General features: G+C 48.0%; 48 protein-coding genes and 1 tRNA gene (2 of these 49 running past the window's edge). 31 read left to right on the forward strand and 18 right to left on the reverse strand.

Annotation, left to right across the window (positions count from 1 at the left end; genetic code table 11):
• Together FQV43_RS01490 and FQV43_RS01495 are read left to right on the forward strand one after the other, a co-directional pair.
• Positions 1-2,137, forward strand: the 3' portion of a protein-coding gene (locus FQV43_RS01490) for an ATP-dependent Clp protease ATP-binding subunit (protein ID WP_146338355.1). 515 nt of this gene lie to the left of the window's left edge; 2,137 of the gene's 2,652 nt are visible here — the last part of the coding sequence; its start codon lies beyond the left edge, outside the window; its stop codon occupies positions 2,135-2,137.
• A 137-nt stretch (positions 2,138-2,274) separates the two neighbouring features.
• The gene (locus tag FQV43_RS01495) at positions 2,275-2,454 is read left to right on the forward strand and encodes a DUF4236 domain-containing protein (RefSeq protein ID WP_144274154.1); all 180 of its coding nucleotides are present in this window, start codon (positions 2,275-2,277) and stop codon (positions 2,452-2,454) included.
• Positions 2,455-2,499: 45 nt separating this feature from the next.
• On the opposite strand, the gene FQV43_RS01500 is transcribed toward FQV43_RS01495, so the two are convergent.
• On the reverse strand, positions 2,500-3,372 hold the full coding sequence (locus FQV43_RS01500) for an A/G-specific adenine glycosylase (protein ID WP_146338357.1): 873 nt from the start codon (positions 3,370-3,372) through the stop codon (positions 2,500-2,502).
• 43 nt (positions 3,373-3,415) lie between these two features.
• Between FQV43_RS01500 and FQV43_RS01505 the strand changes: the two genes are divergently transcribed.
• Positions 3,416-4,033, forward strand: coding sequence for a carbonic anhydrase (locus FQV43_RS01505; protein ID WP_144273825.1), 618 nt, complete (start codon positions 3,416-3,418; stop codon positions 4,031-4,033).
• 102 nt (positions 4,034-4,135) lie between these two features.
• Positions 4,136-4,831 carry a hypothetical protein gene (locus FQV43_RS01510; protein ID WP_146338359.1) on the forward strand — a complete coding sequence of 232 codons (696 nt, stop codon included), beginning with the start codon at positions 4,136-4,138 and terminating at the stop codon, positions 4,829-4,831.
• Here FQV43_RS01510 and radA read toward each other — a convergent pair whose 3' ends face one another.
• A complete protein-coding gene (gene radA / locus FQV43_RS01515) occupies positions 4,832-6,253 on the reverse strand; it encodes a DNA repair protein RadA (RefSeq protein WP_146338362.1) in 1,422 nt (473 codons plus the stop codon). It lies immediately after the preceding gene.
• A gap of 282 nt (positions 6,254-6,535) precedes the next feature.
• Here radA and FQV43_RS01520 point away from each other — a divergent pair, with 282 nt between their 5' ends.
• Positions 6,536-7,801, forward strand: a complete 1,266-nt coding sequence (locus tag FQV43_RS01520; RefSeq protein WP_146338364.1) for a hypothetical protein — start codon at positions 6,536-6,538, stop codon at positions 7,799-7,801.
• 72 nt (positions 7,802-7,873) lie between these two features.
• Here the strand turns inward: FQV43_RS01520 and FQV43_RS01525 are convergent, their stop codons facing one another.
• Entirely contained in the window at positions 7,874-8,470 is a 597-nt protein-coding gene (locus tag FQV43_RS01525) for a hypothetical protein (RefSeq protein WP_146338366.1), read from the reverse strand.
• A gap of 188 nt (positions 8,471-8,658) precedes the next feature.
• On the opposite strand from FQV43_RS01525, the gene FQV43_RS01530 reads away from it, so the two are divergent.
• The 7 genes from FQV43_RS01530 (at position 8,659) to FQV43_RS01560 (ending at position 14,525) form a co-directional block, all read left to right on the forward strand.
• Positions 8,659-9,243 carry a CarD family transcriptional regulator gene (locus FQV43_RS01530; RefSeq protein ID WP_144273830.1) on the forward strand — a complete coding sequence of 195 codons (585 nt, stop codon included), beginning with the start codon at positions 8,659-8,661 and terminating at the stop codon, positions 9,241-9,243.
• Entirely contained in the window at positions 9,230-9,994 is a 765-nt protein-coding gene (gene ispD, locus FQV43_RS01535) for a 2-C-methyl-D-erythritol 4-phosphate cytidylyltransferase (protein WP_246846935.1), read from the forward strand. Before FQV43_RS01530 ends, ispD begins: the two co-directional genes overlap by 14 nt.
• Positions 9,991-10,503, forward strand: coding sequence for a 2-C-methyl-D-erythritol 2,4-cyclodiphosphate synthase (ispF, locus tag FQV43_RS01540; protein ID WP_146338368.1), 513 nt, complete (start codon positions 9,991-9,993; stop codon positions 10,501-10,503). The genes ispD and ispF overlap by 4 nt, the downstream gene beginning before the upstream one ends.
• A 4-nt stretch (positions 10,504-10,507) precedes the next feature.
• Complete coding sequence (gene cysS / locus FQV43_RS01545) at positions 10,508-11,896, forward strand: cysteine--tRNA ligase (RefSeq protein ID WP_146338370.1); 1,389 nt, start codon at positions 10,508-10,510, stop codon at positions 11,894-11,896.
• 125 nt (positions 11,897-12,021) lie between these two features.
• Positions 12,022-12,963, forward strand: a complete 942-nt coding sequence (gene rlmB / locus FQV43_RS01550) for a 23S rRNA (guanosine(2251)-2'-O)-methyltransferase RlmB (RefSeq protein WP_144273834.1) — start codon at positions 12,022-12,024, stop codon at positions 12,961-12,963.
• 64 nt (positions 12,964-13,027) lie between these two features.
• The gene (locus FQV43_RS01555; protein ID WP_210415252.1) at positions 13,028-14,116 is read left to right on the forward strand and encodes a LacI family DNA-binding transcriptional regulator; all 1,089 of its coding nucleotides are present in this window, start codon (positions 13,028-13,030) and stop codon (positions 14,114-14,116) included.
• A gap of 10 nt (positions 14,117-14,126) precedes the next feature.
• Positions 14,127-14,525: a hypothetical protein gene (locus FQV43_RS01560; protein WP_144273835.1), complete on the forward strand. Its 399-nt coding sequence runs from the start codon at positions 14,127-14,129 to the stop codon at positions 14,523-14,525.
• Here the strand turns inward: FQV43_RS01560 and otsB are convergent.
• The 5 genes from otsB to FQV43_RS01585 all read right to left on the reverse strand — a co-directional run bounded on the left by otsB (position 14,522) and on the right by FQV43_RS01585 (position 19,327).
• A complete protein-coding gene (gene otsB, locus FQV43_RS01565; protein ID WP_146338374.1) occupies positions 14,522-15,295 on the reverse strand; it encodes a trehalose-phosphatase in 774 nt (257 codons plus the stop codon). The genes FQV43_RS01560 and otsB overlap by 4 nt on opposite strands.
• Positions 15,296-15,312: 17 nt before the next feature.
• On the reverse strand, positions 15,313-15,819 hold the full coding sequence (locus tag FQV43_RS01570) for a hypothetical protein (RefSeq protein WP_146338377.1): 507 nt from the start codon (positions 15,817-15,819) through the stop codon (positions 15,313-15,315).
• A gap of 14 nt (positions 15,820-15,833) precedes the next feature.
• Complete coding sequence (locus FQV43_RS01575) at positions 15,834-17,300, reverse strand: trehalose-6-phosphate synthase (protein ID WP_144273838.1); 1,467 nt, start codon at positions 17,298-17,300, stop codon at positions 15,834-15,836.
• A 5-nt stretch (positions 17,301-17,305) separates the two neighbouring features.
• Positions 17,306-17,656, reverse strand: coding sequence for a hypothetical protein (locus tag FQV43_RS01580; protein WP_144273839.1), 351 nt, complete (start codon positions 17,654-17,656; stop codon positions 17,306-17,308).
• Positions 17,657-17,767: 111 nt separating this feature from the next.
• Positions 17,768-19,327, reverse strand: coding sequence for a threonine/serine exporter ThrE family protein (locus tag FQV43_RS01585; protein ID WP_144273840.1), 1,560 nt, complete (start codon positions 19,325-19,327; stop codon positions 17,768-17,770).
• A 277-nt stretch (positions 19,328-19,604) separates the two neighbouring features.
• Here FQV43_RS01585 and FQV43_RS01590 point away from each other — a divergent pair.
• A tRNA-Thr gene (locus FQV43_RS01590) sits at positions 19,605-19,677 on the forward strand.
• Between the two features lie 140 nt (positions 19,678-19,817).
• Here FQV43_RS01590 and FQV43_RS01595 read toward each other — a convergent pair.
• Positions 19,818-22,292, reverse strand: coding sequence for a bifunctional lysylphosphatidylglycerol flippase/synthetase MprF (locus FQV43_RS01595; RefSeq protein WP_146338380.1), 2,475 nt, complete (start codon positions 22,290-22,292; stop codon positions 19,818-19,820).
• Between the two features lie 341 nt (positions 22,293-22,633).
• Between FQV43_RS01595 and FQV43_RS01600 the strand changes: the two genes are divergently transcribed.
• Complete coding sequence (locus FQV43_RS01600; protein WP_168195015.1) at positions 22,634-23,737, forward strand: AIR synthase-related protein; 1,104 nt, start codon at positions 22,634-22,636, stop codon at positions 23,735-23,737.
• Positions 23,738-23,781: 44 nt separating this feature from the next.
• Here the strand turns inward: FQV43_RS01600 and FQV43_RS01605 are convergent, their stop codons facing one another.
• The 4 genes from FQV43_RS01605 to FQV43_RS01620 form a co-directional block, all read right to left on the reverse strand.
• Positions 23,782-25,191 (reverse strand): threonine/serine exporter ThrE family protein, encoded by a 1,410-nt coding sequence (locus FQV43_RS01605; RefSeq protein WP_144273843.1) that lies wholly within the window; start codon positions 25,189-25,191, stop codon positions 23,782-23,784.
• 87 nt (positions 25,192-25,278) lie between these two features.
• Complete coding sequence (gene ggt / locus FQV43_RS01610) at positions 25,279-27,291, reverse strand: gamma-glutamyltransferase (RefSeq protein ID WP_146338386.1); 2,013 nt, start codon at positions 27,289-27,291, stop codon at positions 25,279-25,281.
• An 87-nt stretch (positions 27,292-27,378) separates the two neighbouring features.
• Positions 27,379-27,915 (reverse strand): TetR/AcrR family transcriptional regulator, encoded by a 537-nt coding sequence (locus tag FQV43_RS01615; protein WP_168195016.1) that lies wholly within the window; start codon positions 27,913-27,915, stop codon positions 27,379-27,381.
• Entirely contained in the window at positions 27,902-29,347 is a 1,446-nt protein-coding gene (locus FQV43_RS01620) for an MFS transporter (RefSeq protein WP_246846937.1), read from the reverse strand. Before FQV43_RS01620 ends, FQV43_RS01615 begins: the two co-directional genes overlap by 14 nt.
• 184 nt (positions 29,348-29,531) lie before the next feature.
• Here FQV43_RS01620 and FQV43_RS01625 point away from each other — a divergent pair, with 184 nt between their 5' ends.
• Both FQV43_RS01625 and FQV43_RS01630 read left to right on the forward strand, forming a co-directional pair.
• Entirely contained in the window at positions 29,532-30,245 is a 714-nt protein-coding gene (locus FQV43_RS01625) for a response regulator transcription factor (protein WP_144273846.1), read from the forward strand.
• Positions 30,246-30,294: 49 nt separating this feature from the next.
• On the forward strand, positions 30,295-31,827 hold the full coding sequence (locus FQV43_RS01630) for a cell wall metabolism sensor histidine kinase WalK (protein WP_246846938.1): 1,533 nt from the start codon (positions 30,295-30,297) through the stop codon (positions 31,825-31,827).
• Between the two features lie 60 nt (positions 31,828-31,887).
• Here the strand turns inward: FQV43_RS01630 and FQV43_RS01635 are convergent, their stop codons facing one another.
• Positions 31,888-32,316 carry an HIT family protein gene (locus tag FQV43_RS01635; RefSeq protein WP_146338392.1) on the reverse strand — a complete coding sequence of 143 codons (429 nt, stop codon included), beginning with the start codon at positions 32,314-32,316 and terminating at the stop codon, positions 31,888-31,890.
• Positions 32,317-32,348: 32 nt separating this feature from the next.
• On the opposite strand from FQV43_RS01635, the gene purD reads away from it, so the two are divergent.
• The 7 genes from purD (at position 32,349) to purL (ending at position 42,302) form a co-directional block, all read left to right on the forward strand.
• Positions 32,349-33,626: a phosphoribosylamine--glycine ligase gene (gene purD / locus FQV43_RS01640; protein ID WP_146338395.1), complete on the forward strand. Its 1,278-nt coding sequence runs from the start codon at positions 32,349-32,351 to the stop codon at positions 33,624-33,626.
• A 99-nt stretch (positions 33,627-33,725) separates the two neighbouring features.
• The gene (purB, locus tag FQV43_RS01645; RefSeq protein ID WP_168195017.1) at positions 33,726-35,165 is read left to right on the forward strand and encodes an adenylosuccinate lyase; all 1,440 of its coding nucleotides are present in this window, start codon (positions 33,726-33,728) and stop codon (positions 35,163-35,165) included.
• Between the two features lie 93 nt (positions 35,166-35,258).
• The gene (locus tag FQV43_RS01650) at positions 35,259-36,152 is read left to right on the forward strand and encodes a phosphoribosylaminoimidazolesuccinocarboxamide synthase (protein WP_144273850.1); all 894 of its coding nucleotides are present in this window, start codon (positions 35,259-35,261) and stop codon (positions 36,150-36,152) included.
• A 99-nt stretch (positions 36,153-36,251) separates the two neighbouring features.
• Positions 36,252-38,381 carry a S9 family peptidase gene (locus tag FQV43_RS01655; RefSeq protein ID WP_146338398.1) on the forward strand — a complete coding sequence of 710 codons (2,130 nt, stop codon included), beginning with the start codon at positions 36,252-36,254 and terminating at the stop codon, positions 38,379-38,381.
• Positions 38,382-39,088: 707 nt separating this feature from the next.
• Positions 39,089-39,331 (forward strand): phosphoribosylformylglycinamidine synthase subunit PurS, encoded by a 243-nt coding sequence (gene purS / locus FQV43_RS01660; protein WP_144273852.1) that lies wholly within the window; start codon positions 39,089-39,091, stop codon positions 39,329-39,331.
• Entirely contained in the window at positions 39,331-40,002 is a 672-nt protein-coding gene (purQ, locus tag FQV43_RS01665) for a phosphoribosylformylglycinamidine synthase subunit PurQ (RefSeq protein WP_146338401.1), read from the forward strand. The genes purS and purQ overlap by 1 nt, the downstream gene beginning before the upstream one ends.
• Positions 40,003-40,010: 8 nt before the next feature.
• Positions 40,011-42,302, forward strand: a complete 2,292-nt coding sequence (gene purL / locus FQV43_RS01670) for a phosphoribosylformylglycinamidine synthase subunit PurL (protein WP_146338404.1) — start codon at positions 40,011-40,013, stop codon at positions 42,300-42,302.
• A gap of 121 nt (positions 42,303-42,423) precedes the next feature.
• On the opposite strand, the gene FQV43_RS01675 is transcribed toward purL, so the two are convergent.
• Positions 42,424-43,410: an acyl-CoA thioesterase gene (locus FQV43_RS01675; protein WP_144273855.1), complete on the reverse strand. Its 987-nt coding sequence runs from the start codon at positions 43,408-43,410 to the stop codon at positions 42,424-42,426.
• Between the two features lie 64 nt (positions 43,411-43,474).
• On the opposite strand from FQV43_RS01675, the gene FQV43_RS01680 reads away from it, so the two are divergent.
• The 6 genes from FQV43_RS01680 (at position 43,475) to FQV43_RS01705 (ending at position 50,235) form a co-directional block, all read left to right on the forward strand.
• Positions 43,475-43,861: a sterol carrier family protein gene (locus FQV43_RS01680; RefSeq protein WP_146338407.1), complete on the forward strand. Its 387-nt coding sequence runs from the start codon at positions 43,475-43,477 to the stop codon at positions 43,859-43,861.
• Between the two features lie 46 nt (positions 43,862-43,907).
• A complete protein-coding gene (gene purF / locus FQV43_RS01685) occupies positions 43,908-45,437 on the forward strand; it encodes an amidophosphoribosyltransferase (protein WP_144273857.1) in 1,530 nt (509 codons plus the stop codon).
• Between the two features lie 95 nt (positions 45,438-45,532).
• Positions 45,533-46,597 carry a phosphoribosylformylglycinamidine cyclo-ligase gene (gene purM / locus FQV43_RS01690; RefSeq protein ID WP_146338410.1) on the forward strand — a complete coding sequence of 355 codons (1,065 nt, stop codon included), beginning with the start codon at positions 45,533-45,535 and terminating at the stop codon, positions 46,595-46,597.
• A gap of 13 nt (positions 46,598-46,610) precedes the next feature.
• The gene (locus FQV43_RS01695; RefSeq protein WP_146338413.1) at positions 46,611-47,984 is read left to right on the forward strand and encodes a glycoside hydrolase family 32 protein; all 1,374 of its coding nucleotides are present in this window, start codon (positions 46,611-46,613) and stop codon (positions 47,982-47,984) included.
• Between the two features lie 140 nt (positions 47,985-48,124).
• Entirely contained in the window at positions 48,125-49,732 is a 1,608-nt protein-coding gene (gene phoA / locus FQV43_RS01700; RefSeq protein WP_144273860.1) for an alkaline phosphatase, read from the forward strand.
• Positions 49,733-49,911: 179 nt separating this feature from the next.
• Complete coding sequence (locus FQV43_RS01705) at positions 49,912-50,235, forward strand: hypothetical protein (RefSeq protein WP_144273861.1); 324 nt, start codon at positions 49,912-49,914, stop codon at positions 50,233-50,235.
• A gap of 74 nt (positions 50,236-50,309) precedes the next feature.
• Here the strand turns inward: FQV43_RS01705 and FQV43_RS01710 are convergent, their stop codons facing one another.
• A complete protein-coding gene (locus tag FQV43_RS01710; RefSeq protein WP_144273862.1) occupies positions 50,310-51,782 on the reverse strand; it encodes a 3-oxoacid CoA-transferase in 1,473 nt (490 codons plus the stop codon).
• Positions 51,783-52,179: 397 nt separating this feature from the next.
• Between FQV43_RS01710 and FQV43_RS01715 the strand changes: the two genes are divergently transcribed.
• Positions 52,180-53,355, forward strand: coding sequence for an acyl-CoA dehydrogenase family protein (locus tag FQV43_RS01715; RefSeq protein WP_146338416.1), 1,176 nt, complete (start codon positions 52,180-52,182; stop codon positions 53,353-53,355).
• Between the two features lie 129 nt (positions 53,356-53,484).
• Here FQV43_RS01715 and FQV43_RS01720 read toward each other — a convergent pair whose 3' ends face one another.
• Both FQV43_RS01720 and FQV43_RS01725 read right to left on the reverse strand, forming a co-directional pair.
• A complete protein-coding gene (locus tag FQV43_RS01720) occupies positions 53,485-55,767 on the reverse strand; it encodes a 3-hydroxyacyl-CoA dehydrogenase/enoyl-CoA hydratase family protein (protein WP_146338419.1) in 2,283 nt (760 codons plus the stop codon).
• Entirely contained in the window at positions 55,768-56,961 is a 1,194-nt protein-coding gene (locus tag FQV43_RS01725; protein ID WP_146338421.1) for an acetyl-CoA C-acyltransferase, read from the reverse strand.
• 287 nt (positions 56,962-57,248) lie between these two features.
• Here FQV43_RS01725 and FQV43_RS01730 point away from each other — a divergent pair, with 287 nt between their 5' ends.
• Positions 57,249-57,671: the start of a PTS transporter subunit IIBCA gene (locus FQV43_RS01730; RefSeq protein ID WP_146338424.1), read on the forward strand. The gene runs 1,566 nt beyond the window's last position; 423 of the gene's 1,989 nt are visible here — the first part of the coding sequence; the start codon lies at positions 57,249-57,251; its stop codon lies beyond the right edge, outside the window.

The raw sequence follows: 57,671 nt of genomic DNA on the forward strand, positions 1-57,671 counted from the left end.
CTCAGGTGGCGTCGGGGAGCGTTCTAACTCTTTAGTTCTTGATCAATTTGGCCGTAACCTTACTCAAGCTGCCAAAGACGGCAAACTTGATCCAGTAGTAGGTCGGGATCAAGAAATTGAACGTATCATGCAGGTGCTTAGTCGTCGTACTAAGAATAACCCCGTGCTTATCGGTGAGCCTGGTGTAGGTAAAACAGCCGTAGTTGAAGGTTTGGCACTTGCTATTGTCAATGGTAAAGTTCCCGAGACTTTGCGGGAAAAGCAGCTTTATTCTCTCGACTTAGGTTCTTTGGTTGCAGGTTCTCGTTATCGCGGTGATTTCGAGGAACGTCTCAAGAAGGTTCTCAAGGAAATCCACCAGCGTGGTGACATCATCCTCTTTATCGACGAGATCCACACCCTTGTTGGTGCTGGTGCTGCCGAGGGAGCTATTGACGCTGCTAGTTTGCTTAAACCCAAGTTGGCGCGTGGTGAACTACAGACCATTGGTGCTACTACTTTGGATGAGTATCGCAAGCATATTGAAAAAGATGCAGCATTAGAGCGTCGTTTCCAACCAGTGCAAGTGCCTGAGCCTTCAGTAGAGCACACCATTGAAATTCTTAAAGGTTTACGTGATCGCTATGAGGCACATCATCGGGTTTCTATTACCGATGGGGCGTTGGCTGCGGCGGCACGTCTTTCAGATCGTTATATCAATGATCGTTTCTTGCCTGATAAAGCTGTTGATCTTATTGATGAAGCAGGTGCAAGAATGCGCATTAAGCGTATGACAGCCCCTGATAGTATTCGCAAAGTTGAGGATCGCATTGCGGAAGTACGTCGTCAGAAAGAAGCAGCTATTGACGAGCAAGATTTCGAGAAAGCAGCTGCTTTGCGTGATCAAGAGCGCAAATTAGGCGAAGAGCGTGCGGAAAAAGAAAAGCAGTGGCGAGCTGGTGAACTAGATGATATTGCTGAAGTAGGCGAGGAACAGATTGCTGAGGTACTTGGCAATTGGACTGGTATCCCAGTGTTCAAGCTCACCGAGGAAGAGTCCTCTCGACTACTTCGCATGGAAGATGAACTACACAAACGTATCATCGGTCAAGATGATGCTGTGAAAGCAGTTTCTCGAGCTATTCGACGCACTCGCGCAGGTCTTAAAGATCCACGTCGTCCTTCTGGTTCGTTCATCTTTGCTGGCCCATCTGGAGTTGGTAAGACTGAGCTTTCTAAAGCACTGGCAAACTTCCTCTTTGGTGACGATGATGCTTTGATCCAAGTTGATATGAGCGAGTTCCATGATCGCTTCACTGCAACTCGTCTTTTCGGATCCCCTCCAGGTTATGTGGGGCATGAAGAAGGCGGACAACTCACTGAGAAAGTACGCCGCAAGCCATTTTCTGTGGTGCTTTTCGACGAAATCGAAAAGGCACATAAAGAGATTTACAACAGTTTGTTGCAGGTTCTAGAAGATGGTCGCTTGACTGATGGTCAGGGTCGTTTGGTGGACTTTAAGAACACAGTCATTATCTTTACGTCTAATCTTGGTACCAAAGATATTTCTAAGGCTGTGGGCATGGGCTTTAGTAATGTTGGCGAGCAAGATGAAGCAGGGCAATATGAGCGCATGAAACAAAAAGTTCATGATGAGCTCAAGAAGCATTTCCGCCCTGAGTTCCTCAACCGTATCGATGATGTTGTGGTATTCCATCAGCTTAATCAGGAGCAGATTGTACAGATGGTTGATTTGCTCATTGCTCGTGTGGATAAGGCACTGCAGCAAAAGGATATGAGTATTGAGCTCAGTGCTAAGGCTAAGAATTTGCTGGCTAAGCGTGGTTTCGATCCAGTGTTGGGTGCTCGACCATTGCGTCGTACTATTCAGCGTGAGATTGAAGACACCCTCTCGGAGAAGATCCTCTTTGGTGAGTTTGGCGCCGGTGAGATCATTCATGTTGATGTCGAAGGCTGGGATGGTGAATCCGCACAAGCTAAGGATCTAGAAAAAGCAACCTTTAGCTTTAGTGCACAGCCAAAACCATTGCCTGGTGAGCCAGATTTATCTGCAGTGCAGCAAGCTCAGCAGTCAGTTATTGATGCGGCAGATGATGAGGATTTGGTTCCCGAATCTGACACGTCTGATGCTGAATAAGAAGAAAATATAATCTATAGCGACTCATGCTGTGTGCGTGGGTCGCATTTTTTCTATAGCATCTTCTGTAGGTACGTTGGTGCTGTTATTGCGGATGCATTGTGCGTCTGATCCTAGAAAAAGAAAGTAGAAAAACCGTGGGACTCATTTTCCGAAAAAGAAAAAATATCGACAAGGATAGCTGGATCAATCTCTCTGGCTCAGGTGCGTCGATGAGTAAGCGTATTGGCCCAGTTACCTTTAATAGCCGTGGTGGTTTTTCAGTACGTCTACCAGGTGGATTAAATTATCGCGGTCGTTGGAAGAAGAATAAATAAAAACTGGCGCAATCAAAAGCAGAAGCGTCGAGAAGTATTGGCAAGCTAGTGCGGTAGTTGGAAAGTTCCTGCAGGAGTTTTCTCGGCTAGTCCATCGTCGAGTAGCGAATTGAGCGCGCGTTCTCGTTGCACGGAATCTGGCCACACGAGGTCAATGTGTTCTTTTGTCACAGGCTGTGTGCTTTCTCGTAATAGCGCCATAATTTTGCCTCGAACTTGGCGATCTGTCCCCACGAATTTCTGGACTCGCTTTTTTGCTTGGGCTAGTTCGTGTTCGCTAGGTGCGGGACAACCGGCGCGGTGCCACGCACACATGGCTGTAATCGGGCATTGGTCGCATTGCGGTTTTGGAGTGCATACGAGGGCGCCAAGCTCCATAAATGCTACTGAAAACTCTGGGCCATTGTGTTCGGGTAGGAGCTGTTGCATATCTGCTAACTCTGCTTTTCGGGCTCCTTGGGCTAAGAACTGCCCCTTGATAAGACGTGCATATACTCGGCGTACATTCGTATCAACTACCGCAACATTATGCCCGAAAGCAAAAGCAGCGACAGCTCGCGCTGTATAGTCACCGATTCCTGGTAGTGCTAGCAGTTGCTCCACATCTTGTGGTACATGACCATCATGCTTTTCGACGATCATTTGTGCGCATTCTTTTAGCCGCAATGCTCTACGCGGGTATCCTAAGTTTGCCCATGCGCGAAGGATTTGTGCATTATCGGCGGTAGCTAATGCCGCAGGTGTAGGCCAAGTGTGTATCCATTTTTGCCATAGCGGTTCGACACGGGCAACAGGAGTTTGTTGGCTCATTACTTCGCTGAGTAGAATACCCCAAGGGCTGGTGTGAGGAGTGCGCCAGATAATTTTCCGCGCATTCTGTGCGAACCACTCTAATAAAATCTTATGCAAGTTTTCCATAAATAATTTTCTTTTCATGTTAGTTTAGTGGAATAATTACACCATGACTGGTGAAAACACCCGTGATCCTCAAGCAGTTTGGGAATCACTCCTAGAGGGAAATAAGCGGTTTTCTTCTGGAAATCCTACGCGCCCAAATCAAGATGTAGAACGTCGTTTAGCGCTTACGCGAGGGCAAAGTCCACGTGTTGCGGTTTTTACCTGCGGAGATTCACGCGTGCCCGCAGAGATTCTCTTCGATCATGGTCTTGGAGATCTTTTTGTTGTACGTACTGCCGGGGAGGTTGTGGATTCTGGGGTTATGGCATCATTAGAGTTTGCAGTTCTTGGTTTGGGTGTTGAAGTGTTGGTTGTGTTGGGGCATGAGTCTTGTGGTGCGGTAAAAGTCACCGCAGATGTGCTCGATGGTGCGGAAGTGCCAGGAGGGCACCAACGCACATTGGTGGAACAGATTGCGCCATCAATTTTGGAGGCGCGGAGTAAAGGAGTGGCTGATAGTGCTGATTTTGAGCGTTATCATGCAGCGGCTACGGCAAAGCGCATTTTGCAAACTTCACCTGCAATTAATAAGGCGGTAAAGCGCGGTCATACTGCCATTATTGCTGCTCTTTACCGAATGAGTGATGGTGCGGTAGAAACAGTTTCTGCCCTTGGGATTTAGACACACCGTCGTATTTCCCATTCTCTACTTGGTTCGACATTTAGGCTAGGTAAGGTGGAGCGTCGAGAGAATAATCGCAATAGGCGGCTGAAAGGGCAGGGCATGAATACATCTCAGCGATTGCCAGAAATCTATTATCAGCGTCGTCGAGTAGCTGCTGCAGTTGCACTCGTAGCAGGTGTGTTAGTTATTATTCTGATTTTAAGTTTGCTGAATAAAGATAAAACCCAAGAGCAACCTAGTGTTCAAGCTGCGCTAACACAAAGTACGACCCAACAAGCTCAGCCAAGTTCGGTGCAAGAAACAACACAACGGGCTACGACAAGTGCGTCAGCTGATGCTGAGCCGTCTACCTCGCGTGAAGTGGCGTCATCGACTACAAAGGCACAGGCAAACAATGTAAAAGGAACTTGCGAGCTTTCTGATTTGATTGTCGAAGCGCAGACAGATCAGGCAGACTATGCACCTGATGCTTTACCGACGTTCTATATGACAGTCAAAAACCCTACAGCTGCTGATTGCATTATTGATATGAGCAAAAATGTAATGCGCTTTGAGGTTTATGATCTTGCTACTAATGCACGATTGTGGGCAGATGTGGATTGCAATCCTGCAGTTAGCACTGATGTAGAAACTTTTGCCGCTGGTGAGGAGCGTTATTTTGAGGCAAAGTGGTCACGCTTGACCTCTGCTCCTGAGCGATGTGGTGATCGAGTTCCCGTGGAAGCAGGAGATTATTTCCTACACACCGTTATAGGCGAGAATGCATCAGCCCCTTACACATTCAGTATGCAGTAATTAGCATTGTGCTTGATGCAACGCATCGCGAATATCGGTTACCTCGATAATCTCTATGCCATCTACTCCAGCTGTCTGTGCTGAGCGTTTGCTCCCCTGCGGGACGATTGCATGACGATATCCAAGGCGTGCTGCTTCTAGTAGCCGTCGTGCGATATTGGGCACTCGACGAATTTCTCCTGCTAAACCTACTTCGCCAATGATTACTGTGCGGTTGCGTACCGGTTTTTTGCTGATGGCGCTTGCGGTGGCAATAGCCACTGCCAAATCTGTGGCAGGCTCCCCAATTTTCATTCCACCTACAGTTGCAATATAGACCTCTTGGTTATGGGTAGGTTTTTGTGCGCGTGCAGCAAGTACAGCAAGCACCATAGGGACGCGTGTACTGTCTAATCCTGTCACGGCACGCCGCGGACTCTTTGATTCCGTAGGTACGACTAATGCTTGCACTTCGGCTAGTAGGGGACGCACGCCATCCATAGCCACGGTAACAGCAGTGCCATCTGGGGTATGGTCGTGGTGCGATAAGAAAAGCCCAGATGGGTCTGGCACTTCTTTGATGCCATCAGTCTGTTGCTCGAAACAGCCAACTTCATCAGTGGCACCAAAGCGATTTTTAATCCCACGCAACATTCTTAAGCTGGTGTGTCTATCGCCCTCAAAATGAAGTACCACATCTACCAAATGCTCTAATGTGCGTGGACCAGCCACATTGCCATCTTTGGTGACGTGCCCTACGAGCAGGACGGGAAGGTTATTATTCTTTGCCAGTGCGGTCAAGGTGGCGGTTACGGCTCGTGATTGTGCAATGCCACCTGAGACGCCTTCGACGCCTGGGGCGTGCATTGTTTGCACTGAGTCTATAATGAGCAGGCTAGGTTTTATTGCTTCGACGTGGCCTAATACAATATCGAGATTAGATTCTGAGGCAAGATAGAGAGTTTGTGCCAAAGCTCCAGTACGCTGTGCTCGCATACGAACTTGCCCTGCTGATTCTTCTGCCGTGATATATAGTGCAGTGCGTTTTTTCTGTGGATTATTTGTTTGATTCTGAGTAGCCCACTGGTGTGCTACTTCAAGTAAGAGCGTTGATTTGCCCACTCCTGGTTCACCGGCAAGTAAGATGACGGAACCTGGGACGATGCCTCTGCCGAGCACTCGGTCTAACTCCTGTATTCCGGTAGGGAGCGCACTAGCGTTATCAGCGGCTATGGTAGTAATTGGTTGTGCTGGGCTAGTAGGAGTTATTCCTGCGGAGGTAGAACCTTCGGTTAATGTGGAACTAATAGTAGTGGATTGAGGAGCTATAATTTTTTCCTCTAAACTACCCCATTGTCCGCAATCTGGGCAGCGACCAAGCCATTTGCGCGTGGTGTAACCACACTGAGAACAAATATGCGCTTTTTGTGTTTTCTTTGTCATATTTCCTACCCTAGAGCATAGCGGCGACACGGCACTTATTTTATTGTTTTGCCAGGTAGTGATATGTTTTTCTTGTTTTCTATTCGTGATTATGTATCTGCTTGTTGGGGAGTTGGGGTAGAAAATCGGTTACTTAGGTAAAACTACTTTGACCTATAAAACAAAATTGGGTATAAAGTTAGATGAAGATTGTTAAAAATACCATAAAAATCTTTAGCAATTATATGGTTTTTTTAAGGTAAAATTCAGAATAGTAGTTAGAGCATTATTCTCGATAGGTATATGACCAGTAAAGGGGGTGCAGATATGAAAAAAGTGTATGGGCGTATTGCGTATATGACTCTCAGTGCTATGTCCGTATATGCTTGTGCCCATACCGCAGTAAATGCAATGGAAAATGACGAGATGGAATTTCATTCGTTGACCCCCATATCTGCCACTACGGTCGTATCTGAGAAAATCCAAGATGAAGATGATATTCAGGTTATTGACGAAGCAGAAGCTGAGCCCATTGGTACCTTAGTGGATACTAGGGTAGTAGCCTCGGCAAGTGATATCATCACGCTAGAACCCTTGCAGCCTGAACCAACGGTAGATGGTAGTGCTATCGAGCCAATTTCAGATGTCAGTGGCGTCGAATCTCAAACCCAAGAACCACGTCCACCCCTACTTGGTAGTGCACCGATATTGGGCAGTGATCGAAGCCGAGAAACCAAACCGGAAAAGAATAACAATCAAGCCCAGCCTGAACAAACAATCGTGGACTATGCTCCTGTGCCAGATACCAATGCGCAGAAAGTAGATTCTGAATCTAAGCCACCATCGTTGCCGCATTCAACTGTGCCGGTCAAAGAGACTGCTAAGAGTGAAAAACCACGTAGTCAAGTTTCTAAAGCGACGCAAGATCGAGATACGGGTACAGAAAATAAAGCGGGTAGTGCTGATCGCACGGTTGATCGAAGAACTAATGGTTCAGCTAAAGCAGTAAAGTCTCCTGCATTGCAGAGTGCTAATCCCGCGGGGGCTAATACCACGCAAAAAGCTGCACTAAGCAATAGTGGTACTGATCGATCTGTTCAAGTCCCTAGGGATACTAATGTATCTAAGGGCTCTAATGCTGTGGCTGGCCAGGATAGAACTCAACCTGATGCTCAGAATCAAGAACGCAATGTGCGCCTTAGTCAGGAAAATCCGTTGCAGCAACAAGCTCTTTCCGGAGCCAATCAGCAAATTCCTGAGGATCGTAGTACAGAACGCGGGGCATCAATTGCTCGTAATAATCAAGCAGTTCCTCCTGCAAGAGAAACTAAAACAGTATCTCCTTTAGCAGGAACAGCTAATACTCATGATTCGCGTCCCGATGCTGATGCCGTTGATAATGAGCTACACGCTAATGAAGCAGCTTGGGGAGAAACCCATAGCGTGCGCATTGCAGAAGGTCTTAATAACACTATCCCTGCAATTGACATTGCGCTCAACATTTTTGCAGTAGTAGTGCTACTTGGCGGAGTGATTCTCCTCCTTCGTACCAGCGCGAAAGAAAACTAAACAAATAATGCCCCGTCACAAAAAGTGAGGGGGCATTAGTGGATGCAATGCAAAACTGCAGCGGCAGTGGAATTAGTGGTGCTCTCCAGAGTTTTGGGAATTGATATCATTCTCAACATCTTCAGCATTAGTGCCAGCTTGAGGGATTGCCTCAGACACTGTAGCGCTAATCTCAATTGTGCCGTTGTCGAATGTAAACTTTACTGGTTGATTACCGCTTGGGGTAAACTCAGCGCCATCTACTTTGGTGCCGATATGCGAAATACATACCCCTGCACCAGGCTTTTGGAGTTTATCAAGCTCAGACTTGAGATCGCCCAAGAGGGAACAATTTGATTCAACGATGGCGGAACCGTCGAGAGCAACTTCTTTGCCTCCCACGCTAACGGATTCCAATGTATGTGCTTGGTCGGCTGGATCCTGGTTTACCGCAGCAAACTTAAGACCAGCATTGCCGTCATTATCTAGATGCACAGTAACATCGCGGACAACAATTTTTCCGTCTTCGGTGTTTCCTTCAGATCCATCAACAGCTGCTACCTGAGTGGATGTCTGGGTGATTTGACCAGCAGAGCAAGAAGCAAGAGCCAAGCCGGCGGCAATGGAAACAGAGATGAGTGCACCGCGACGAGCGGTAGCCTTCAGGGACTTCACAGGTTCGTCCTCCATTGGATATTCAGGTTGCAACTTGCAACCCAGAGGGATTTAAGCACTTTACCGTATTAACTCTAGTAGCTTTTCCGGCTAAGAACATACTTGCTCATAGTGACTTTGCCAAATGGGGGGAATCTAAAGGCGCATAAGGGGGCTATAATGTGGTACCATTCGCTAGTCTGACAATCATGCGAGGAGTGTAGATGGAATTCAAGGTCGGCGATACTGTTGTTTACCCACATCACGGTGCAGCTGTGGTTGAAGCTATCGAGCAAAGAGAAATGAATGGGCAGACCCTGGATTTTCTGGTATTGCAAATACATCAATCTGACCTTGTTGTTCGTGTCCCTGCTAAAAATGCCGAGCTGGTAGGCGTGCGTGATGTCGTCGATGATGCTGGATTGCGTAAAGTCTTTGGTTTCTTACGTGAAACAGATGTTGAGGAAGCAGGTAACTGGTCTCGTCGCTTTAAGGCAAACCAAGAACGCTTGGCATCAGGTGATGTGAATAAAGTTGCAGAGGTCGTACGTGATCTATGGCGTCGTGACCAAGGCCGCGGTCTTTCTGCAGGTGAAAAGCGTATGCTTGCGAAAGCGCGCCAGATTCTTGTCGGTGAGCTTTCCTTAGCGGATAATGTTGATGATGCAAAAGCAGATTCTTTCCTCGCTGAGGTGGATGCCACCATTGAGCGTCATCGGGCACAAGGCATTGAAGAACCAGAAGAAACCAAGGCACCAAAAGATTTTGACGTAGATTTGGATGATCTCAACTTCGATGACGAAGACTGATGATACTCCCGCACCTGTGAAAGTCGTAGCGCTTCTTGCTGCGGCAGGTCAAGGGACACGTCTGGGAGCCAATCTCCCCAAAGCATATGTGCCTCTAGCAGGGGAATCCTTATTAGTGCGTAGCGTGCGGACTATGGTTCAATGCGCGATTATTGATGAAATTATCGTGGTGGTCAGTGCAGATATGCGTGATTATGCACAACAATTGCTCGTAGAAGCAGGTCTGTTGGAACAGCATATTCCTATTTCCCTCGTATCGGGTGGGAAAGAGCGAGCAGATTCTATTTGGGCTGGTCTGCAACAGATAAGCAGCGATGAAGCTGTGGTTCTGGTTCATGATGCAGCGCGCGCTCTCACCCCGCCAGAGATGATTACGCGAGTCGCTCAGGCGGTTTTGGCAGGAAAACCTGCAGTTATCCCCGTGTTGCCGGTATCCGATACCATCAAAATTGTCCACGATGATTGCGTAGTAGATACTCCTGATCGAGCACAGTTGCGTGCAGTCCAAACCCCACAGGGATTCCAGCTTTCACACTTACGACGAGCAAACCGCGCCTATTATATGGGAGATCACACTCACCAGTTCATTCCCACCGATGATGCCAGCCTCATGGAATGGCATGGTCACAGAATTAGCTGTGTACCAGGGGATTCGCGCGCGCTAAAAATTACTACTCCACTTGATTTTGCGCTGGCGGAAATAATTGTGCAGCAAGATAATGACCCTTCACAAGAGGTAGAGATAAGATGAGCGCATCACATAATTTTGTATTGCCGCGTGTTGGTATTGGCACTGACGCACACCAGATTGAGGCAGGAAAACCCTGCTGGATTGCTTGTATGCTTTTCGACGACGTCGACGGCTGTGAAGGACATTCGGACGGTGATGTTGTTGCTCATGCTATTGTCGACGCATTATTATCTGCTGCCGGATTAGGAGATTTGGGTTCTTTTGTTGGGGTGGGGCGAAAAGAATATGACAATGTGTCTGGTACCCGTCTCTTAACTGAATGCGCAGCACTGCTGACCCAAGAAGGTTTTGCGATCGGTAATGTGGCGGTGCAGCTTATTGCGCAAAGTCCTAAGATGGCTGCTCGACGCGAGGAAGCTCAGGAAACGATGTCCAGTATTATTGGTGCACCAGTATCCCTTTCTGCAACAACCACTGATCATTTAGGTTTCACTGGACGTGGTGAGGGTAGGGCTGCGGTAGCAACAGCTGTGGTATGGAAAACACAAGCTCATGATGAGCTAAACTAAAACCGTGACTCTACGTATTTTTGATACTGCAACCCGTTCGCTGCGCCCATTTGAGCCATTGCGCCCAGGTCATGTTTCTATGTACCTGTGTGGGGCAACGCCACAGACCTATCCTCATATCGGTCATGTTCGTTCAGGTGTGGCTTTTGATATTGTGCGCCGTTGGCTGCAAGTACAAGGGTATGATGTGGCATTTGTGCGCAATGTCACCGATATTGACGACAAAATACTTACCAAAGCACAAGAGCATAATCGCCCGTGGTGGGAGTGGGCAGCCACATATGAGCGCGAGTTTAGCTGGGCCTACGAGACTTTAGGTGTGCTTGCGCCAAGTGTGGAGCCACGAGCAACGGGCCATATTACTCAGATGGTCGAGTATATGCAGCGTCTTATTGATGCAGGTTTTGCGTATACTGCTCAGGGGTCAGTATATTTTGATGTCTCTGCCTGGGTTAACGCCCATAATTCTGATTATGGTGCATTGTCTGGTAATCGGGTAGAGGAGATGGAACAGGGCGAAGAAGATAATTCAGCTAAGAAAAATGCGCGTGACTTCGCTTTATGGAAAGCCGCAAAACCTGGTGAGCCGTCATGGCCTACTCCGTGGGGAGCGGGACGCCCTGGTTGGCATTTGGAATGTTCTGCGATGGCAACCTGGTATTTAGGTGGAGAATTTGATATTCATTGCGGTGGTTTAGATTTGCAATTTCCTCACCATGAAAATGAGATTGCGCAATCCCATGCCGCTGGTGATGGTTTTGCTCGTTATTGGATGCACAACCACTGGGTCACTATGAGTGGGGAAAAGATGAGCAAGTCTTTGGGGAATGTGCTTAGCGTGCCTAAAATTTTAGAGATTGTGCGTCCAGTGGAATTGCGTTATTATCTTGGTTCTGCTCATTATCGTAGTGTGCTCGAGTATTCTGAGGCTGCGCTCAAAGAGGCTGCTCAGGGTTATCGCCGCATTGAGACTTTCCTGAATAAGGTGGGCGTCGTAGAGCGTGGGGAATGCAGCACAGAGTTTATTGCCGCTATGAATGAAGATTTCGCAGTGCCCAAAGCTCTTGCTGAGATTCATAATGTGGTGCGCGCTGGTAATACTGCCTTAGATAAGGGCGATTATGAGCAAGCTCGGGCTTATGCAGCTAGTGTGCGTGCTATGACTGATGTTCTAGGTGTCGATCCGCACGCAGCACAGTGGTTAAAAGATGCTCATGATGATCATGCTGTGCAGGCACTCGATGTATTGGTTCAAGCAGAGTTAGCGCGTCGCGCACAGGCACGTGCGCAAAAGGATTGGGCAACTGCCGACGAGGTTCGTGATCGTCTGCATCAAGCTGGTATTCAGGTAGTTGATACTGCCGACGGCTCGCAGTGGTCATTTGCTGAGTAATTCATGCAAGAACTGGGTTATGCTGGCACAGTGCTCTCGACGAGCTGGACGTGCGCACCAATAGACCAATAACAAAAATAGAGTTAGCAGACCTATAGCAGATATAGCATTGAGAGAAAATAATTATGGCAGGTAATCACACAAATCGTCCTGGGTTGCGGAAGACAAATAAAAAAGGAGCCCAAAAAGGCTCTGGTGGGCTGCGTAGACGTGGATTGCGTGGGAAAGGTCCAACACCTAAAGCAGAGGATCGTGTTTATCACGCAGCGCATAAGCGCAAACTTGAACGAGAGCGTCGTAATAGCGGACGCCATGTGCGCGCTGAAACAAATGAGCTTGTGGTAGGGCGTAACCCAGTCGTTGAGTGCTTGCGCGCCAAAGTCCCAGCCAGTGCTTTGTTTGTTTCTGAAGGAACAGCACATGACGACCGACTCAGTGAAGCGGTACACCTTGCTCATTCACGTGCGATTCCACTTATCGAGGTTTCTAAGTTTGAGCTTGATAAAATGACTGGAAATGGAATGCACCAAGGTATTGGGCTGCAGATACCGCCTTATAAATATGCTGAGGTGCATGATCTTATCGAGCAGGTTGCCGAGCGTGGCGAAAATGGCTTAATTGTCGTGCTGGATAACATCACCGACCCACGTAACTTAGGAGCAGTTATTCGTTCCGTTGCTGCTTTTGGTGGGCATGGTGTGGTTATTCCAGAGCGTCGTTCCGCATCAGTGACTGCTGTGGCATGGCGTACTTCTGCTGGTACTGCTGCACGATTGCCTGTCGCCAAGGCAACAAATATCACCAGAACGCTCAAGGAATTCCAACAAAACGGCTATCAAGTGGTTGGTCTAGATACTGGTGGTACAGACACCTTAGATACCTATGATGGTCGCGGACCAGTAGTGGTAGTAGTAGGTTCAGAGGGCAAAGGCATTTCTCGTCTTGTGTCCCAAACCTGTGATTCGCTCATCTCTATCCCGATGACAGACTGGGTGGAATCGCTCAATGCTTCAGTGGCCGCAGGAGTAGTGCTCAGCGAGTTCGCTCGACAACGCAGAATAAACTAACCCCAAGCGAACCCGCGATTCCACAAGGACAGCAGAGCAGTACAGCATAAGAAAGTAGCAATACGTGGCGAAAAAAACACAAAAAGTTTCCTTGGCATCACTTGCTGAGGAAATTGGTGTTTCCCGAACCACTGTTTCTAATGCCTATAACCATCCAGAACAGCTCTCACCACAATTAAGAAAGAAAATTTTTGCGGCGGCAAAACGTCGAGGGTATCCCGGACCTGACCCAATGGCAAGGTCTTTACGCACCAAACGCGTGGGGAGTGTCGGAGTGCTCCTTACTGAACACCTCAGCTACGCCTTTGAGGACAAAGCCTCGGTTGATTTCCTAGCCGGATTAGCTGATGCTTCCTCTGATTTACAAACCTCAGTCACCTTAATACCTGCCGACCCCCAAGGAACTGATAAAAACCATGCGATACAATTAGTCAATTCTGCAGTGGTGGATGGGTTTGTGGTCTATTCAGTAGCCCATGATGATCCATTTTTAGCTGCAGTAAGAATGCGCAATTTGCCTACTGTCATTTGCGACCAACCAGCAAACGTAGCCGAATTGCCTTTTGTAGGCATTGATGACAAAAAAGCCATTGCCCCCGCAGCCCAAGCACTCGTTGATGCAGGTCACCGCAAAATTGGTATCTTGTGCATCCGGTTGGATATCAGTGAAAACAATGGTCGAGTCAGCCTAGACAGGGTTTATAACGCCAGACACCATGTGCAGCAAGCTCGTATCTTAGGTGCCCTAGAAGTATTCGCACAGGCAGGGATAGCAATAGAGAACATTCCGATTATTGAGCGTCATATCAATAACCGGCAGAACAACTTAGCTGCTGCCCAAGAACTGCTCGATAATCATCCTGAACTCAGCGCAGTGCTGTGCACCACCGACACGATGGCCTTAGCCGTACTAGAATACGCCCAACACAAAGGTTTAGTAGTACCGCAGGATTTGTCTGTCACCGGCTTCGACGGTATCAATATCGCCCTACTGCACAATCTCAGCACCATAATCCAACCTAATCGTGCCAAAGGCGCATATGCAGGAAAACGACTAGCCCATATGCTCCATCATGGCATGGACCACCAACGAGAACTACTAGACACCCAATTCCATGCAGGCGGCACTATCGCGGCGCCACGTGTGCTCTAAAGTAGCAATTATGGAACCTATGGAAATCAACGGTGGAAGATTCTACGCCCGCCCACTACACGACGACGATCGCATTGACGATACCCCTGCACTAGCCCTAATATCAACCGGTTTAACCCCACTGAGTGTGCCAGAACTTCGAGCTGCCTGGCATGAAGAAACCATGCTGAGTTGGGCAATCTGCGAACAAACCAATGTAGAAATGATCGGTCTTGCTATCTTGCACATAGGCGAAAACAAAAATGTACTAGACATTGTTCCCGTAGGTGATCCTAGGCGAGTGCTCCCCAATGACCCAGTCCTAGAACCTAAAACCGTCGGTGACGTGATAGAAATACGCGGCGCACTTATCCGCTGGGCACAAGCAATGGGCTATGACATCGCCGACAATGCCGACAACGCCGATTAACCCAGTGCCTGAGTACGCAACCCAGCCAACTGCGTGAGCAACTCTGCAACACCAGCAATATCAGCTACCCGAAGCCGCGCTGCGGTTTCCACCTGTGGATTGCCCACTTTAACGGAAAGGTCACCAGCACCAAGAACCGCAAAACCATCCTCATCGGTAGTATCATCACCCAAAAACACGGTAGCGCTTGCATCAAAATAGGATTGTGCCTGGCTAATCCAACTACCTTTAGTAATAGTGACTGCCGAAAACTCCACGATACTTTTACCAGGTTTGGCATGGATACCAGGAATATCAAGCTCAAGCGCCTCGGCCAGCAGCGCTGCCGCCCCCTTTTGGTCAGTCGCTTTAAGCGTATGGAGCACGCGATGGAATGGCTTATGCTCCACAAAAGCACCTTCTAACTTTTGAGCCAACTCCTCAAGTTTTTCACTAACCGCAGCTAAAGCCTGCTGCTGTGCGTCGTTAAGGCAGGGGCTGGCAAGAATATCTGCATAGGGTTCGCTGGTCTGGGCTCCATGAGAACCCGCGAGGACAAAACTTTTTTCACTAAAACCACTGGCAGCACGCAAACCATCAAGATCGCGCCCAGACAAAATAGCCACAGTGGTGTTGGGTAATTCAGCAAGCTGATGTAATGCTGCTGCTGCCTGTTGATTTACTGGTACTGCGGCAGGGTCGGTACTAAACCCTGCCAGTGTGCCATCGAAATCTGATACCACAAGCAGTTGTTTAGTGCGTGCCAGTTCGTCGAGAGTTATGGGAGCCATAGCATTCCTTTGGTGGTTTAGTGTGTATTGATGAGTTTGATGGCGGGGGAGTCGAGCTTATTTTCTGGTTCCTTCGTGGAAGTAAGCAGCATAATATCTGGTTGTGGGTGGCTAATGGTGAACTTGCCATAGGTGAGCATTTCGACGATTGCCTCATGGAAGAACTGCACTTTTCCCTGACATTGCTGTGGATCAGTGTCGCGGAACTTAATATCGCTAATGCTGAGGCGTTGTGCCTGCTCTGGACGAGTGTTGTGCGAGTCGTTGTTGAAGCTCACAATGGCATTAAAGGGAGCACATCCGGTGAAACCTTGTACGGTGGTGCCGCCGAAGGTCATGGTCACTGCACCAGCTACTTCATCTGCTATTTCGCTTGGATAATCGGCTGTGGTGTATACATTCGTGACCTGCCAGGTAGAGTCAGTGATTTTCTTCTCTGGCCCGGCGCAAGCGCTCAACGCGAGTCCCGCAATGAGACTGATGGCGGTGAGTAATTGTGGCTGTGAAAAACGAAGAACACGCATAAGTTACACCTACATTAGCTACTGCGAGTATGTGCCGGGGTGAGTAAATCTAAAAAGGATGTTGCCCAGAGGTTGACATCATGCTCGCGCACTTGTTTATTGAGCGCTTTCATGCGTTCGACGGCGTTGCTCGGGTTGTGCTTGAGAGCATGAACCGCATTGACTAACTGGCGTTTGACGGATTCCATATCAAAAGGATTACACAAGAATGCTTCCGAGAATTCCTGCGCTGCACCAGCAAACTCACTGAGCACTAACGCACCGCTACCGTCGCTATGGCAAGCAACATATTCTTTGGCAACCAGATTCATGCCATCCTTGAACGGTGTGACCAGCATAATATCCGCCGTGGAATAGAGTTTAACAAGGTGTTTCTTTGGCAAAGATTGATGATAATAATGCACCACTTGTTTTGTGATACTGCCAAAACGACCATTGATACGCCCTACTGCTTCCTCCACCTCAGAGCGCGTTTTTTTATAATGCTCAATTCGTTCTCGCGACGGAGTGGCAACCTGCACAAAAAGAGTTTTTTCCGGATCGAGTGCCTCGGCTTCCAAAAGCTCCTCAAAAGCAAGCAGGCGCTGCAAAATACCTTTGGTGTAGTCGAGTCGATCCACGCCTAAGATAAGCGTTTCAGGATTACCTAGCTCAGCGCGCAATGATGTCTTATCTTCTTGACTGACATTGGTGGAAAGCAATGCCTCGACGTCGATAGAAATGGGGAAAGCACCAACACCTACCGTGCGGTTATCGCTGGTAGTGATATGGGCAGTGATCTCACGAACACTTGGTTGACCAGTGACTTCAAGCTCGTCGGGCTGCCCAGTGTGCGAGCCAACGCCACCAGCGACTTGCTTGGTTAGCGCCAAAAAATTAGCAGCATTGGAAGGCAGATGGAAACCAATAAGATCTGCGCCTAGCAAACCGCGAATGATCTCTTCTCGCCAAGGCAGTTGGCGGAAAAGATCTGCCGGTGGAAAAGGAATATGGAGGAAGAAACCAATGGTGAGGTCAGGGCGTATTTGGCGCAAAATTCCTGGGACAAGTTGGAGTTGATAATCTTGCACCCACACGGTAGCACCATGAGCAGCGACGTCAGCAACAGCATGCGCAAACTTGAGATTGACATCGCGGTAGGAGGCCCACCAATGGCGATGATAAATAGGAGGAACGATGAGGTCGTGGTAAAGAGGCCACAGCGTGGCATTAGAAAAACCTTCATAGAAGTTTTGGAAATCATGCTCGCTCAACCCCACAGGGTAGAGCAAAATGCCTTCATCGGTATAGAAAGGGTCTGGTACCTCTTGAGTGGTACCAGACCAGCCAACCCAACAGCCCTGTTGCTTTTCTAGAACAGGGCTCAAGGCAGATACTAAACCACCGGGGCTAGGGGAAAAAACACGATTTCCCGAAGCGGTAACAGAAATATCAACGGGTAGACGATTAGCTACTACGACGAAGGTGTTGTCACCGCTCACGAGAATCACGCCTTCTTGGTGCTCTTTTTAGTGGTTTTCTTGGTAGTTTTCTTTGTAGCTTTTGCAGCTTTTTTAGTAGTTTTCTTCGCGGCTTTCTTCGTAGCCTTTTTGCTTGCCTTCTTAGAGGTCTTTTTCGCAGCTTTCTTTGGGGCTTGTTTTTCCTCGTGCTCAGCTGCAACTTTACGGTAGCGCAAACCTTCTGGTTCCACTCCGAGCATACACATCAGCGTGACACCATCGAAGAAATCTTCTGCATAAGTGGCAACAATGCGACGCGCAGCAGCGGCTGTTTCCGCCTCGACAGCATGGAGAGTTTCTGCAGAGGCAGCGCGAGTATCAGTGACCTTAGGGGGCAAGGGTCCTCCTGTAGATTAAGAAAATGCAGTCTAGGTGGAAAATTATACTCTAAAATTAACCTTTTCGCTTATCCCAGCTAGAAAGGCTGGGCGTCGGCAGTGCATATCTGACTAAGTATCCTCCGGCGTATCTTCATCTTCACTCTCTTTACCAGGCGGCTCGCTAATTGCAACCGGGAGTGAATCAGCAGTGACCACCTTAAAGCTCTGAGTATCTGGGTGGGTGGGTTTATCCGCAGCAGCAAAATTATAGCGAGGGCGTCGACGCAACCCCTTATACCAGCTGCCTGAAAGCACACCATAGAGATTGATTCGAGGAGGGCGCTTAAGACGGCGCGCAACCCACTCACCAAAAACAACACCCGCAGCCAAGGCACAACAAATCGATAACGCCAAGCTCATATTGGTAAACCCAAGCAACATTTGCTCATTGAGAGCGGTGTACATACCGCGATAAATCGACAGCCCCGGCATCATCGGCGTAATACCAGCGATAGCAGTAATAAGTGGGGGGATCAAAAAACGCCTAGCAAGCAAGCCACCAGCTAAACCAATCACACTCGCAGCAATTGCGGTAGCAGTAACCTCACCGATACCTGCAGGAATCAGAATGAAATAGTAGAGCAGAGAACCTGCCAAAGCCGTCATACCAGAAATAATGACGGAACTTATCTCGGCATAACACGCCAAGGCGAAAGCTGCCGAAGCAGCAGCTCCTGCCAGAGCTTTGGCAGTAGCAGTAGCATAATTTGTATGCGCGATTGTCTCTAGAGGCGGCAAGGTAATGCCAATGAGCTCAGAAAACTGAATACCAGCACCAACACCAGCGACAATAGCGCCAGTGAGGAGGAAAGTCTCAAAGAAACGAGCACTAGCAGTTACTGGGGCGCCAGTAATACCGTCTTGGAGTGCTTGTACCAAAGTTAATCCAGCAAGCATCACGATGATACCGGCAGCAATAATATGACTGGGAATGATCTGTATGCCATGACGCACACCGATAGAGTAGGTAAGCGCAGCAGGTACAGTGGCGATGAAACCACCAAAGATATTTTGGAAAAACAGTGGTAGGGAGCGTCGGGAAAGCCAAGAGCTCAGTGAAATGATACAGAGCGAAATGAAAAAAGACACCAGTGCAGTAAGCGCAGTGCCGCCAAGCAGAATAGAAACGCACGCTCCTAAAGCACCCCAGCCCAGGGTAGAGGTTGCAAAACCATATTTTGCCGGTGAGCTAAAAAGTTCGTCGAGAATTTTGGTTGCCACATCCGGTGGAGTAGCACCAGCGTGAATAGATCGGATGAGGCGGTCGACCTCGCTGAGCTTGGAAAAATCTGTGGTCATCTTAGATACCACGCGGAACACACTCACTGGAGTGAGATCAGCATCGCCAATGGTGGTGAAAATTGTGATGGTGTTGAGGGTGATGTCCACGTGGCAGTAGAGCAAACCATACGAGGCTGTCACTGCGCGAATATGCGCCAAGGTATCGCGATTGGATGTGCCAGAGGAAAGCAAAATATCACCAATGCGAGCAGCAAGATCCATGACAGCTGCCACCTGACGAGGGTCGGTAAGATCAACAGGTGCTAGAGGTGATGGTGGAGGTGCCGCTTTAACTGCGTCGATCGTAGCTACCCGCCCACGACGATTGCCCAAAAAGTTTATTTTCACAGACGTTGAACCTCCTCTGCGTTATCTGAACTATCTGATGATTCCGACTTGGTCTCTTTTGCATTCCAGTGTGTTATGGCGTGACCATGAATGCCACCAACAAGAGGCTGGAAATCAAACTACTGCTTACTAACCTAGCTATGATTGCTCTTTTTCGCTATCTCATGTTTCGATACATACTTTGAGAAAAGAAAAGGCAAAAATAGTGCTTTAACAAGGCAGTTGCTGTATATGCATGAAGTAGGTTATTATCTTCTTCGTGCTCTAAACGGCATGTGCTGGAGTGGCGCAATCGGTAGCGCAACGGTCTTGTAAACCGTAGGTTGTGGGTTCAAGTCCCATCTCCAGCTCAAAATTCCCAGAAGAAAAGTCTGCTGATTCTTCTGGGTATATTTGTGTATCGGGGTTAGATTAGACAGTGGGGTTATTCAGGGATACCAAGGGAAGGTACCTCAGAATCTACTGGTATTTGCGTACAGATTTTAAGACGCTAAGCATGACGAGCCGCCAACCACATTCGCACCACTCGCGCCGCATCCCGTGCTCGCAAAGAAGGAAGATACGCATGAATAATCGCAAAACCAATAGAAGGCAACGCTAGCTCATCCTCATACGCCAGATTCCATGACTGCTCCTGCGGCTGAAATTTCTTCTTACTTGCCGCAAGAGTACGGAACCCATACAACGGTTCCAGTTCTTGGCCTACACGATCCAAAATACTGCTCAACAAGGCAGAACTGGCACCTGCGGGTTCCGCACCACCTGCGCCTTTGGCGTGGTATGTGGCACCATCACCAGCGGCACCGGCAGTAGCTTGACGGGCGCGCTCAGCGCTATGCGTTGTAGACGCAAGCGGGGCACCAGATAAAGAAATCCACCCGCAACCCTGCTGCTTGGCAATAAGAAGCGCCTCGGAAATAAGCAACTCAATAGTCCCCTTGAAACCGTGGTCAGCACGGCGCATCATATCCAGCGTGTACCCGGCCAACACACCAGACTCATACACCGGCATCCACGAGGTCACACCATGCACCGTGCCATCATCACCCACAGCCAGCAACAAACACGTCCCAGGAACCTGTATTTCCTCCAGACCGCCCAACGTGAACCCCATCTCCGGGAGTGCCTTCTCGCTCACCCACTCCTCGGACAATTCCGCAATTCTTTGCCGCATTGTCAGATCCAACTGCTCCCAGGACGTCCACTGTGTCTGCACCCCTTCCTTAGCCGCTTTATTGCGTGCCGTGCGCACATTCTGGAATTTCTTACCCTTGAACTCCGTATTCTCCGTGCTCAGCAGCGCCTCCTCCGCAACCTCCAAATACTTAAAACCAGGGCGGATAAACGACGAACGCACCGAATACCACGCAGGTTTTAGTGCCTGAGCACGCGCAAAAACCTCAAACTCCGCAGCACATCCCATCGGATCCTCACCAACAGGTTCCCCCAATGTCAATGCCACACCATTACTTGCTCGATACGCCACATAAGTATTGCCCGCGGTATTGAAAAAATAACGATGCCCATCCCACAACGTCATAAAAGACACATGATCGCCACTGCCGGACTCAAAAATTGCCCGAGCCTTCGCCAACGCCTCATCATGCTTCGGGTTAGCAGGTTGAGCAAACAACCGATACAACATCCAGGCAGCAATCAGCCAAAAAACCGTCCCCGTCCACTCATACAGCACCCACCCCAGCGTGCTATCCGGCACCAGAATATAAGGGAGCACAATAGCCACCACAGGCGGCAAGAAACGCAACGGTGCTTCGTACAGAAGATCCATGACAGTGGCACCATCCAGGAAAGAATCCCGTACCAGATAACCCACCACCACCCACAGCAGCACAAACACCAGCAGCAATGCACTCACACGCGTCACTACAGAAAGCAACAAACGCGGGTGCTCACGGATCTGAAACGCCGAACGGTTAAACCACAACATACCCAAACACGCCACCCACGGCAGTACCGTTGCTGTGAGGCTAACCCCATACAAATTAACCCCATCCCAATGCAGGTACATCACCTGAAGTAACAGGACCACCATGATGACCACCTGGCCGATGGTGCTCAGTACCCACGCCAGGCGCCGCCCACGCAGCAAACCAAAACACAAAACCAACTGCAGCAGCAGCGGAATAAGATCTGCCACAGCAGGACCAAAACCATAAATACGGTTAAACGCCATAATGTCATGGCATAACGCCGAATTTCTATCGGAGAAACACGCCGCAGCCTCCTGATATGCAGACGCATCAGCCGTCCACATCAGCCGAGTGACAGAACTCAACGGCCCCACAGCATGAGGATTCAACGCAACCAACAAAGGGCTAATGGCAACAATGCTGATCACCAACGCCGTCAGCAGGCGTTTCTCCTGAACCGAGGATGTCAGCGTAGGACGTTCCTTATTCACAATCATGCCCACCGCAATGGAACTCAGCGCCGTGGTTGCCCCCAGCAAATCAGAGAAAGAACCGCCATAAAACACCAGTGTGAGGGTCAGGGACAGGAGGGATAAGCGAACGCGGCGTCGCCATAAACGAGGCATGAACGTCGACGCCACTCCAGCACCACCAACGAAAAACCCAATGGGGGAGATATGCGGATGCTGGCGTAGCATATCGCCCCACGTCCACAGTCCCATATGCTCAATAACGCGCGCCAACATCAAGGTCAAAGGGATCGACGCCAACTGCGCCACACACCCCGTCACAAAATAACGCACAGGACCCAACAACCGCTCCGCAGGAGCCGCGAAACACGCCATCAACGTCAGTGCTAACGCACCACCGAAAGAAGTGGACGCAAACCCCAGAGGTGTCAGCAGATCACCGAGCAGATGGCCAGAGAAAACAGCCGCATACTTTTCCGGCAACTTCAGAATATTTACAGCCCACAGAATCCAGATAATGCCGATGAACGTATAACTAACAGGGTTCTTTCTAAACGCGAACATCAGAATCTTTTACTCCCACTGTGAATGAATGCTCCTCACATAAAAGATCAAATGGATAATCATCTAATCCTATCCCTATGCAAATTGGTCTAGGTGATGGAATGAGATAAAGAAAAAGTGTCCTTTCATTTGAGGAAAAAACCAGGCTATTTCTGCTTTGTGATTCCTATTTGGGGGGGCAAAGAAAAAGCATTGATGATTGTTGATAATCAAGATTATGCTCACTAATAAAAGTGTTGGATTTGATTGTGCACAGGGCATTTAGTTGTTTCCTGTTGAACATTCTGCCTTTTCTATTTCTCCATCGAGTGATGAGCACCATACAAAGCGGAAGTAAAATTATGAGTGATTTCAAGAACTACAAGCAATCTGGTGTGGATTATTCTGTACTTGACCAGGTGAAAAGCGATGCTATCAATTTTGCAAAAAGTACAGTCGGCGCTTTGAGCGCTTTTGGTGCTAGCGAATATGGGGCTTCACGTGGTGCATCCGCGTACGTGATGAATATGCAAGGACTTAATCTTGCGATTGTTACCGAAGGACTCGGAACAAAATCGGTCATTGCAGAACAATACTTGCAACAGACGGGGCAGTCTCGTTTCCATGATATTGCTGTCGACGCAGTTGCTGCCATTGTGAATGATGTTATTTCAGTTGGTGCTTTACCTGCCCTTGTGACAGCGTATTTTTCTACAGGAGACGCAAGTTGGTATGAAGACCCGAGAAGATCTTTAGAATTACTCAAAGGTTGGCGTCATGCTTGCGAGTTATCACAGGCAACGTGGGGTGGTGGAGAGTCACCTGCATTGCCTGGATTAGTAGCCAAAGATGGTTTGGAATTAGGTGGAAGTTCAATTGGGGTTATTCCTGAAGGGATAGATCCTATTTTTGGTGATGCTATTCAACCAGGACAACAGATTATTCTGCTTAAAAGTTCAGGATTGCATACTAATGGTGCATCATTAGCGCGTCTCGTCGCTAAGAAATTACCTAAAGGATTACTGACTACATTGCCCAGTGGTAGAGACTTTGGCTCTGCCTTGTTGGATCCAAGCATTATTTATGTGAAATTTGTGAAGGAAGTGTTAGCTGCTGGTATTCGTCCTTCTTTCCTTAATGCTGTTACTGGTCATGGGTTGATGAAAGTCATGAGAGGGAAGTCCCAAGTAAAGTTTGTGATTGAAGATTTGCCTGAAGTACCCGAGGTACTTGAAACAATGGTGGATGTATTGCAATTATCAAAGCAGGAAGCATATTCCACACTCAATATGGGGATCGGATACATATTGACAGTTGATGAGGATTGTGTTGCTCAAGTTTTGCATCTAGCTGATCTTCATGGTTACGGTGCTATCCATGCTGGATATGTAGCAGAAGGAAAACGAGGTGTAGTTGTGCCTAAATTTAATATCGAATATCTTGGTGAAGATCTTAAGTTTTCCTAGGAAACATTGGAAACCATCGCACGAACATAGGGTTGTGCAGTCCCTTACGCCCTCACTTGGCGAGCCAGCCATTCGCCAAAGACTGTTCCTGCTGATAAGGCAGTTGCTGTTACTAAAGCAAGAGTGAGGTTTGAGAAACCGACAATGAGTTGTTCGTGCGAGAGCGCGTACATTCCGCGGTAAATTGTCAATCCAGGTAATAGTGGGGTGATTCCTGCAATGGTGATGATGAGCGGCGGTACGCGGTAGCGTCGCCCGAGTAAGCCACCAAAGAATCCGATGAGTACGGCCATGATTGCTGTTGCGGAGATGGAGTCGATACCCAGGGGGATAAGGCAGAAGTAGTAGAGGCTTGACCCCAAGAATGCTGTTACTCCAGAGAGCATTATTGAAGGTAAGTCGCCGTGACAGACGCGGGCGTAAGCTGCGGTTGCGATGACGCTTCCTGCCACTCGTACCGAGGTTGAAGAGAAATTGGGCGGGGCAATGGTTTCCATTGGGGGAAGACTAAAACCAATGGAATTAGATAATGCGATGCCTATCCCTACTCCTGCGACGAGCCCGCCTGTGGCTATAGCGGCGTTGAAAAATCCTGCGTTGGCAGTAATGGGGGAATGACTTACACCATTTTGGAGTGCTTGAACAATGGTCAACCCAGCGAGCATTGCGACGATAGAGGTTGCAATGATCATAGAGGGGCGAATAGATATACCTGCAGCATCGGCATATCGGTAGGATATTGCTGCTATTAAAGAGGCGAAGATGCCACCAGCAGTGTTCTGAAAGAAAGGCGGTAGTCCGATTTCAGAGAGCTTTGCCAAGGTGTAGACGATAATAGCTCCTGCAAACATGGATATTGCTGCTACGAGTGCGTCACCACCGATGAGCATGGCAACTGATGCACACATGATAGCCCAGGAAGTGCTCACGCCGAGGATTCCTTGTGGTGGTGGAGTGCGAACAATATCGTCGAGCCTTTTGGTAGCTTGTGCAGGTGTGGCTTTTGCTGCGTGTATGTCTCTGATGAGTCGATCGACTTGAATGAGGCGGTCAAAGTTTTCCGCCTCAGGTTCGATGACGCGCACATGAACAATGGGTTTATATTGTTCTGTGTTGCTGAAATGTGCGTATAGGTGGATTTTCTTCATGGTCATATCGATATGAACATCGCTAAGACCATATGATTCTGTGATAGCCCGAGCCTGTGCTGCGGCATCACTATTGGTGGTGCCGCAGATAATGAGTATTTCACTGATGCGGGCGGCTATTTCTAGCACTTCAGAGATTTGAGCGGGGTCAGAATAATCAACAGGTGCGATGGGTGATAGTGGTGCTTCAGCAGCCACGTCAATCGTCGCTACGCTGGGTTTATCGTCGTGTCCTCTGCGCCAGAGGGTACGTAGCGCTCCGATAAACCCGGGGCGTTTGCTTGGTGCATTGTTGATTAAAGACATAGCAGCTCACACCTTACCGCATTGTGGTTTCGCAGTGTTTTTGAGGGGGCGGTAATGCTGCTTTGGCATTGTTTTGTCATTGTATAGTTATCCTCCGAGCACAATGCCTTCGCGCCGTGGGTCAGCACCACCAATGATATGGCCGTCGGGATCACGGATAAGTGCAGATAGGCCACTAGATTGTTCTTTGGTTGATACGCTATGACCGCGTTGTTCTAACTCGTTAATGAGTTTTGTTACTTCTTGATTATTCGTCGCAAGTAGTGGATGTTCGCCGCCTATGCCTGTTTCTGGAGTATTGCGGGCACCAAAGTCTGGTGAGCTGATTGCCTGTTGTGGATCCATTTTCCAGTCGAGCACACTGATAATGGTTTTAATAACAAATTGTGGGATAACCGCACCACCTGGTGAACCAACCACCATGTACACTTCACCGCGATCATGATTGTCCTTGGCATTGAAGATAATCGTAGGTGACATGGAAGACCGTGGGCGTTTTGCTCCTTCTACTCGGTTGGCAATGGGGACGCCCTGTTCGTCGAGGGGCTGTGCGCTAAAGTCGGTCAGTTGGTTGTTTAGTAGAAACCCATCCACCATGTGGAAAGACCCGAAAGCAGCTTCGACGCTTGTAGTCATGGAAGCAGCATTGCCTTGTGCATCGATGACACTGATATGGCTTGTGCCATGTTCTACTAGATCCTCTGTAGGGGCAAGTTCACTATCAAAGGTACCTGCTGTGGCGGTTCCCATTGACTTTTCTGGATTGATGAGCTGATAACGCTGTGCAAGATAATCGGAATTGAGTAGCGCATTGGCATTTCCACCTGGCAGTGGCGCAAAAGCTGGGTCGGCTATATACGCATCACGATCTGCGTAGGCAAGACGCTCTGCTTCGCTGATAAGGTGTAGGGCTTGTGCTGAAGGTAATGCACCATCTAGACCAGTTTTTTCTGGGGTAAGCGCTGCGAGATCCGCGTTTTCTAAAATTCCTAGTGCGCTTAGCACTGTAATGCCACCTGAACTTGATGGTGGTGCACCGCAGATGATTTTATCGTGGTATGGTGCACATACTGCTTCCTGTTCGATGGGAGTATAAGCTGCGAGATCAGCAGTAGTGAGTGTGGAAGGAGTTTTCCCACCTTGATTACTTGTTGCTTTATCGACGATATCCTTTGCTAATTCTCCGGTATAGAGTGCTTGAGCTCCCTGGGTTGCCAATGTTTCTAGAGTGTGGGCATAAGCTGGATTTTTTAATATTTCGCCTGTGGTTTTGGGGCTCCCATCCTCGTGTAGGAAATAAGCAGCTGCTTCAGGATCACTGGCGAGGTCTTGTGCATTATCGGCAATGCTTGTTGCCATTCGTTGACTAATGGCAAAGCCGTCTTGAGCAAGAGTGTGAGCTGGTTGGGTCAGGGATTCCCATGATTGTTGACCGTATCGCTGGTGCAATTTATCTAGAGCAGCGACAATGCCTGGTACTCCTATTGACCTTCCTGAGCGGCGTGCATCTGGTTGCGCATTAAGTAGGTAGTCGCCTGTTGCATTTACTGGTGCTGTTTCTCTGCCATCGATAGCGATGAGTTTTCCGCTCGCTGCATCGCTATAGAGGATGTATCCTCCTCCGCCAATTCCAGAGGATTGTGGTTCCACTAAACCTAGGGTAAATTGTGCTGCGACCAGTGCATCTGCTGCACTTCCGCCTTTGCTTAGTACATCGCAAGCTGCTTTAGTGGCCAGAGGGTTAGCGGTGGAAACAGCGAAATTCTTGGCATGAGCTGCGGTGAGATTGGTACGAAAACCTGTAGCGCTTTCTGGCATGGTTGCTACTTCTGTTGTTGCATCATTGCCTTTTGCTGCATTGTCGGTTGTGTTTTCTGCAGATATGGAAGTTGCTGCAAAGTTTGCTGATTCGGGGATTTGGCAGCTGACATAATTAACCTGCTTATTGGCAGTATTTGTTGGTGTAGCACTATTTGTGGAACTAGGAGAGCTACAGGCTGCCAAAGATACTGTCAAAGATACAAGGCATCCTAGAGAGGATGCTATTTGCGCAGTATGTGTTATGCGCGTGGGCGAGAGAAAGCGGGAGAGTATTTTCATGCACATATTTTAGACCTATTCTGTGATAGGTATATGGAATAGGGATAACAACCTGAATCTAATTGCTGGGTGGTTATTGCACTCGACTTACTGAGTTTCTTCAGAAAGTAATTCTTGTGCTGTATCAATGAGTTTTTTGCGCTCTGTACCATTGAGTGAAAAAGGGCTGATGTAATCGTGAATCCATAGTCCAGCTGCAATGAGATGGATGAGGTATTTTTTGGGTTCACTGTCAATAACATCACGAGGAAATGCCCATTTCTCTAGTGTTTTCTCCCATGTTTTTCGATACTCAGGGACGTTGGTGGCGTCGAGAGTAAGGAGCAAATCGCTTAAGGATGCGTGTTCGGAAAAAACTTCTAGACTTGCCAAAACACGTTGTTCTACTGTTGATTCTGGCAAAGGAACGTCTAAGGCATCAATAAGTTGTTCTTCCCAGCTATGTGCTAGATAATCATTGATGTCTTGCAACATTGCGTGCCTTGATGGGAAATGGTAAATCAGACCAGATTTTGACATTTTTGTGGCTTGGGAAAGCGAATCATAGGTGAGTGCTTCTAGCCCTTCTCGCTCGATGATGTCGATGGCTGTGGTGATGAGAAGTTCTTTTTTACTCGTGCGCATATTTTGTCTCCTTGGGATTGCCATTGAAGAAGATGAAAGTTCCAATAGCAGTGGTAGCTGCGATAATTGCTGTGATGATGAGAGTTGTGGCGTAGGCACTGTCAATGGCCGATGCTGCTTGCATACCACCTGCATCCATAGAATGAGCCACGGACTGAGGTGCACGTAATGTGTAGAACATGGACATAAGTGAGCCCATGAGAGCTACTGATAATACAGTGCCGAGTTCATAGGAGACTTCTTCCATCGCGGAAGCCATCCCTGATTGATGTGCTGGTGCAGAGCCGATAATGGCAGTGGAGGCAACTGACATAATCAGCCCAATACCAAATCCAGCTGTAATGAATCCAAAGATAAGTAAAGCGAAAAGATTATTCCATATGGCATAAACGCCAAGGAAAAGCCCAAGTGCTACCAGAGCAAAACCACCAGAGATGATTGGTCTAAAGCCTATTCTGTGGAGATTAGCTCCGCCCAAAATGGATGCAGGAAAAGCTGCTAGAGCAATGGCAGCGGTAATGAGTCCGGCTTGGAGTGGACTAAACCCAAGAGCAATTTGGAAACGCTGAGTAGTGAGTAACTCTGTTCCGGCAACAATAAACATGGAAAGAGCTGCGCTTAATACTCCGATACTAAAAAGGCGATTACGGAAAATATCAAAGGAAAGTAAAGGGTTTACTAGGTGTTTCTGTCTATGAACGAAAGCCCATGAACTGACGAGAGTCAGTAATGCTGAGCCGGTAATGTATAGGAGATTAAGTGGAAAATGGGTAAGTTCTTTAATGAAAAATACGAAACCGGTCATAGCGAGCATTGCCCATATGGAAGATAAAAAGTCCCATGATTGTTGTGGATCTGCTTGGTTTTCAGGAGCGAAGATATGCGTGGAAAACAAGGTAAGTACCACGATGGGGATATTGATGAGAAATACTGATCCCCACCAGAAATTTTCTAATAGAAATCCACCAAGAACAGGGCCTGCGGCTGCTCCTATGGTTGCGATAGAGCCCCAAATGCCAATTGCTGTATTGCGTTCTTTAGAGTCGATGAACGTAAGACGGATGAGGGCTAGGGTGGCTGGCATGAGTGTGGCTGCGCCAAAGCCTAGTAGTGCCCGTGCAGTAATGAGCAATTGTGCGTTAGGAGAAAAAGCGGCAATGAGTGACGCGATGCCAAAGATGATGAGGCCAATCTCAAACATCCGTCGGTGGCCAATTTTATCTCCTAAAGTACCGGTACCGATAAGTAAACCTGCTAGGACCAGAGGGTAGGCATTGACAATCCATAATCCTTGGAGTTCTGTGGTGTTCAAGGATTCTCTTAAAGTGGGCAGTGCACTAAAAAGAATGGAATTATCTGCAGAAACCATGAATAGTCCTAGAGAAACGATGAGGAGGAAGATCCATCGTTGCGATTGTGACGTTTTCTGCATATACTGAACTGTACCGAACATACGTTACAGTTTTCAAGTCTTAATATTCACAGGATTTTGACAGGACGGTACAAGTATTTCGGCAGTGGGGGAGGGTTGAATGAAGGGGAAACTCCGCCAGCGCAATGGTCAATGCTTTAGCTGAGCATTTGCAGTATTAATAGTTATAGGAAATTAGAGGACAATGGAAAACATGAATGAAAGATCAACTCGGGTACTTGTTGTCGACGATGAACCTAATATCGTAGAACTGCTCACTGTTAGTCTTAGGTTTCAAGGTTTTGAGGTTGCTACCGCTAATTCTGGTACCCAGGCACTAGAGGTAGCGCAAACATTTCAGCCGGATGCTTTCATCCTAGACGTCATGATGCCTGGTATGGATGGTTTCGAGTTATTACCTAAATTAAGGGCACAAGGTCTTGATGGTCCTGTTTTATATCTCACTGCAAAAGATGCAGTAGAAAACCGTATTCATGGTTTGACTATTGGTGCTGATGATTACGTCACCAAACCTTTTTCTCTGGAAGAAGTTATTACACGTCTGCGGGTTATTTTAAGGCGCGGTGCCAGTGTCGAAGAATCGCAAGAAGATGAAGCAACCTTGGTGTATGAAGATTTAACGCTTAACGACGATACCCATGAAGTAACCAAGGCGGGGCAATTGGTGGAGCTGTCACCAACAGAATTTAATCTCTTGCGTTTCCTCATGTTGAATGCGGAAGTAGTGCTTAGCAAAGCAAAAATCCTGGATAACGTGTGGCATTATGATTTTGGTGGTGATGGTAACGTGGTGGAATCCTATATTTCTTATTTGCGCCGCAAAGTCGATACCTCAGAGCCAGCATTGATTCACACTGTGCGTGGTGTGGGTTATGTCCTGCGTAAACCACGTGGGTAGGACGATATTACTTAGGCTGTGATTCAAGACTGAGAAAAGGCAATAGACTTTGGCTGATAAACACTTTTCCCGTGCTGTTGATACTGCAGACGTGGTGGCTGATGAACCTGAGCGCACTTCACCACAGTCTGCCCCTGAAATAAGCTCCAAACGGACTAGACGTTCTAAGTTTAGAAAGTATCGATTCGGCAAAAATAAGGGTATGCCGATGAGTAACATTCTTGTACTCATTATTATTGCTATTTCTGCTATTGGTCTAAGCGCTAGCGCTATAGCAGTACAAACCACTATCAAGGGTGTTATCTATAACAGTGTTGATGAAGATCTCAACCGATCAATGGACAGTTGGGCGGTAAGTTTAGAGATATTTCACGATCTCCAACAACAAGCCGTGGCAAAGGTAAAACATCCTCCCAATGATTTTTATCTTGCCTGGATTTATCCGGATGGTTCAAGTGCAGAAATCAAAGGTCATAATGGGGAAAGTAAACCTGATTGGTCACAAATACATGTAGGCAGTGCCCCAGTTAATGTACCGTCTAGTGCAGATTCTGCAGATTCCGTGCAATGGCGTGTCATTGCCAGGGAACGCAACGGTATAACCGTCGTGGTAGCAAAAGATGTCACCCAAGAAACAATGATTCTCCAGCGCTTAGCGTTAGGGCAGTTCATTATTGGGGCAATAGTATTAGCGCTTATTGCGATTGCGGCGTTTTATATCATCAAACGCACATTCCGTCCGCTTAAAGAAGTCGAAGCAACAGCTACAGCTATTGCGGCTGGTAACTTGGATCGTCGCGTGCCAGAATATCCCATCAATACTGAGGTTGGCTCTCTATCTGCGTCGCTCAACATCATGATTGAGCAACTACAACGCTTGATTATTGAACTACGGGACAAAGAAGAGCAGATGCGTAGATTCGTCGGTGATGCCTCTCATGAATTGCGTACCCCACTGACCAGTGTAAAAGGCTATGCTGAACTCTACCGTACTGGTGCTACCACAGATGCACAGCTTGTAGTGGACAAAATTGAAAAAGAAGCCAGTCGCATGAGCGTTTTGGTGGAAGACCTTTTAGCGCTGACCAGAGCAGAGGGAATGCAGTTTGAGGAGAAACCAGTTGATCTATTAGAACTTAATCTTGCACTGGCTAATTCTTTGCGCGCGACCTATCCACAACGCAGTATAGATGTTTCTACCACTATGAATGAGGTTCCGCTTGTTCTTGGTGATGCCTCACGGCTGCATCAAGTGTTTAGCAATTTGATTGTCAATGCTCTCAAACATGGCGGCGAACAAGCTGAGGTGCGTGTTGTGCTCAGAGAAGGAAACCTGGGTGATAATCCAGCTATTGTTGCAGATGTCGTTGATAATGGTGTGGGAATGAATGCGCAGGACGCGGCTCATATTTTTGAGAGATTCTATCGTGCTGATGTATCGCGTACTCGCTCCACCGGCGGATCTGGGCTGGGCCTTGCGATTACGAAATCACTCGTGGAATCCCAGCACGGGGAAATATCAGTGCTCAGTCAACCTGGGGTGGGAACCACGTTTAGAGTCGTGCTCCCACGAGTTATCTAGGCTTATCTGAGCATCGTATAAACGCTGTGCGCTACTTACACAACTACACACTAGCGTTAGCTAGTTCAGAAGGTACCCAGTTTTATCAGTACCTAGTTGATCACGTAGTTTCTGGGCTGCTTCATCCATAAGTTGCTGGTCAGTGCTATCAGCAGACATCGCAGTGGCGAAGTCATAGTTAGCCATAGATGAGGTAGGAAACACATGAATATGAGTATGGGCGACGTCGAAGCCAGCAATAATATATCCCGCTCGATCGCTATGGAATGCTGCGATAATAGCCTTACCAATTTTTTGAGCAACCTCATTGAGGTGACCCCAAGTTTCAGCCGGTAAATCTGTCCATTTATCGACCTCAGCAATAGGAACAACAAGAACATGCCCATACGCGAGAGGCTCAATCGTAAGAAAGGCCACGACAGTGTCATCACGGTACACAAAACGACCGGGAAGGTTACCTTCAATAATCTGTGTAAAGACGCTACTCATACTATGAGATTCTAGCTGTAGACTAAAAGACTATGCACATACTTCTTATTGGTTCAGGCGCACGCGAACACGCATTAGCTATTGGATTAGCACAAGATCCAGCAACAACGGCACTGCATATTGCACCAGGAAACCCTGGAATGCAGTCCATTGCCACCTGCCACCCAGACATAACTGATATCGAAAACCCTGAGGTTATCGTCGCCCTTGCGCAAAAGATTGCTGCTGACCTTGTGGTCATTGGTCCAGAAAACCCATTGGTAGCTGGAGTAGGTGATGCATTGCGCCATGCTGGTTTTGCAGTTTTTGGCCCGAATAAAGCAGCGGCTCAGATCGAAGGCTCCAAAGCATTCGCGAAGGATGTTATGAAAAGCGCTGGGGTGGCTACCGCACGCGCTGAACAATTACTACCAGGGGCAACACCAGAGCAGATTGAGGAAACACTCGCACATTTTGGCCCACACTATGTGGTCAAAGATGATGGACTTGCTGGTGGTAAAGGCGTGGTAGTTACTACTGATATCGATCAAGCTCGCGCCCATATAAACAGTGTCCTAGCAGCTGGAAACCCAGTGCTATTGGAGTCTTTCCTTGATGGTCCGGAAATTTCTTTGTTCTGCCTGGTTGATGGCGAGACTGTTGTACCACTTTTGCCAGCTCAAGACCACAAGCGTGCATATGACAATGATGAGGGACCTAATACCGGTGGTATGGGTGCTTACACTCCATTACCGTGGCTGAGCCAAACACAAGTGCAACGCATTGTCGATGAGATATGCGTTCCGGTGGCAAAAGAGATGGTGAAAAGAGGATGCGCTTACTCTGGTTTGCTCTATGCTGGATTGGCATGGGGTAAAGAAGGACCAGCAGTTGTCGAATTTAACTGTCGCTTTGGTGATCCAGAAACACAAGCAGTGTTGGCACTATTGGAGTCCCCGTTGGCAACAACCCTAGCTGCAGTTGCAACAGGAAAATTAGCTGAGCTCGCGCCATTGCAATGGAAAGAAGGCACAGCGGTGACCGTCGTATTAGCTGCTCAGGACTATCCTGCTCGGCCCCGTACAGGTGATGTTATCAGTGGCATTGATAGCTCTGTGGAAAACATGGTGCGCCATGCAGGTACTGCGCGTAGTGAACAGGGAGAGTTAGTATCCGCTGGTGGGCGCGTACTTAATGTCATTGGTGTTGGTCAGGATTTAGAGACTGCCCGAGCCCAAGCCTATGCGGCAATAGAAAAAATACATCTTGATGGTAGTCATTATCGCAGCGATATTGCCTTGTCAGCTTTGCACGGACGCATCAAAATCTAAATCATCTCCCGATACCAAACCAGCCTAATCGACGCCTAATCGACGCCTTTCACCAGGGTGATTAAGCTGGTTGCTTTTTTGTGCGCAAAAAATGCCATAATGGACAACGTGGCTGAAAAAAAGAAGATCGCAAATGTTTTATCCTCCCGCTATGCCTCTGCTGAATTAGCGCAACTATGGAGTCCTGAGTCGAAAATTATTATGGAGCGCCAGTTGTGGCTTGCTGTCTTAAAAGGGCAAAAAGACCTGGGCGTTGAGATTCCTGATGAAGCAATTAGCGCTTATGAAGCAGTAGTTGAGCACGTAGATTTGGATTCTATTGCTCAGCGCGAAAAGGTAACGCGCCATGATGTCAAGGCGCGTATTGAGGAGTTTAATGCTCTTGCAGGGCATGAGCACGTGCATAAGGGCATGACATCACGTGATCTTACTGAAAACGTCGAGCAGCTACAGATTTATCGTTCTTTGGAGTTAGTGCATGGAAAGTCTGTGGCAGTTTTGGCACGGATTGCACAGCACGCTGCTAATTACCAAAATCTTGTGATGGCTGGACGGTCACATAATGTTGCAGCGCAAGCTACTACCTTAGGCAAGCGTTTTGCTTCCGCTGCGGAGGAAATGCTTATTGCATTAGAACGCACTGAGCAGCTGTTGGGGCGTTATCCACTGCGCGGTATTAAAGGTCCGATGGGAACTGCACAGGATATGTTGGACCTTATGGGGGGCAATGAAGCAAAACTTGCTGCATTAGAAACTCGTATTGCGGATCATCTTGGTATTAGCCGTGTTTTTGATTCTGTGGGGCAGGTTTATCCGCGGTCTTTAGATTTTGATGTGATCTCTGCTCTAGTGCAACTGGGTTCTGGTCCTTCTTCGTTGGCACATACGATTCGCCTTATGGCTGGTAATGAAACAGTTACTGAGGGCTTTAAGGAGGGGCAGGTTGGTTCTTCTGCGATGCCGCATAAAATGAATGCGCGTTCTTGTGAGCGAGTAGGTGGGTTGCAGGTTATTTTGCGTGGTTATCTCACGATGGTTGCTGATCTTTCCGGCCAGCAATGGAATGAAGGAGATGTATTCTGTTCTGTTATTCGTCGTGTAGCTTTGCCTGATGCGTTTTTTGCTCTCGACGGTATGTTTGAGACTTTCTTAACTGTGCTTGATGAATTTGGGGTTTTCCCTGCCATGATTGAGCGTGAGTTGGAACGCTATCTGCCTTTCTTGGCTACGACTAAAATCCTTATGGCAGCGGTACGTGCTGGGCTGGGTCGAGAGAGTGCTCATGAGATTATTAAAGAAAATGCGGTGGCTGTTGCCTTAAATATGCGGGAGAATGGTGGTGAACAAGATCTCATTGAGCGCCTTGGTGCAGATGAACGTTTGCCATTGAGTCTTGAAGAATTGCGTGCTGCTGTTGCAGATCGTGAAGCCTTTGTTGGTGCGGCGTCTTCGCAGGTAAAGCGAGTATTGAGTCGAGTTAATGATGTGATAAATCGTTATCCTCGCGCGGCGGAATATACTCCTGGGGAGATCCTCTAGAAAGTAACTTTCTGCCTAACAATCTATAACGATTAGTCGTCTAGACCGCTCTCGATTACCACCTAGCTTGGGAACGGTCTAGACTTTTGCCTTATGCGTCCTGAACTTTCTCAGTACAGTCACCTATCCGCAGGTAAAGTCCGCGAGATCTATGAGATCGACGATGACACGTTGCTCATGGTCGTCAGCGATCGGATTTCGGCATACGATCATATTCTGGAACCAGAAATACCAGACAAGGGTCGTGTGCTTACTGCGATGAGTAAGTATTTCTTTGACAATATCGATTTCCCTAACCATCTGGCTGGCTCAATCGACGATGAGCGTATCCCAGAAGAGGTGCTGGGTCGAGCGATGGTGTGTAAGAAATTAAAGATGTTGCCGTTTGAGTGTGTGGTACGTGGCTATCTCACTGGTTCTGGCATGAAAGAATATCAAAGCACTGGTGCTGTGTGTGGTGTGGAATTACCTGAGGGGCTTGTCGAAGCAGATAAGTTACCTGAGCCTATTTTTACTCCAGCGACCAAGGCAGAAATCGGCGACCATGATGAGAATGTTTCCTTTGAGGCAGTCGTCGATAAGCTCGGTAGTGCGCGGGCAGAAGAATTGCGTGATGCCAGCATTGCTATTTATAAGCAAGCCGCTGCGATGACATTAGAACGCGGCATTATTTTGGCTGACACCAAATTCGAGTTTGGCTTAGACGAGAATAATAATCTTGTGCTGGCAGATGAGGTTTTGACTCCGGATTCTTCTCGCTATTGGTCGGCGCAAGATTATGTTCCTGGCAAGGTGCAAGCAAGTTTTGATAAGCAATATGTGCGTAACTGGCTTACTGGATCAAAGTCTGGGTGGGATGTAGATTCTCATATGCCGCCGCCGGAATTGCCTGGTTCTGTGGTTGAAGCAACCAGGGATCGTTATGTTGAGGCGTTTGAGCGTATCACTGGTGAAAAATTCTGCCATTGGATCGGTTGTTGCGTGTAGTAAGTTGGCGGCTTGAGCTATTCGACGCCAAACAGTAGCTGTGCCGCTGCGTAGCTGTGTGCAGGCGCTAGGTGGAAAGAAAAGCTATTATGGTCAGTTATGACTAATTCTTTCCCGCCTGTGGCGCCAATTATCCCAACCACCAGAACCACGCATGGTATTGACTTTGTGGATAATTATGAGTGGTTGCGTGAGAAAGACTCACCACAGACTCGTGCTTATCTTGAAGCAGAAAATGCGTATGTGCAGCAGCATACAGCTGAGCTTGATGAGCTAAAAGAAAATATCTATCAAGAGATTAAGTCGCGGGTTAAAGAGACAGAGATGTCGGTTCCCACTCGGATGGGAAATTATTGGTATTACGGCAGAACTGAAGAAGGAAAAAGCTACGGCTACTCTTGCCGTATTCCTGTTAGCGAGGGTGCCGATGCGTGGGTGCCACCGCATATTCCAGAAAATGAGCCTGTTGCTGGTGAGCAGATTTTGCTTGATCTCAATGAGCTAGCTAAGCAACATGAGTTTTTGTCTCTTGGCGCATCGTCAGTGACTAATTCTGGGCGCTATCTTGCTTATTCGCTTGATACTCAGGGCAATGAGCGGTTTACCTTGCGGATCAAAGATTTAGAAACCGGTCAAGATCTCGATGATGTGATTGAAGACGTATTCTATGGTGCTACTTGGATTGGCGAGGAGTATTTATTTTATCAGCGCGTTGATCAGGCATGGCGCCCAGATTCAGTGTGGCGGCATAAAGTTGGTACCCCGGTGGCTGAGGATGTTCGAGTTTTTTATGAAGAAGATGAAAAAATCAATGTAGGAATTGGTGGTGTTCGTAGCGATAAGTATCTCATCATTTCCTCTGGTTCTCGACTGAGCACGGAATTGTGGGCTCTTGCTCAGGATACTCCCGAAGCACAGTTCCGGTGTGTGCACAAGCGTCAGCCAAATCTAGAAGTCGACATCGATCATGCAGTGGTAGCGGGTCAAGATGTATGGATTGTGACTCATAACGCGGATGGTCCGAATTTTGCCGTGGGCTGGGTGCCTGTCGACGGGCGTGAAGAAGGTGATTTGGGGATTGCAGATTTGCATTCTTTGGTGCCGCATCGTGATGATGTGCGTATTGAAGGTGTGGATACCTACCGTGATCACATAGTGCTTGGTTATCGTTCTGGAGCGATTGGTCGGTTAGCCATTATGCAGCTTAACGACGCTGGCTTTGGTGTTTTTGAGCAGTTGGAGTTCCCAGAAGAGCTCTATAGTGCAGCTGCTCTTGGCAATCCGGAATGGGATGCGCCAGTTATTCGACTCAGCTATGAGTCCTTTACCACACCAGCACAAATATATGATTATGAGGTAGCTAGTGCTACGCGCACCTTGCTCAAAGAGCAACAGGTGCTGGGCGATTTCGATAGCAGTAACTATACTGCTCGCAGATTATGGGTAAGTGCTCGAGACGGAGTAAAGATTCCCGTATCCATGATTTATCGCACAGATTTGGATTTATCCCAACCACAGCCTGCGTTGTTGACTGGTTATGGTTCTTATGAGTCTTCCATTGACCCTGGGTTTTCTATCCCGTGGTTGTCTTATCTTGATCGCAATATGATTGTTCTGGTTGCGCATGTGCGTGGTGGCGGCGAGATGGGTCGACTGTGGTACGACACTGGGAAAACCACAACGAAGAAGAATACGTTTACTGATTTTATTGATGTTGCTGATTACCTGATTGCACAGGGGATAACTACCTCAGAGCATTTGGTGGCAGTGGGTGGTTCTGCGGGCGGTTTGCTCATGGGAGCAGTAGCGAATATGGCTCCTGACCGGTTTAAGGCGATTAAAGCGGCAGTGCCTTTTGTGGATCCACTCACCAGTATGCTCAAACCAGAATTGCCACTTACTGTGGGGGAATGGGATGAGTGGGGTGATCCGCTGCATGATAAAGAAATCTACGAATATATGGCATCCTATGCGCCTTATGAGAACATTACTGCTCAGAAATATCCCAATATCCTTGCTGTTACTTCGTTAAATGACACTCGCGTGCTCTATGTGGAGCCTGCGAAATGGATTGCCCAATTGCGTGCGACGGCAACTGGTGGTCAGTTTTATCTCAAAACAGAAATGGTTGCTGGTCATGGCGGGGTATCTGGGCGCTATGAAAAGTGGCGGCAGATTGCTTTTGAGTATGCGTGGTTGATTCATCAAGCCACTGGAAAATTGGCATAACGTAGAAAACAGGCTCTCAGTTTTTAGAACTGGGAGCCTGTTGTGTAAAAGGAGAAAAGGATGTTTTCTAAGGAATCTCATGCATCTTAAAATTTTGTTGCCCATAGCCTATGCGTGGCGCCCCTCAACGTCACTGGCGGCAGTGCAACTTTTTTCTTGATGTTGTTGAATACGTCAACGCTTTATCAAGAAAGAGCTGATTTTAAGGTTTCAACTCGTTATCCTAGCTGCCATATCATCACTCCTTGCTATGAACTAATCGAAAAGGTGGTGCAGGTTGTTGTGGTAACTCCCTGCCTGATGTGTTCCAGTAAAGCATTGGATGAGCTATTGGGCAAGCATGGCAAACCAAGAACAAAAACCTCTCTACCTGCATAAATACATAAGATTAAAAGTAGCTGTGATGGCTGAGAGGTGCTGACAGGAAATACATATCTTTGGTTGGGTATGTTGAGCTGCCACTTTGTTGTTTTGCTCATGATGGCAGTGGCGATTTGGGTTAAAGAAGTAGAAAAATGAGAGTTTCCTGTATATTTCAGCAAAGTTTGCTAGCAGATATATGAGGTGGGCGTTCTTACGTGGTTTCAGCTCAGATTTCTTAGGATATTTTGTCGGATATTTCCAGCTTTTCGCGTTGCTATTTTTGCAGTATGCTGGGGAACTATTGATAGTTATATTCACCTGCTAAAAAGGGAGCTAAACAGATCGTGGCGCGTGTAGTAGTCAATGTAATGCCAAAAGCAGAGATTCTCGATCCTCAAGGGCAAGCAGTTGTGCGTGCTCTTGGGCGCATTGGTATCAGCGGGGTTGCTGATGTTCGGCAAGGAAAGCGTTTCGAGATTGAAGTAGATGATTCTGTCACTAAAGAAGATGTGGAAAAAATGGCAGAAACACTCCTTGCTAACACAGTGATTGAAGATTTTAGCGTCGTTATTGAGGAAGCAAAGTAATGAGTGCGAAAATTGGCGTAATTACGTTCCCAGGCACGCTTGATGATGTTGATTCTGCGCGTGCCGTCGAGCGTGCAGGAGCACAAGCTGTTCGGCTCTGGCACGCAGATCATGACCTCAGCGGTGTGGATGCCGTAGTGGTTCCTGGTGGCTTTTCGTATGGTGACTACTTAAGGACAGGTGCAATTTCTGCCTTGGCTCCTATTATGCGTTCAGTTATCGACGCCGCCCACAAAGGCATGCCAGTGCTGGGTATTTGTAATGGATTCCAGATTTTAACCGAAGCACGGCTTTTACCTGGTGCATTAACAAGAAACCAGGGGCTGCATTTTCATTGCGAAGATGTGAAGCTGATAGTAGAAAATAGTGATACGGCGTGGACAAATACCTTGAGCAGTGGACAAGAGATTTTTATTCCTTCCAAACACATGGAAGGGCGTTTCCAAGCCGATGAAAACACAGTGCGCCAACTAGAAGATGAAGGTCGTGTGGTATTTCGCTACACGGAAAACTTCAATGGTTCCGTTAATGCAATAGCTGGAATTTCTAGTGAAAATGGTCGCGTAGTAGGGCTGATGCCACACCCTGAACACGCTATTGATCTATTGACCGGTCCTTCTTGTGACGGTCTTGAATTATTCCTCTCCGCCATTGGCTCAATCACAGCATAAGGAAAGACATGACTACCTTTAATGACACCGTTGAAGCAGCCCAGGCACACCCTGATCTCGAGCAGCCTTATGCATCACTGGGCTTAAAAGACGATGAATACGCCCGTATCAAAGATATTCTCGGTCGTCGCCCGACCGACGCAGAGCTAGCCATGTATTCTGTTATGTGGTCAGAGCACTGCTCTTATAAATCTTCTAAAGTGCACTTACGCTATTTCGGCGAAACTACCACAGAAGAAATGGGTGCTAAAATCCTCGCCGGTATTGGCGAGAACGCTGGTGTTGTCGATATTGGTGATGGCAACGCAGTGACATTCCGTGTGGAATCTCATAATCACCCTTCTTATGTCGAGCCACACCAAGGAGCCGCCACCGGCGTAGGCGGTATTGTGCGCGATATTATGGCAATGGGTGCGCGTCCTATCGCAGTCATGGATCAGCTACGATTTGGTCCAGCAGATGCACCAGACACTTCTCGCGTATTGCCTGGCGTCGTCAGTGGTATTTCCCATTATGGAAATTGCCTTGGTTTGCCAAATATCGGTGGTGAAACCGTTTTTGATGAGTCCTATGCCGGAAACCCACTGGTGAACGCCCTGTGCGTTGGTACGCTCAAAGTAGAAGACCTCAAACTAGCTTTTGCCTCTGGTCTAGGCAATAAGGTCATGCTTTTTGGTTCTCGCACTGGTCTTGATGGCATTGGTGGAGTATCAGTGCTTGCTTCCGATACCTTCGAGGAAGGTGCAGAACGAAAACTTCCTGCAGTACAGGTGGGAGATCCATTCGCAGAGAAAGTTTTGATTGAATGCTGCCTTGATCTCTACAAAGCTAATGTTGTGGTGGGTATTCAAGACCTTGGGGGTGCAGGTCTTGCTTGTGCTACGTCTGAGCTAGCTGCCTCAGGTGATGGCGGTATGGAGATTAACCTTGATGCAGTGCCATTGCGCGCAGAAAATATGACGGCTGCTGAGATTTTGTCCTCAGAATCTCAGGAACGTATGTGTGCTGTGGTTCGCCCGGAGGATGTTGCGCGTTTCCAAGAAATTTGTGCGCACTGGGATGTTACCTGTGCCGAAATTGGCGAGGTCACAGATGGTGATCATCTCATTATTCGTCACCGTGGCGAACTTGTTGTTGATGCACCAGCACATACCATCGCTAATGAGGGGCCAGTATATGAGCGTCCAGTTGCGCGCCCAGAGTGGCAAGATCAGTTGCAACAATTCCAGGGCGTAGAAAAGCCACGTGATGCTCAAGGTATCAAGCAGGCGCTTTTCGATATGGTGTCTTCGCCAGCATTATGTTCTCGCGCTTATATTACCAACCAGTATGACCGCTATGTACTTGGTAATACTGTGGCTGCTAAAGACGCAGATGCAGGTGTATTGCGTATTGATGAACACACGCAGCGTGGTGTTGCTGTTTCTGCCGACGCCTCTGGTCGCTATACCAAACTCGACCCTAATACTGGAGCGCGTTTGGCTTTGGCAGAAGCCTATCGCAATGTTGCGGTCAGCGGTGCACGTCCAGTGGCGGTGACAAACTGTCTGAACTTTGGTTCCCCTGAAGACCCAGGTGTGATGTGGCAGTTCCGTGAGGCAGTGCATGGGCTTGCCGACGGCGCGCAGGAGCTTGCTATCCCAGTTTCTGGCGGCAATGTCTCTTTCTATAATCAGACGGGCACTGAGGCTATTTTGCCAACTCCAGTAGTAGGAGTGCTGGGTGTGATTGAGGATGTTCATAATGCTATCCCAGCCGCATTAGGTACTGTGGCAGGTGTTGAAGAACTTTATCTATTGGGTGAAACCTTTGATGAGTTTGGTGGTTCCATTTGGCAACAAGTATCTGGAGCTGGTCTTTCTGGTATGCCACCGCGCATTGATTTGCGCAATGAACAGAAGTTGGTTGAGTTTTTTGCACAGCCAGGTCTTGTGACTGCTGCCCATGATCTTTCTGAGGGTGGTTTGGCTCAAGCTCTGGCAGAACTTGCAATGCAAGCACAAAAAGGCATGGAGCTTGATATTACGCAGGTGCACGAGGACGCTTTTACTGCACTATTTTCGGAATCTGCGTCTCGTGCAGTGGTTGCTACTCAGCATGGTGAGGCAGTGGTAGCTCGCGCTCAAGAGCTTGGTATTCCGGTTACTAAAATTGGTGTTACTCGTGACGATAACATCTTTGCAGTCACCAGTGGTGAGCTTAACTTTGCTGTGGGCGTTGCCGAATTGACTGAGGCATGGCAAGCAACTCTACCTCAGCTTTTTGGTCATGCAGTGGGCGCGAATGCAGTGGTGGAATAAGAGCATAAAGGCATAGGTGCTAGTAGTGCACTATGCCTTTATCTGTGATTATGAGAATTACTCAGCGCAAAGCACGGAAAGCACGAAGAACGTGCACAACGCGCACAACACAAAGAATTCATTAATGCTGTGAATTGATGATCAGTGGTTGAGGCGAGTATTTCGCACGTAATTCTCTTAGCGTCTGTGCATGACCAGCAAGACGCACATCTTCTTCGGTGATTGGTACAAATTGTCTAGCAGGTAATGGATTTCCGTCTGCGTCAATGCCAATATACGTAATGGTGGCGTGAATAGCGGTTTCTAAATTAGTGCGGCCGCCTTGTGGTTTACCAGAACGTACATGCACAGACATTTGCATACTGCGTTCGTCGGTACGCATCATTCGTGCGTCAACTTCAATGAGATCACCGATATGAATTGGCTGGTAAAAACGGATACCGCCTGCATACACTGCGACTGTATATTCTCCTGACCATTCCATAGTACATGCAGCAGCAGCTTCATCAATCCACTCCATTGCGGTACCGCCGTGGACTTTTCCGCCCCAGTTCACATCGGTTGGTTTAGCCAAAAAGCGGGTGATGAGTCGAGGTGCACTAGAAGGTCCAGAATAGGTTTGACGCTCCATTTCTGCCTCAATTGCCTTGCGCAATTCTATGCGTGAGGTCGCTGCTTCTTGGACGTGTTTTTCATCTTCGCTGCGTGGCTTAAAGTGTGGTACTTCGACTGATTTTCCAGTTTCGGTATCCATTGCCACAAAGATAACTAGACAATCGCAAGCTCGGGTGAAGATACCATCACGCGGATCAGCTGAGAGAACCTCATTGATGATGTGCATGGAACTGCGCCCAGTCATAGCGACACGAGAGCGCACTTCAACAAGGTGGCCAGACGGAATGGGGCGAGTGAAATGAATATGACCAACATAAGCGGTAACGCAATAGGTACCAGACCATTGCACTGCACAAGCGTAAGCAGCTTTATCTATCCATTCCAATACTCTACCGCCCCCAATGCCGTGGCTACCTGCCATGAGCACGTCGGTTGGTGCAGCAAGAAATCTCAGGGTTATCTCTGGTGAACGATCAGTTGAGCTCGCAGACATGATATGGACAATACCTCGAAAAGTCGGCAGTGGCTACTATAGCCCTTACATTAGGATAATCCTCATGGGGAAAAAGAAAATTGAGCCACAACACATACGTCATGCGCTAGAAGCAGTGCAGGCGTGGGTGAAGGATCCGGATGGCGTCGACAAGCCAGATCGCGCTGCATTAGCCCAAGCGGTTCGGTTGAGTGTACGTGCGCTTGCTGAGGATGCTCCTGGTAATAGCGTGGAAGTTCGGGTGCCGCCTTTTGTGGCTGTGCAGTGTATTCAAGGCCCGAGTCATACCAGGGGCACTCCACCAAATGTGGTGGAAATGTCGCCCTTGACTTGGCTAAGGGTAGCAATGGGCATTGAGCTTTTCGACGACAATCCCAGGATCAGCACCTCAGGAATACGTGCACGAGAGGTGTCATATTGGTTGCCGGTAGTAGATTTTTCGCGCAATTAATTTTGTTACATTGTTTATCCTCGGTCTACCTACTACGATTAGGTGAGTGGCACAGATTGAGCAGCCGAAAAACCAGCTAAAAAATCCACTAGATGTATGTGGTTATGATGATAAAAACGAGCAAGCTCCACGAGAGGAATGCGGCGTTTTTGGTGTGTGGGCACCAGGTGAAGAAGTAGCAAAACTGGCGTATTTTGGTCTTTTTGCTTTGCAACACCGTGGGCAAGAAGCAGCAGGTATTGCTGTGGGCGACGGCGATCAAGTCGTTGTATATAAAGATCTAGGGTTGGTGTCTCAGATTTTCGATGAGCCAACTTTGGAATCTCTCAGCGGCGATGTTGCAGTAGGTCATACTCGTTATTCCACTGCTGGTGGTGTGACGTGGGAGAATTCTCAGCCTATGTTCCGAGTCGCTCCAGATGGTACTGATGTGGCGTTGTGCCATAATGGTAACCTTGTCAATCTTTTGGAATTGATGAATGAAGCTGAGGAAAAAAAATTAGTTTCCGCTGCTGAGTTTCCTTCTGATTCCGATGTTATGACGGCACTGCTTGCAGAGAAAATCACCACAGGGCGTACGTTGCTTGATTCTGCGAGGCAACTATTACCGCGGATTAAAGGTGCTTTTTGTTTGACTATCACTGATGGGCATACGCTGTATGCAGCGCGTGATCCTGAGGGAGTTCGACCACTATGCTTGGGTAGGCTTGATCGTGGTTGGGTGGTTGCCTCGGAAACGTGTGCTTTGGATATTGTGGGTGCGTCTTTTGTTCGTGAGATTGAGCCGGGCGAACTCATTGCGATTGATGAATCAGGTATTCATTCAGAGCGCTTTGCTCAACCACAGCGTAAGGGATGTGTTTTTGAGTATGTTTATCTGGCTCGACCAGATTCTGTGATTCGAGAGCGTAATGTTAATTCCACCAGGCTTGAGATTGGTCGTCGATTAGCAAAAGAGTGGCCTGCTCAGGGCGATTTAGTTATTCCTGTGCCAGAGTCTGGTAATCCAGCAGCGGTGGGTTTTGCTCAAGAATCGGGTATTCCTTTTGGGCAAGGGTTGGTCAAAAATGCCTATGTGGGGCGTACTTTTATTCAGCCATCACAAACCTTGCGTCAATTGGGTATTCGCTTAAAACTCAATCCATTGCGTGAGGTGATCCAGGGGAAACGCCTTATTGTGGTTGATGATTCTATTGTGCGAGGCAATACACAACGGGCATTGATTCGGATGTTGCGTGAGGCAGGGGCAGCGGAAGTTCATGTGCGTATTGCGTCGCCGCCAGTGAAGTGGCCTTGTTTCTATGGCATTGATTTTGCTAGTCCGGGAGAACTCATTGCAAATGTGGTTACTGGGGACAATGAAACAGAGATGGTGGCGAGCGTATGTAGTGCGATTGGTGCTGATTCTTTAGGATATGTCTCCACAGAATCGATGGTGGAAGCAACGCAACAACCTCGTGAGGAATTATGTTGTGCGTGTTTTGACGGGGTGTATCCATTAGGTTTGCCTGAAGGAAATGCCAATGCTGAGTTGGTGTCGGCGTTGCAGCGGGGTAGCTGCGGGGGCGTCGAATAGCAATCAATAATGCGATTGTGCATCTACATAAATACATGAAAATAAGTTAAGTATTGACAAAACCTTGATAAACCTTGACAAGCGAGGAAGAGGAAATGACTAAAGAAAAAGAACACGTTTCTTATGCTGCTGCTGGTGTAGATATTGAAGCTGGCGATCGTGCAGTTGAACTTTTTGCGCCACTAGCAAAGAAAGCGACCCGACCAGAAGTACGTGGGGGATTGGGCGGTTTTGCTGGATTATTTGCGCTTGGTAAGTATCGTGAGCCGTTACTTGCAGCAGGTTCTGATGGGGTGGGGACAAAACTTGCGGTAGCGCAAGCGATGGATAAACACGACACTATCGGCATTGATCTTGTTGCTATGTGCGTTGATGATCTTGTGGTGTGTGGTGCAGAGCCGTTATTCCTCCAAGATTATATTGCTATCGGCAAGGTTGTGCCTGAGCACGTGGCTCAGATTGTTTCTGGAATTGCACAGGGCTGTATTCAAGCTGGTTGTGCGCTTTTAGGTGGGGAAACTGCAGAACATCCTGGTGTAATGAAACCAGGTGAATATGATGTCTCCGCTACTGCAGTGGGTGTGGTCGAGGCAGATGAGTTGCTTGGTCCAGATCGGGTACGTGCAGGTGATGTGGTCATTGCGATGGCATCGTCGGGATTGCATTCTAATGGTTATTCTTTGGCTCGGCATGTGCTCTTGGAGAAAGCAGGTCTGCCGCTCGAAGGGTACGTCGAGGAGCTAGACCGTACTCTTGGTGAAGAATTGCTAGAACCTACTCGTATTTATGCTAAAGATTGTTTAGCGCTTGCCGACGAATGTGATGTGCATACCTTCTGCCATGTCACAGGTGGTGGCTTAGTAGGTAACTTGGTGCGTGTGATTCCAGAGGGTCTGGTTGCAGAGCTCTCGCGGGGGACATGGACACCAGGACCGATTTTCCGTTTTATTGAATCTGTTGGTCAGGTACCACAGGAAGAAATGGAAAAAACATTCAATATGGGGGTTGGCATGGTTGCTGTGGTGGCAGCCAAGGATCGTGAGCGCGCTCTGGCTATGCTTACTGCTCGGCATATTGACTGCTGGGAGCTGGGCACTATTCGACACGCCAGACCAGAAGATACTGAATCTGTTATTTTGAGTGAGGATCACCCCGAGTAATCGGTGACCAGTTATGTGTGCTTTTTATCGTCCGCGTTATCATGTCACTGCACCAACCGGCAGGCTTAATGATCCCAATGGAATGTTCGTAGATGGTGATACCCTGCATGCGTATTACCAAAAAGATCCTGCGTTTCCCTTTGCGCCTAAGCGTACTGGGTGGGGTCATGTGAGCATGAATATGCGTACGCGCGCACAATGGATACATCATCCTGATGCGCTTTATCCCGATGCTGCCTATGACAGTAACGGTTGTTATTCCGGTGGTGCTATTCGTGATGAGTCTGGTGCCATTCGTCTGTTCTACACGGGCAATCTTTATCGCTACCAGGAGCAGCAGCGCATTCGTTTCACAAGTCAAAATAGTGTGTTAGTACACGATGTTGCTGGCGCTCATGGGGGAATATATCGGCGTAATCCGGGTAATCCGCTTATCGATGGTCCGGCTTCTGGTTATACCGAGCACTATCGCGATCCTATGATTACGCGTGATCCTCATGGAGGTCATACGTATCGCATGGTTCTTGGTGCGCAGCGGGAAAATGAAACAGGTGGAATTGTTCTTTATCATTCTGATGATTTAGACACATGGGATTTTGCTGGTGAATTGCACTTTGATCTCAGTAATGCCCAGCCGGGTACGTCGCCAGATATTATTCCGGGTGGATATATGTGGGAATGTCCGAATTTGGTGAGTATTCGTGATAGGCATGATGGCCAAATTTATGAGGTGCTCATTTTCTGCCCACAGGGGTTGGTGTCCCATACTGATAGCTGTGGTATGACGCATTATGCCAGCAGTGACCAATGTGGCTATGTCGTTGGGCACCTTCGGGGGAATCGTTTTGAGGTGCTACGTGGTTTCAGTGAGCTTGATTATGGTCATCATTTCTATGCTCCTCAGGTGTGCTATGAGCAGCCAGAGCAGGACATAGCAGATTCGCTGATTATGCTTGGGTGGATGGGGTTGCCAGCCCATGATGATACTCCTTCAGTGGATGCTGAAGGTTGGGTTCATTCTTTGACATTGCCGCGGCGTCTTATTCTTGATCAAGGTGTGGTGCGTCAAGAATTACTCATCCCCGACCTCCCTCAAGGGGCGGCAGATGGTGTTTTTCATTATCAGACACAGCTTAACGACGTTGCGCAAAGGATAGTTTTAGCTGATACTTCGGGTACTGCCCGGGTGAGTATTTCTTATGAGCCAGGGTTGTTAAGAGTCCATTATGCAGGGGATACTCGTTGTGTTACGTGTGAACCAGGGCAGTGTGAGGTGTTCGTCGATGGCGCTACTGTAGAAATTACTGCGATGTCTGGGCGCAGAGCTTTTTCTATTGCGGCTTTCCCAACGCCAGGGGAAACGTGGGTGGAACCATATAAATTATGAGTGCATAAAACTAGCCCAAGATTCATACCTTAGCTACTGACGGTTTACTTAACATTTACTCCCATGTTTTAGCCTTGCCGAGGAAAGTTATTTCTCCACTAAGGGATACTGAAGTGGATGCCCTAAGAAAAGGTATGGATATGTCTAAGAAATTATTTGGTTCTCTTGCAATTCGCAGCGCGGTTGCTGTGACCAGTGTAAGTACACTTTTGGCGCTGGGTGCTTGTTCTACTGGTGCTGATACTGCAGCGGCAAAAAGCAAAGAAACAACCAAATCATCTTCATCTTCTGATTCTTCGGCTGACAAGAGCACAGGATCTGTGGGTAATACTGTTGATCGTGCAGCAAAAGGCACACTCAAGGAACATGGTGGTGCTCGTCGTTTAGAGGCAGATCAAAGTGAAGCTCTCAAAGAAGCTATCAGCGCTAGTGGTGCTAAGAATGTTATTTTGCTCATTGGTGATGGTATGGGCGACTCTGAGATCACTGCTGCTCGTAACGTTGCTGAAGGGGCTGGTGGCAGCTTTAAGGGACTAGATGCTTTGCCAGTGACTGGTCAGTACACTCACTACTCCTTGCACAAAGACGGTACTCCTGATTATGTTACCGATTCTGCTGCTTCTGGTACTGCTTGGTCTACCGGTACTAAGACCTACGACGGTGCTATCTCAGTTGATATTGATGGCAATCCACACTCTACAATCCTGGAAATTGCTAAGGCCAATGGCAAAGCAACAGGTAACGTTTCTACTGCAGAGATTCAAGATGCAACTCCTGCTGTGCAGGCAGCACACGTGGCAAAGCGTAAGTGCTATGGTCCTGACGATGCTGAGAAGTGTGGCGACGATCTGCTAGAAAAGGGTGGACGTGGCTCAATCTCTGAGCAAATTTTGGACACTCGTGCAGATGTGACCCTTGGTGGTGGACTCAAGAGCTTCAACCAGACTGCTAAGGCTGGTGAGTGGAAAGATAAGACTCTGCTTGATCAAGCAAAAGAGCGTGGTTACCAGGTTGTTAAGAACAAGGAAGAGCTAGACGCAATTTCTAAGGCAGATCAGGATGCGCCTGTTCTTGGTTTGTTCTCTGATGGAAATATGCCAGTTCGTTGGAAAGGTGAGCAGGCTACTAAAGAGGGATACCTTAAGCCAGCACAAGAGTGTGCAGAAAACGATGAGCGTACTGCTGATATCCCACGCTTGGCAGATATGACGCAAAAAGCAATTGATCTTCTTAAAGACAAAGAAGAAGGCTTCTTCTTGCAGGTAGAAGGTGCATCGATTGATAAGCAGGACCATATGGCAAATCCATGTGGTCAGATTGGTGAGACTGCTGATCTTGATGAAGCGGTGCAAAAGGCACTTGAGTTCGCTAAGCAAGATGGGCAGACTTTGGTGGTTGTGACTGCTGACCATGCACATACCAGCCAGATTGTTGATGGTATGAGCCAGGAAGATATTGAGGAGATTGCTCAGGCTAAGAACATTAGCGTTGAAGAAGCTCGTGCAACTGTTTACCCAGGTTTGTCTAGTGTCTTGAAGACTAAAGACGGTGGGGAAATGACCATTGGTTATGCAACTTCTGAGAATGTTGATGTTGAAAATGAGGGTCATACTGGTACTCAGTTGCGTATTGCTGCTTTTGGTCCTAATGCGGCTAATGTTGCTGGTTTGACTGACCAGACTGATCTTTTCTTCACTATTGTTGAAGCGCTAGGTCTTGATGAGTCTAAGACTGCGTTGAAGAAGTAAGGAACTAAGCACTATGTAGTGGTGCTTGTTTATCCTGATATAGAAATGTTCCAAGCGCGTCTTGGAACATTTTTCTTTACCCTAAAATAATCTTATTATTTTCTCAGGAATCTCTTGTGTAAACCTTATTTTTGGGTTATGCTGAATAGCGTTGTGTTCGAGTATCGAATGGAGAAAAAATGAAGAAACTTGTTATGGTTGCAGCTTCTGCTGCAGTATGCCTCGCAGCTGCTACTCCTGTACTTGCTACAGCTGTTGCTGAGAAGAATGCGCCTGCTGACAAAAAAGTCATCTCTGGAGTAACCATGTGGGAGCGCCACACCTTCAGTGGTTCTAGCACTGCTGTTAGTGCATTCCAAAAGTGGTTCGCTGGTGAAGAGTTCGTACAGCCAGAGATCGAAACCATGGATCTCACTGCACTTGCTTTGCCATGTGGCGAAATTGCTTACGCTGGCGACATCGTTTACAAGGACAACAACGGCGAATTCCACGTGTACAAGTAGTGCACATAAAAGCACAACAAAAGGAGGCTGGTCACTTGCCAGCCTCCTTTTGCTATACGACGTCAAGCAGTGGATTAACTATCGAGTTCAACAGTGTAGTCTGCGTCGGTAACCGCTGCGACATCGTCGAGAGTGACATGAGGAGCTAATTCGCGCAGAATGAGCCCATGTTCCGCCACATCAAACACGCACAAGTTTGTGATGATTCTGCTGATTGCTTGTTTCGCGGTCAAAGGCAATGAACATTCTTTGAGAATGCGTGACGATCCATCAACTGGTGAAACATGATCCATAATGGCGATTACCCGTCGTGCGCCTTTAACGAGATCCATTGCACCACCCATGCCATTCATCTTCTTGCCAGGGATACCCCAGTTTGCGATATCGCCTTTTTGGGATACTTCCAACGCGCCAAGAATAGCCGCATCAAGATGACCGCCACGAATCATGGCAAAACTCTGCGAAGAACTAAAAGCAGAGCCACCAGGTAGGACGGTGATACATTCCTTGCCGGCATTGATGAGGTCAGGGTCTACATCTTCTTCATAAGGATATGGGCCGGTTTTGAGAAGACCATTTTCTGATTGCAGCGTGATGTTAATGCCGGTTGGTAGGTAGTTTGATACAGCTGTGGGCATACCGATACCGAGGTTGACATATTCTCCGTCGTGAAGCTCTTGTGCGGCACGTTCAGCTATTTGTAGTCGTGACCAGCCCTTCTCTGGCTTTTGTGGGTCTTGTGGGCGTTCGTCGCCACCGGTGCTGCGTGGGCGAATTGTGCGCCGCTCGATTTCTTTGTTCGCTGCTTGTTCTGGAGTGAGGGGCAAAATGCGATTGACGTAAATGCCTGGGACATCAATCTCATTCATGTCGAGTTCGCCGATTTCGACCATTTCTTCAACCTCAACAACGCAAATTTTTCCGCAAGTAGCTGCGTCGGCGTTGAAGTTACCAGCACTCTTGCGGAAAACCAGGTTGCCTTCTGGATCTGCTTTATATGCGCGAATCAAGGAGAAGTCAGTGGTAATTGCTTCTTCGAGAACGAATTTTTGTTTCTCTCCCTTAAAAGTAAACTCACGAGTTTCTAAGGGGTCAGATGCTTTGATGACTTTACCGTTGTCATGAAGAATCGGTAGACCACCGTCGGATCGTGGGGTATCGACACCGGTTGCGGTATAGAAAGCTGGAATACCAGCACCGCCAGCGCGCATTTTCTCTGCTAGCGTGCCCTGGGGGATAATGTCTACTTCAATTTCACCTGCGAAGAATTGGCGCTCAAATTCCTTATTGAATCCAATATATGATCCGGCAAACTTTGTGACACGGTGTTTGTCAAAAAGTCTTGCTAGGCCAAGGTGCTCATTATTGTTGATTTGAGTTCCAGGATTATTGGAATAGATAACAAGGTCTTTTGTTCCTTTATCTACAATTCCTTCGATGAGCTGCAGTGGATTACCACAGATACCGAAACCGCCGACAGCAATGCTCATGCCGTCTTCAAGTCCCTCAAGTGCTTCTTCGCGTGTTTTAACAATTTTGTGTGACATGAATTCTCCCTTACATATAAGCGGCTGGCCTGGATACGGCTGGATAATAGGAGTGCAGTATATGGCCAAGCGTTTTATATGACTTGTATATGTCATTGCGCATATTGAGACTGGTGACTATTTGCACCATATTTGTTACCCTAATCACTCTCCATAGTGATGTCAAGCACAAAAATGGCATTACTTGTTGGAGAACCCAACTTTTATAAAAGGGTAACTTCCTATTTGGGTGGGGAAGGGGGTGCTGTGCAGCCTTTTTGTGTGCAAGGGTAACTTCTGGGAGTTGTATAACTTTTTGCATTATTTTTTATTTTAACTCACGCCTTGACAGTAAGTGAGATGTGTGTCACTATCTTGGAAGATATTTTTCTCGTATGCTGGGACGAAGGGATAGGAAATGAGTCATAATCTTTTCCAAAAAACAACAGATTTCCTTGGAGTTTTTGATGACATCAGCGAAGAAGACGCAGCCATTTGGGCTCGTGCTCGCTCATTCCAAGATGAATGTCACGCGAAAATTAATGATTGCTGGGATAAAGGCGAATACCCGCTAGATCTCGTACGCCGCCTTGGAGAATTAGACCTACTTACCGACGGCCTAGATATTGAGGGGCACCAAAAAATGTCTCCTCTTGCCGCCGGTTTGACTCTCATGGAGATTACACGCATTGACCCATCTATGGGCACTGTTATCGCTGTTCAAGCTGGCCTAGCAATGCGCTCTATCGCGATGCTTGGTTCTGACGAACAAAAGAAAGAATGGCTCGATGGTCTAGCAAAAGCAGAAAAACTGGGCGCATTTGGTCTGACAGAACCAGACCACGGCTCTGACTCCATTGCTTTAGAGACTACCGCTGTTCGGGACGGCGACGAATTCGTACTTAATGGTAAGAAGCGCTGGATTGGTAATGGCTCAGTAGGTGACGTTACTGTGATTTGGGCACGCACTGAAGATGGTGAAGTCTCTGGATTTGTTGTTCCACAGAACACTCCTGGCTACAAGGGCGTGACGCAAACGGGTAAAGCAGCATTACGTGCGATTTATCAAGCAGAAATTACCCTGACAGATTGCCGTGTGCCGTTGAGTGCACAACTACCTGGCGCGCGATCTTTTAAGGATGTTGCATCTGTTTTGACAGCAACTCGTATAGGTGTGGCATGGATGGCATTAGGCTCTGCTGTTGCTTGTTATGAAAAAGCACGCGAGTACGCGCTCGAGCGGCACCAATTTGGTCGCCCGCTGGCAAAGAATCAGATCATTCAACAGCGTCTGACCAATATGCTGCTTGATCTCAATCAAATGATGTTGGTAGTACGTAAGGTCACTGAGTGTGAAGCGCGAGGCGAGTTACGTGCCGAGCAAGCATCTTTTGCAAAACTGCATAATACGCGTGCTGCTAGGCGCATTGCTGCCGACGCTCGCGATATGCTGGGTGGCGTTGGTATTTTGCTGGAGAACCACGTTATTCGCCATTTCATTGATATCGAGACAATGCATACCTATGAAGGCACCGATACAATCCAAAGCCTGATTATCGGTAAACAACTCACCGGAATGTCTGCATATCGCTAGTTTTTGCGCAGCAGGATAATAAGATGCGTACTCCCGCTATATCACATCACACGGATATAGCGGGAGTTTTTGCGCCTTAGCGCTCTTAGCCCGATCTTAACTCGATCGTGGCGCTCAATTAATTCTCAATTAATTCTTGAGCGGTTTGCGAGTCTGCGCCATATGCTGCGCACGCTCAACATTTGCTGGCAAAACCACGAGAGGAGCGTCGAAAGCGATTTCTCGCTCGCAGAACTCATCAAAGCTCAATTCTGTGATGCCGTCCTCTGCTGTGTAGTGTTGTGCCAAAGCATGAACAATGACAGCGTCAGTCTCGGTAGTGTCTGGAATGGGCCACTTGTTGTCGAGCGCAGTATCACCTTGATACAGCGGGATGATTGTATTCTGCCTTGGCGAGTAGTGAGCAAGCAAGGCACGAGCGCTCTCGATGGCTTGAGCCAATACGAGATCGCTAGAGAAAACAATCACATCATCAGCGCGAACCAGCTCTACTTCTCGAGCATAAAACGCATTAGGCAATTGCTGAGCACCAGCAACAAGATCAAATGCCTTGTGGTGGAACTCGCTCACCCCTGCGTTATATAGTCTCTCCAGGGTTGCGACAGTGCCAGTCCAACCAGGGAATAGGCCTACATTGCGCTCTGGGAAACCAATTTTAGTGTCAGCATGAACGACAACGTGGTCACAAGAGACTAATAATTCTGCTCCGCCACCGAGGGCGACGCCGCGTACTGCACCAACAATAGGAATTGGGCTGGTACGTAGGGCACGCATAACCTTAGAACCTTGTCGCAATAGCTTTTCTGCCTGTGCTTGATCCCCGGAAGCACCTGCGTCTGCAATTCCTTGCAGGAATGCACCAGCACAAAAAGCACGTGACTCATCATTACCAATGACCAAAGCCTTAATGTCGTGTTGCTCACGTTCAGCAAGGGTGCGGCTTATGACCTCAAGTGCTTGAGGGGAAAGTGAATTGAGTGGAGTATGCAAATCAAGCAGGGCAATGCCGTCTGAGAGTCTGTGGACAGAAGCTGCATCGTCGTCAATGATGGTGGTAGCCTGGCCGCTGTTGAGTAATTCCGCAATGGACACTGCACCTGCACGTTTTGGCCGAGCCACGATAGCTCCTGTGCTATCGACAACTTTATCGCCGTGATAAAAACCACCATGTGTGGCGGCAGCGCGCAAAAGCTCAGGCACCTCATCAGCTGGATATTGCTGCTCTAACCAGGAGACGCCAATGCTATCGGCAAGAGCAAAAATGCCGTATTTCCACCCAAAACCTAGAATCAGTCCTTGGTCGATGAGTTCCACGTTATCAGCAATTTCTGGTGCGACTTCGCAGCAATACTTAAGAGTGGTGAGGAATAATTCCTTTGCGTAGCGTCCACCTGCAGAGTCTGTCTCAACTACTTCACGAGGATTCTTTAAGCCCACTGCAGGATCATTTGGCGCAGTACGTTTGACGTACTCGTAATTTTCGTTAATTACTTCATCGCGTCCGCGATAAAAACCACCATCGCCAGTTCTGCCAGTTAAGCCGCGTTCATTGAGCGCTGCAATAAACTCATCGTGTGCCAGCGGATATGTATGAATACCGTCGTGTGCTGGCAAAGTTTTTTCAAGGCTACCCCATACGTGTGGCACTAATTGCAACCCGATGTAATCAAGCAATCCGAAAATACCAGTACGAGGAATGCCGAATGCTTTACCAAAGGTAGCGTCGGCAAGCTCATAGGAAACACCCTGATTGCGCGCAATATGTGCACCTGCTGCCAACCAGAAACAACCGACGCGATTAGCGATAAACCCTGGTGTATCGCGGCAGTCAAGTGCTACTTTCCCAAGCTGGTGCTCAATAGCTAGCCTGAGTGTTTCCTCAGTTGTGGCAGCTGTGTGCTCGCTGCAAATGAGCTCCACTAATCGCATAATCTTGGGTGGATTAAAAAAGTGTGTGATCGCAAACTTCTCCCGACGCTGTTGTGGTACCCCGGTAACCAAGTCGGCAAGTTTGAGGGTAGAAGTATTAGAACTGAGAATTGCCTCTGCCTTGAGGTGTGGCTCAACTGTGCGATAGAGCGCGTGCTTGGCATCGAGATCCTCAAAAATTGCTTCAATAACCCAATCGCAGTCTTCCAGTAATTCCAGGTCGTCGGTAGTGTTACCAGTGCGTACATTCTGTGCAAGCGTGGGGTGGTAGAAACCGCGTCGTTTGAGCTGGATTTCCACGCCTTTTTCTGCTCGCTCACTACGATTGGTACCTTCGGCGACCATATCCAGCAAAACCACATCAATACCTGTGGAAGCAAGTAACGCTGCAATACCAGAGCCCATGGATCCGGCACCCAGAACCGCTGCTTTTTTAATGGGGGCGCGTAGTGCTGTGGCAGGTGCATAGTTGATAGTAGACATTTATGCCTCCTCGCTCTCAGTAGCATTTTCGACGATAAGTGCAATGCCTTGACCACCACCGATGCACAAGGTTACCAAGCCATAGCGCTTGCCCAATCGCTTAAGTCCATAGAGAATTTTGGTGGTCAAAATGGCACCCGTAGCTCCTACTGGATGACCATGTGCAATAGCGCCACCCCAGACATTTGTTTTTTCCGGATCGAATCCGAGTTTGTCCTGGACAGCGAGTGCTTGTGCAGCAAAGGCTTCGTTGGACTCAATGAGGTCAATATCGTCGAGAGTTAATCCTGCTTTAGCTAGTGCTTTTGGTACTGCTTCAATAGGCCCTAGCCCCATGCGCGTTGGATCCACACCTGCAATGCCCCAACTGATAATTTTTGCCAGCGGGCGCAGATCTTGTTCTTGCACTGTCTGTGCATTAGCAAGAATCAATGATGCAGCACCGTCGTTAATTCCGGAGGCATTACCTGCGGTCACTGTGCCGTCTTTACTGAACGCTGGTGGTAGTGCCGATAGCTTTTCGACGGTTGTCTCACGTGGATGCTCATCAGTGTGGAACTGGGTGGTTCCTTTGCGTGAGTGGATTGTCACTGGCACGATTTCTTCTTTGTGGGCACCTGATTCTCGTGCTGCTGCCGCGCGTGTTTGTGATTGTGCGGCAAATTCATCTTGTCGGGTGCGGGAAATGCCATAGTCGCCAGCGATATTTTCTGCGGTAACTCCCATATGGCCTGTTCCAAAGGGGCATTCTAGAGTGCCGGTGAGCCAATCGAGAAGACGGCCTTCACCCATTTTTTTGCCTTTGCGCATATTTTCTACGGAGTAAGGGGCATTGGACATTGATTCCACACCTGTGACTAGTGCTATGTCGCTGTCACCATCGCGAACAGTTTGTGCTGCGGAAACGATTGCTTGTACGCCAGAACCACAGAGGCGATTGACATTGAGCGCTATGGCTGAATCTGGCATTCCTACTGCTCGGGCGATTTTTCGGGAGATATATGCATCTGATGGTTCGGTGGGGATCACATTTCCAGCTACGGAGGCTTGGATATCTTCTGGTGATATTCCTGCACGTTCAATGGCTGCCTGGGCGGAGAATGTGCCTAGTTCTGTGGGGGAGAAATGGGCGAGAGATCCACCAAATTTTCCAATTGGAAGGCGAGCAGCAGACAAAATATAGACGTCAGTCATTTTTACTCCATTAGTTAGGGTGCACGACACTTCATACTATAAAGTAGTACAGGTCACATTCTAAGTGAAGTAGTGGTGTGCTGCAATTGTCTTTTTGTATGAATTAACGCATTGCCCCCTTATAGGTATGGTCACTTAAATAGATAAAAGCTATAAATTTTTCTGCTTGTCGTCGACTGTTGTTATTCTGGGGTGAGTTATTGAGCTGATAGACATTAACAATCAAGAACAATTCCAGAAAAAGCTAGAACTAATCATCGATAAGTCGCAATCAGGAGGACAAGCATATGGAACATCGGCAAGTAGCGCAGCGCGTGTTGGCAGCCGTAGGTGGTGAGGAAAATATCGTTGGTGCTGCTCACTGTGCCACAAGGCTACGCATGGTGCTCAAAGATAAAGGCAAAGTCAATACTCAAGCCTTGGAGGATGATCCAGACCTCAAAGGAATCTTTGAGTCTGGCGGAATGTTTCAGGTGATCGTCGGTCCAGGAGATGTCAATGTTGTATTTAAGGAATTAAACACCCTGACCACAAAAGATATCGCAGTATCAACTGAACAACTCAAAGATATTGCAGCAAATTCCGGTAACGCATTTAGCCGTTCAGTAAAAGTACTTGCAGATATTTTCGTGCCACTCATTCCGATTCTTGTCGGCGGCGGTCTACTCATGGCGCTCTACTCGGTGTTAACCTCCGAGGGGCTTTTTGGC

Origin of the sequence: Corynebacterium sp. sy039 (assembly GCF_007904105.1) — a bacterium.
Classification (GTDB): Bacteria; Actinomycetota; Actinomycetes; order Mycobacteriales; family Mycobacteriaceae; genus Corynebacterium.

What these genes read in the sequence shown, in the direction of transcription:
- FQV43_RS01500 (WP_146338357.1), bottom strand. Translation starts at nt 3,372, where the DNA reads ATGGAAAACTTGCATAAGATTTTATTAGAGTGGTTCGCACAGAATGCG.
- FQV43_RS01505 (WP_144273825.1), top strand. Translation starts at nt 3,416, where the DNA reads ATGACTGGTGAAAACACCCGTGATCCTCAAGCAGTTTGGGAATCACTC.
- FQV43_RS01510 (WP_146338359.1), top strand. Translation starts at nt 4,136, where the DNA reads ATGAATACATCTCAGCGATTGCCAGAAATCTATTATCAGCGTCGTCGA.
- radA (WP_146338362.1), bottom strand. Translation starts at nt 6,253, where the DNA reads ATGACAAAGAAAACACAAAAAGCGCATATTTGTTCTCAGTGTGGTTAC.
- FQV43_RS01520 (WP_146338364.1), top strand. Translation starts at nt 6,536, where the DNA reads ATGACCAGTAAAGGGGGTGCAGATATGAAAAAAGTGTATGGGCGTATT.
- FQV43_RS01525 (WP_146338366.1), bottom strand. Translation starts at nt 8,470, where the DNA reads ATGGAGGACGAACCTGTGAAGTCCCTGAAGGCTACCGCTCGTCGCGGT.
- FQV43_RS01530 (WP_144273830.1), top strand. Translation starts at nt 8,659, where the DNA reads ATGGAATTCAAGGTCGGCGATACTGTTGTTTACCCACATCACGGTGCA.
- ispD (WP_246846935.1), top strand. Translation starts at nt 9,230, where the DNA reads ATGACGAAGACTGATGATACTCCCGCACCTGTGAAAGTCGTAGCGCTT.
- ispF (WP_146338368.1), top strand. Translation starts at nt 9,991, where the DNA reads ATGAGCGCATCACATAATTTTGTATTGCCGCGTGTTGGTATTGGCACT.
- rlmB (WP_144273834.1), top strand. Translation starts at nt 12,022, where the DNA reads ATGGCAGGTAATCACACAAATCGTCCTGGGTTGCGGAAGACAAATAAA.
- FQV43_RS01560 (WP_144273835.1), top strand. Translation starts at nt 14,127, where the DNA reads ATGGAACCTATGGAAATCAACGGTGGAAGATTCTACGCCCGCCCACTA.
- otsB (WP_146338374.1), bottom strand. Translation starts at nt 15,295, where the DNA reads ATGGCTCCCATAACTCTCGACGAACTGGCACGCACTAAACAACTGCTT.
- FQV43_RS01570 (WP_146338377.1), bottom strand. Translation starts at nt 15,819, where the DNA reads ATGCGTGTTCTTCGTTTTTCACAGCCACAATTACTCACCGCCATCAGT.
- FQV43_RS01595 (WP_146338380.1), bottom strand. Translation starts at nt 22,292, where the DNA reads ATGTTCGCGTTTAGAAAGAACCCTGTTAGTTATACGTTCATCGGCATT.
- FQV43_RS01600 (WP_168195015.1), top strand. Translation starts at nt 22,634, where the DNA reads ATGAGTGATTTCAAGAACTACAAGCAATCTGGTGTGGATTATTCTGTA.
- FQV43_RS01605 (WP_144273843.1), bottom strand. Translation starts at nt 25,191, where the DNA reads ATGTCTTTAATCAACAATGCACCAAGCAAACGCCCCGGGTTTATCGGA.
- ggt (WP_146338386.1), bottom strand. Translation starts at nt 27,291, where the DNA reads ATGAAAATACTCTCCCGCTTTCTCTCGCCCACGCGCATAACACATACT.
- FQV43_RS01615 (WP_168195016.1), bottom strand. Translation starts at nt 27,915, where the DNA reads ATGCGCACGAGTAAAAAAGAACTTCTCATCACCACAGCCATCGACATC.
- FQV43_RS01620 (WP_246846937.1), bottom strand. Translation starts at nt 29,347, where the DNA reads ATGCAGAAAACGTCACAATCGCAACGATGGATCTTCCTCCTCATCGTT.
- FQV43_RS01625 (WP_144273846.1), top strand. Translation starts at nt 29,532, where the DNA reads ATGGAAAACATGAATGAAAGATCAACTCGGGTACTTGTTGTCGACGAT.
- FQV43_RS01635 (WP_146338392.1), bottom strand. Translation starts at nt 32,316, where the DNA reads ATGAGTAGCGTCTTTACACAGATTATTGAAGGTAACCTTCCCGGTCGT.
- purD (WP_146338395.1), top strand. Translation starts at nt 32,349, where the DNA reads ATGCACATACTTCTTATTGGTTCAGGCGCACGCGAACACGCATTAGCT.
- purB (WP_168195017.1), top strand. Translation starts at nt 33,726, where the DNA reads ATGGACAACGTGGCTGAAAAAAAGAAGATCGCAAATGTTTTATCCTCC.
- FQV43_RS01650 (WP_144273850.1), top strand. Translation starts at nt 35,259, where the DNA reads ATGCGTCCTGAACTTTCTCAGTACAGTCACCTATCCGCAGGTAAAGTC.
- FQV43_RS01655 (WP_146338398.1), top strand. Translation starts at nt 36,252, where the DNA reads ATGACTAATTCTTTCCCGCCTGTGGCGCCAATTATCCCAACCACCAGA.
- purQ (WP_146338401.1), top strand. Translation starts at nt 39,331, where the DNA reads ATGAGTGCGAAAATTGGCGTAATTACGTTCCCAGGCACGCTTGATGAT.
- purL (WP_146338404.1), top strand. Translation starts at nt 40,011, where the DNA reads ATGACTACCTTTAATGACACCGTTGAAGCAGCCCAGGCACACCCTGAT.
- FQV43_RS01675 (WP_144273855.1), bottom strand. Translation starts at nt 43,410, where the DNA reads ATGTCTGCGAGCTCAACTGATCGTTCACCAGAGATAACCCTGAGATTT.
- FQV43_RS01680 (WP_146338407.1), top strand. Translation starts at nt 43,475, where the DNA reads ATGGGGAAAAAGAAAATTGAGCCACAACACATACGTCATGCGCTAGAA.
- purM (WP_146338410.1), top strand. Translation starts at nt 45,533, where the DNA reads ATGACTAAAGAAAAAGAACACGTTTCTTATGCTGCTGCTGGTGTAGAT.
- FQV43_RS01695 (WP_146338413.1), top strand. Translation starts at nt 46,611, where the DNA reads ATGTGTGCTTTTTATCGTCCGCGTTATCATGTCACTGCACCAACCGGC.
- phoA (WP_144273860.1), top strand. Translation starts at nt 48,125, where the DNA reads ATGTCTAAGAAATTATTTGGTTCTCTTGCAATTCGCAGCGCGGTTGCT.
- FQV43_RS01705 (WP_144273861.1), top strand. Translation starts at nt 49,912, where the DNA reads ATGAAGAAACTTGTTATGGTTGCAGCTTCTGCTGCAGTATGCCTCGCA.
- FQV43_RS01710 (WP_144273862.1), bottom strand. Translation starts at nt 51,782, where the DNA reads ATGTCACACAAAATTGTTAAAACACGCGAAGAAGCACTTGAGGGACTT.
- FQV43_RS01715 (WP_146338416.1), top strand. Translation starts at nt 52,180, where the DNA reads ATGAGTCATAATCTTTTCCAAAAAACAACAGATTTCCTTGGAGTTTTT.
- FQV43_RS01720 (WP_146338419.1), bottom strand. Translation starts at nt 55,767, where the DNA reads ATGTCTACTATCAACTATGCACCTGCCACAGCACTACGCGCCCCCATT.
- FQV43_RS01725 (WP_146338421.1), bottom strand. Translation starts at nt 56,961, where the DNA reads ATGACTGACGTCTATATTTTGTCTGCTGCTCGCCTTCCAATTGGAAAA.